40 protein-coding genes and 1 pseudogene are annotated in these 44,464 nt (G+C 68.8%); 24 read left to right on the plus strand and 17 right to left on the minus strand.

Annotated features, from left to right (window positions below; genetic code table 11):
• Nucleotides 1-354: 354 nt before the first annotated feature.
• From FHT26_RS28890 to FHT26_RS28920, 7 genes are read left to right on the plus strand one after another with little or no spacing between them, the layout of a single operon-like run.
• On the plus strand, nt 355-1,230 hold the full coding sequence (locus FHT26_RS28890; RefSeq protein WP_168563531.1) for a glucosamine kinase nucleotide-binding domain-containing protein: 876 nt from the start codon (nt 355-357) through the stop codon (nt 1,228-1,230).
• Complete coding sequence (locus FHT26_RS28895) at nt 1,227-1,967, plus strand: GntR family transcriptional regulator (RefSeq protein ID WP_056806951.1); 741 nt, start codon at nt 1,227-1,229, stop codon at nt 1,965-1,967. Before FHT26_RS28890 ends, FHT26_RS28895 begins: the two co-directional genes overlap by 4 nt.
• Complete coding sequence (nagA, locus tag FHT26_RS28900) at nt 1,964-3,097, plus strand: N-acetylglucosamine-6-phosphate deacetylase (protein ID WP_168563532.1); 1,134 nt, start codon at nt 1,964-1,966, stop codon at nt 3,095-3,097. Before FHT26_RS28895 ends, nagA begins: the two co-directional genes overlap by 4 nt.
• Nucleotides 3,087-4,097 carry an SIS domain-containing protein gene (locus FHT26_RS28905; protein ID WP_168563533.1) on the plus strand — a complete coding sequence of 337 codons (1,011 nt, stop codon included), beginning with the start codon at nt 3,087-3,089 and terminating at the stop codon, nt 4,095-4,097. The genes nagA and FHT26_RS28905 overlap by 11 nt, the downstream gene beginning before the upstream one ends.
• A complete protein-coding gene (gene nagZ, locus FHT26_RS28910; RefSeq protein ID WP_246868151.1) occupies nt 4,094-5,581 on the plus strand; it encodes a beta-N-acetylhexosaminidase in 1,488 nt (495 codons plus the stop codon). Before FHT26_RS28905 ends, nagZ begins: the two co-directional genes overlap by 4 nt.
• 30 nt (nt 5,582-5,611) lie before the next feature.
• Entirely contained in the window at nt 5,612-6,910 is a 1,299-nt protein-coding gene (locus tag FHT26_RS28915) for an MFS transporter (protein ID WP_168563534.1), read from the plus strand.
• A gap of 7 nt (nt 6,911-6,917) precedes the next feature.
• Nucleotides 6,918-7,871, plus strand: a complete 954-nt coding sequence (locus FHT26_RS28920; protein ID WP_168563535.1) for a glycoside hydrolase family 16 protein — start codon at nt 6,918-6,920, stop codon at nt 7,869-7,871.
• A 63-nt stretch (nt 7,872-7,934) separates the two neighbouring features.
• Here FHT26_RS28920 and FHT26_RS28925 read toward each other — a convergent pair whose 3' ends face one another.
• Nucleotides 7,935-8,675, minus strand: a complete 741-nt coding sequence (locus FHT26_RS28925; protein WP_168563536.1) for a GntR family transcriptional regulator — start codon at nt 8,673-8,675, stop codon at nt 7,935-7,937.
• 430 nt (nt 8,676-9,105) lie between these two features.
• Between FHT26_RS28925 and FHT26_RS28930 the strand changes: the two genes are divergently transcribed.
• The 3 genes from FHT26_RS28930 to FHT26_RS28940 all read left to right on the plus strand — a co-directional run bounded on the left by FHT26_RS28930 (nt 9,106) and on the right by FHT26_RS28940 (nt 15,116).
• Nucleotides 9,106-11,856: a TonB-dependent receptor gene (locus FHT26_RS28930; protein WP_246868152.1), complete on the plus strand. Its 2,751-nt coding sequence runs from the start codon at nt 9,106-9,108 to the stop codon at nt 11,854-11,856.
• 132 nt (nt 11,857-11,988) lie between these two features.
• Nucleotides 11,989-12,495: a hypothetical protein gene (locus FHT26_RS28935; RefSeq protein WP_168563538.1), complete on the plus strand. Its 507-nt coding sequence runs from the start codon at nt 11,989-11,991 to the stop codon at nt 12,493-12,495.
• A gap of 305 nt (nt 12,496-12,800) precedes the next feature.
• Complete coding sequence (locus FHT26_RS28940; RefSeq protein ID WP_210427659.1) at nt 12,801-15,116, plus strand: pectate lyase-like domain-containing protein; 2,316 nt, start codon at nt 12,801-12,803, stop codon at nt 15,114-15,116.
• Here FHT26_RS28940 and FHT26_RS28945 read toward each other — a convergent pair.
• Entirely contained in the window at nt 15,103-16,095 is a 993-nt protein-coding gene (locus FHT26_RS28945) for a LysR family transcriptional regulator (RefSeq protein ID WP_168563540.1), read from the minus strand. The genes FHT26_RS28940 and FHT26_RS28945 overlap by 14 nt on opposite strands.
• A 114-nt stretch (nt 16,096-16,209) precedes the next feature.
• On the opposite strand from FHT26_RS28945, the gene FHT26_RS28950 reads away from it, so the two are divergent.
• The 10 genes from FHT26_RS28950 (at nt 16,210) to FHT26_RS28995 (ending at nt 25,870) form a co-directional block, all read left to right on the plus strand.
• Nucleotides 16,210-17,667 (plus strand): form I ribulose bisphosphate carboxylase large subunit, encoded by a 1,458-nt coding sequence (locus FHT26_RS28950; protein ID WP_349238243.1) that lies wholly within the window; start codon nt 16,210-16,212, stop codon nt 17,665-17,667.
• 16 nt (nt 17,668-17,683) lie between these two features.
• Entirely contained in the window at nt 17,684-18,118 is a 435-nt protein-coding gene (locus FHT26_RS28955; RefSeq protein WP_168563542.1) for a ribulose bisphosphate carboxylase small subunit, read from the plus strand.
• 49 nt (nt 18,119-18,167) lie between these two features.
• Nucleotides 18,168-19,025 carry a CbbX protein gene (gene cbbX / locus FHT26_RS28960; protein WP_168563566.1) on the plus strand — a complete coding sequence of 286 codons (858 nt, stop codon included), beginning with the start codon at nt 18,168-18,170 and terminating at the stop codon, nt 19,023-19,025.
• 1 nt (nt 19,026) lies between these two features.
• Nucleotides 19,027-19,785 (plus strand): HAD-IA family hydrolase, encoded by a 759-nt coding sequence (locus FHT26_RS28965; RefSeq protein WP_168563543.1) that lies wholly within the window; start codon nt 19,027-19,029, stop codon nt 19,783-19,785.
• A gap of 17 nt (nt 19,786-19,802) precedes the next feature.
• On the plus strand, nt 19,803-20,762 hold the full coding sequence (locus FHT26_RS28970) for a class 1 fructose-bisphosphatase (protein WP_168563544.1): 960 nt from the start codon (nt 19,803-19,805) through the stop codon (nt 20,760-20,762).
• 9 nt (nt 20,763-20,771) lie between these two features.
• Nucleotides 20,772-21,650, plus strand: a complete 879-nt coding sequence (locus tag FHT26_RS28975) for a phosphoribulokinase (protein ID WP_168563545.1) — start codon at nt 20,772-20,774, stop codon at nt 21,648-21,650.
• A gap of 414 nt (nt 21,651-22,064) precedes the next feature.
• Nucleotides 22,065-23,105 carry an alpha/beta fold hydrolase gene (locus FHT26_RS28980; RefSeq protein WP_168563546.1) on the plus strand — a complete coding sequence of 347 codons (1,041 nt, stop codon included), beginning with the start codon at nt 22,065-22,067 and terminating at the stop codon, nt 23,103-23,105.
• On the plus strand, nt 23,102-24,472 hold the full coding sequence (locus FHT26_RS28985; protein WP_168563547.1) for a HAMP domain-containing protein: 1,371 nt from the start codon (nt 23,102-23,104) through the stop codon (nt 24,470-24,472). The genes FHT26_RS28980 and FHT26_RS28985 overlap by 4 nt, the downstream gene beginning before the upstream one ends.
• Complete coding sequence (locus FHT26_RS28990) at nt 24,469-25,098, plus strand: response regulator (protein ID WP_168563548.1); 630 nt, start codon at nt 24,469-24,471, stop codon at nt 25,096-25,098. Before FHT26_RS28985 ends, FHT26_RS28990 begins: the two co-directional genes overlap by 4 nt.
• 166 nt (nt 25,099-25,264) lie before the next feature.
• Nucleotides 25,265-25,870, plus strand: a complete 606-nt coding sequence (locus FHT26_RS28995) for a M48 family metalloprotease (protein ID WP_168563549.1) — start codon at nt 25,265-25,267, stop codon at nt 25,868-25,870.
• Between the two features lie 36 nt (nt 25,871-25,906).
• Here the strand turns inward: FHT26_RS28995 and FHT26_RS29000 are convergent, their stop codons facing one another.
• The 9 genes and pseudogenes from FHT26_RS29000 to FHT26_RS29040 form a co-directional block, all read right to left on the minus strand.
• On the minus strand, nt 25,907-27,034 hold the full coding sequence (locus FHT26_RS29000) for a methyl-accepting chemotaxis protein (RefSeq protein ID WP_210427660.1): 1,128 nt from the start codon (nt 27,032-27,034) through the stop codon (nt 25,907-25,909).
• A 36-nt stretch (nt 27,035-27,070) separates the two neighbouring features.
• Nucleotides 27,071-27,727, minus strand: a complete 657-nt coding sequence (locus FHT26_RS29005; RefSeq protein WP_168563550.1) for an HAD family hydrolase — start codon at nt 27,725-27,727, stop codon at nt 27,071-27,073.
• Between the two features lie 35 nt (nt 27,728-27,762).
• Nucleotides 27,763-28,911, minus strand: a pseudogene (pabB, locus tag FHT26_RS29010) (aminodeoxychorismate synthase component I); the annotation flags it as partial.
• Between the two features lie 53 nt (nt 28,912-28,964).
• Nucleotides 28,965-29,498, minus strand: coding sequence for a formaldehyde-activating enzyme (gene fae / locus FHT26_RS29015; RefSeq protein ID WP_168563551.1), 534 nt, complete (start codon nt 29,496-29,498; stop codon nt 28,965-28,967).
• A 9-nt stretch (nt 29,499-29,507) separates the two neighbouring features.
• Entirely contained in the window at nt 29,508-30,320 is an 813-nt protein-coding gene (locus tag FHT26_RS29020; protein ID WP_168563552.1) for a formylmethanofuran dehydrogenase subunit C, read from the minus strand.
• The gene (fhcD, locus tag FHT26_RS29025; protein WP_168563553.1) at nt 30,317-31,231 is read right to left on the minus strand and encodes a formylmethanofuran--tetrahydromethanopterin N-formyltransferase; all 915 of its coding nucleotides are present in this window, start codon (nt 31,229-31,231) and stop codon (nt 30,317-30,319) included. Before fhcD ends, FHT26_RS29020 begins: the two co-directional genes overlap by 4 nt.
• Nucleotides 31,232-31,334: 103 nt before the next feature.
• Nucleotides 31,335-33,017, minus strand: a complete 1,683-nt coding sequence (locus tag FHT26_RS29030) for a formylmethanofuran dehydrogenase subunit A (protein ID WP_168563554.1) — start codon at nt 33,015-33,017, stop codon at nt 31,335-31,337.
• Nucleotides 33,014-34,279, minus strand: coding sequence for a molybdopterin-binding domain-containing protein (locus FHT26_RS29035; RefSeq protein ID WP_168563555.1), 1,266 nt, complete (start codon nt 34,277-34,279; stop codon nt 33,014-33,016). Before FHT26_RS29035 ends, FHT26_RS29030 begins: the two co-directional genes overlap by 4 nt.
• A 253-nt stretch (nt 34,280-34,532) precedes the next feature.
• The gene (locus tag FHT26_RS29040) at nt 34,533-35,234 is read right to left on the minus strand and encodes a HisA/HisF-related TIM barrel protein (RefSeq protein WP_168563556.1); all 702 of its coding nucleotides are present in this window, start codon (nt 35,232-35,234) and stop codon (nt 34,533-34,535) included.
• Between the two features lie 22 nt (nt 35,235-35,256).
• Here FHT26_RS29040 and FHT26_RS29045 point away from each other — a divergent pair, with 22 nt between their 5' ends.
• The 3 genes from FHT26_RS29045 to FHT26_RS29055 are packed head-to-tail and all read left to right on the plus strand — an operon-like array spanning nt 35,257 to nt 37,935.
• Complete coding sequence (locus FHT26_RS29045; protein WP_168563557.1) at nt 35,257-36,246, plus strand: ATP-grasp domain-containing protein; 990 nt, start codon at nt 35,257-35,259, stop codon at nt 36,244-36,246.
• Nucleotides 36,239-37,324, plus strand: coding sequence for a hydantoinase/oxoprolinase family protein (locus tag FHT26_RS29050; protein ID WP_168563558.1), 1,086 nt, complete (start codon nt 36,239-36,241; stop codon nt 37,322-37,324). Before FHT26_RS29045 ends, FHT26_RS29050 begins: the two co-directional genes overlap by 8 nt.
• Complete coding sequence (locus FHT26_RS29055) at nt 37,324-37,935, plus strand: amino acid kinase family protein (protein ID WP_168563559.1); 612 nt, start codon at nt 37,324-37,326, stop codon at nt 37,933-37,935. Before FHT26_RS29050 ends, FHT26_RS29055 begins: the two co-directional genes overlap by 1 nt.
• Nucleotides 37,936-38,011: 76 nt before the next feature.
• Here FHT26_RS29055 and FHT26_RS29060 read toward each other — a convergent pair whose 3' ends face one another.
• Genes FHT26_RS29060 through FHT26_RS29070 form a run of 3 tightly spaced genes read right to left on the minus strand, consistent with a single transcriptional unit; the run spans nt 38,012 to nt 40,897 of the window.
• Entirely contained in the window at nt 38,012-39,247 is a 1,236-nt protein-coding gene (locus tag FHT26_RS29060; RefSeq protein WP_168563560.1) for a hypothetical protein, read from the minus strand.
• The gene (locus FHT26_RS29065) at nt 39,244-40,179 is read right to left on the minus strand and encodes a nucleotidyl transferase AbiEii/AbiGii toxin family protein (protein ID WP_246868153.1); all 936 of its coding nucleotides are present in this window, start codon (nt 40,177-40,179) and stop codon (nt 39,244-39,246) included. The genes FHT26_RS29060 and FHT26_RS29065 overlap by 4 nt, the downstream gene beginning before the upstream one ends.
• The gene (locus FHT26_RS29070) at nt 40,136-40,897 is read right to left on the minus strand and encodes a DUF6088 family protein (RefSeq protein WP_168563561.1); all 762 of its coding nucleotides are present in this window, start codon (nt 40,895-40,897) and stop codon (nt 40,136-40,138) included. The genes FHT26_RS29065 and FHT26_RS29070 overlap by 44 nt, the downstream gene beginning before the upstream one ends.
• A gap of 124 nt (nt 40,898-41,021) precedes the next feature.
• On the opposite strand from FHT26_RS29070, the gene FHT26_RS29075 reads away from it, so the two are divergent.
• The gene (locus FHT26_RS29075; RefSeq protein WP_168563562.1) at nt 41,022-41,429 is read left to right on the plus strand and encodes an amino acid kinase family protein; all 408 of its coding nucleotides are present in this window, start codon (nt 41,022-41,024) and stop codon (nt 41,427-41,429) included.
• A 1,043-nt stretch (nt 41,430-42,472) separates the two neighbouring features.
• On the opposite strand, the gene FHT26_RS29080 is transcribed toward FHT26_RS29075, so the two are convergent.
• From FHT26_RS29080 to FHT26_RS29090, 3 genes are all read right to left on the minus strand, one after another.
• Nucleotides 42,473-42,754: a hypothetical protein gene (locus FHT26_RS29080; protein ID WP_210427661.1), complete on the minus strand. Its 282-nt coding sequence runs from the start codon at nt 42,752-42,754 to the stop codon at nt 42,473-42,475.
• Nucleotides 42,755-43,040: 286 nt separating this feature from the next.
• Nucleotides 43,041-43,556 (minus strand): hypothetical protein, encoded by a 516-nt coding sequence (locus FHT26_RS29085; RefSeq protein WP_168563563.1) that lies wholly within the window; start codon nt 43,554-43,556, stop codon nt 43,041-43,043.
• 80 nt (nt 43,557-43,636) lie between these two features.
• Nucleotides 43,637-44,287, minus strand: a complete 651-nt coding sequence (locus FHT26_RS29090) for a phytanoyl-CoA dioxygenase family protein (protein ID WP_168563564.1) — start codon at nt 44,285-44,287, stop codon at nt 43,637-43,639.
• Nucleotides 44,288-44,464 lie beyond the last annotated feature (177 nt).

The following is a 44,464-nucleotide window of genomic DNA, read 5'->3' on the forward strand; positions in this document are numbered from 1 at the left end:
TGCGAAGTCGGCCGCGACCTTCCGGACCGTGCAGGGCAACGACGGCACCGCCGACCTGGCGCGGCTGTGGGCGCTGTACGCCAGAAAGAAGTAGCCGAAGGCCCATCCGCGAGTGGCGTGCACCGGCTTGGACTGGTATCGTCACTCCGAACCGCCCCGCAACGGGGCGGTTCCCACAACACGGCGCATCCATCGCGCTGTCTGACAATCGCATGTAAGCGATTGAATTCAAAAGAAAAATTCCTTCCCTAAGACAACTCTAATACCAATTGACTTATTGGTATTGCTGGTACTAAACTGGTTTCATCGCGGGCATCGATGCCCGTCCATGAACAACGTGCCAGAGAGCAGTCGATGATCGAATACCTGATCGGCGTGGATGGAGGAGGCACCGGCACCCGGGCCCTCGTCGCGCGCCGTGGCGGGCCGGTGCTGGGGCAGGGCGAGGCGGGTCCGTCGGCGCTGGGCCAGGGCATCGAGTCCGCGTGGCAGCAGATCGAGCTGGCGATTGCCCGCGCTTTCGATGCCGCCGCCGTCGTGCGACCGGCCTTCGCGCACTGCGCCCTCGGCGCCGGCCTGTCAGGCATCAGCAATGCGCCGTGGCGCGATGCCTTCCTGGCGCAGAACCCCGGCTACGCGAAGCTGCTCGCCGAGACCGACGGCTTCACGATGCTGGTCGGTGCCCATGACGGCCGCCCCGGCGCGCTGCTCGCGGCCGGCACCGGCAGCATCGGCGAGGTGTGGCGCGCCGACGGCACGCGCGCCAGCGTCGGCGGCTGGGGCTTCCCTGTGGGCGACGAAGGCAGCGGCGCCTGGCTCGGCCTGCGCGCGATGCGCATCGCGCAATGCGCGATGGACGGCCGGCTGCCGGTCGGCACGCTGTCGCGCCGCGTCTGGGCCCAGTGCGGCGAAGACGCCGAGACGCTGCAGGCCTGGTGCGGCCGCGCCGGCCAGTTCGCGTATGCCCAGCTCGCACCGGCGGTGTTCGACACCGAAGACAGCGACCCGGCTTCGGCGCAATTGCTCGCACGCGCGGTGGTCGAACTCGAAGCCATTGCCCACGCGCTCGACCCGGCCGGTGCGCTGCCGCTGGCGGTGCTCGGCAGCGTCGGCCAGCGCCTGTCGCCCCGCCTGTCACCTGCGCTGCTCGCGCGCTGCGTCGCCGTCGCCGACGGCCCGGCCGCCGGCGCCCTGACCCTGATCCGACGAGAGGTCGAGACCGACCGATGAGAAAACCCCTGTTCGATTTCAAGCCCGACGCGCGCGACAGCTCGCCGCTGTACGTGCAGCTGGCCCGCAAGCTGGGGCAGGCCATCCGCGACGGCCGCTACCAGGCCGATGAAGCGCTGCCGTCGGAGCGCGTCCTGTCGGAGTCGCTCGACGTGTCGCGCGTGACCGCGCGCAAGGCCATCGACCAGCTGGTCGAGCAAGGGTTGATCGTGCGCCGCCGCGGCTCGGGCAACTACATCGCGCCACGCATCGAGCAGCCGCTGTCGCGGCTGACGAGCTTCTCCGAAGAGCTGCACCAGCGCGGCTACACGCCGAGCTCGCAGTGGCTCGAACGCAGCATCACCGCGGCGGTGCCCGACGAGCAGCTGAGCCTCGGCCTGTCGCCCGGCGCGCGTGTCGCGCGGCTCGAACGGCTGCGGCTGGCCGACGAGGTCGTGATGGCCTACGAGGTCAGCGTGCTGCCGCAGAGCGTGCTGCCGCAACCCGAGCTGGTCAACGGCTCGCTGTACGAATACCTGACCAGCACGCGCCAGGCGCCGGTGCGCGCGCTGCAGCACATCCGCGCGCTGAATGCGCAGCCGCGGCTGGCCGAGCAGCTCGGCGTGCCGGTCGGGCAGGCGGTGCTGTTCATCACCCGGATCGGCTACCTGGAATCCGGCCAGGCGGTCGAGCTGACCCATTCCTATTGCCGAAGCGACTACTACGACTTCGTCGCCGAAATGAGAAGAGACGCATGAGCACCCACCTTGAAGGCAAGGTCCTCACCCCGCAGGGTTTCGTGAACGGCCGCATCGAGTTCGGCGCCGACGGCCGCATCGCGCGCATCGAGGGCACGCCGATCGACGTGCGCAAGGTGCGCGACAAGGCCGGCCCGATCGTGCTGCCCGGCTTCATCGACCTGCACGTGCACGGCGGCGGCGGGCACGACATCATGGAAGGCGGCGATTCGGCCGCCCGCGTGTCGGAGCTGCATGCGCGGCACGGCACCACCGCGTTGCTCGCGACCACGATGACCGCGCCGATGTCCGACCTGGAGATCGCGTTCGCCGGCCTGAAGTCGGTGTGCGCGAGCCGCAGCCCGAAGGGCGCGCGCGTGCTGGGCGTGCACCTCGAAGGCCCGTACATCAATGGCGGCAAGCTCGGCGCGCAGCCGAACTTCGCGCGGCCGGTGCAGACCGCCGAGCTGGCGCGGCTGAACGAGCTGGCGCCGATCCGGCTGATCACGCTCGCGCCCGAGATCGCCGGCAACATGGACCTGATCGAGTCGCTGTGCGCGGCGGGTTTCCGCGTGCAGCTCGGCCACACGCTGGGAAGCTACGAAGACGGCGTCGAGGCGCTGAAGCGCGGCGCCGGCGGCTTCACCCACCTGTTCAACGCGATGAGCGGGCTGCACCACCGCGAGCCCGGCATGGTCGGCGCGGCGCTGGCGCATGCCAAGTACTCCGAGATCATTCCGGACCTGCTGCATGCGCACAAGGGCGCGATCCGCGTCGCGCTGCGCGCGATCCCGCACCTGTACTGCGTCACCGATTCGACCGCCGCCGCCGGCATGCCCGACGGCGACTACCGGCTCGGCCGCCACAAGGTCACCAAGTGCCTCGGCGGCGTGCGGCTGGCCGACGGCACGCTGGCCGGATCGACCCTCACCATGGACCAGGCGCTGCGCAACCTGGTCAACGAGCTGGACATGGACCTGATCGACGCCTCGCGCCGCGTCTCCACCCATGCGGCCGACTACCTCGGTGCCGCGGACCGCGGCCGGCTGTCTGCCGGCGCGTGGGCCGATGCCGTCGTGCTCGACCGCGACCTCACTGTTTCGGACGTCTATGTTGAAGGAAGCTCGATTGAACTCGCGCATGCTGGCTGAGGCCCGCGAAGCCCCCTCTGCGGTCGCACGGCAACTGGCCGAGAACGACCAGGCGTACAGCGACTTCGGTGCGCTGCTGCGCAGCAAGCCGCCGAGCTCGGTGCTGACCGTCGCGCGCGGCAGCTCCGACCATGCGGCGCATTTCATGGCCTACCTGATCATGGCGCGCATGGGCCGGCTGGTGACCTCGCTGCCGATGTCGCTGATCACGCTGTACCAGTCGCAGATCCAGTGCGACGGACTGGCCGCGATGGCGTTCTCGCAGTCGGGACAGAGCCCCGACCTGGTCGCGCCGATGCGCTACTTCACCGACGGCGGCGCCTGCACCGCGGCCTTCGTCAACGACCCGGAGTCGCCGCTCGCGAAGGCTGCACAGTGGGTGTTCCCGCTGCATGCCGGTGCCGAGACCAGCGTCGCGGCGACCAAGAGCTTCATCACGCAGATGGTGGCCGGCGCGCGCACGGTGGCCGCCTGGCAGGACGACCTGGTGCTGCAGGCCGCACTGTCGGCCTTGCCTGGCGTGCTGTCGCGCGCGGCGCATGCCGACTGGACGCCGGCGGTCGATGCGCTGGTCAACGCCGACAAGCTGTTCGTGATCGGCCGCGGCACCGGCCTGCCGGTCGCGCTGGAGGCGGCACTGAAGTTCAAGGAGACCTGCGCGATCCAGGCCGAGGCGTTCTCCGGCGCCGAGGTCAAGCACGGCCCGATGGCGCTGATCGACGAAGGCTACCCGCTGCTGATCTTCGCGCCGCGCGGCCCGGCCCAGGCCGGCCTGCTGGCGCTCGCCGACGAGATGCGCGCGCGCGGCGCCAAGGTGCTGCTGGCGGCACCCGGCGGCACGCCGCACGCGAACCTGCCGATCGTCGAGACCGCATCGATCGAACTCGATCCGATCTCGGTCGTGCAGAGCTTCTATCCGATGGTCGAGGCGCTGGCGCGCGCGCGTGGCTTCGATCCCGACAAACCGAAGTTCCTGGCCAAGGTGACGAGGACGCAATGAGCATGGTGTTCCATCCAGGGCAGTTGGTGATGGTCAACATCCCGGGCAAGAACCTGGATGGATCGACTGCGGCGTTCCTGCGCGAGCACCACGTCCGCGCGATCTGCCTGTTCCGCTGGAACCTCGGCACCGAGGCCGAGGTGCGCCAACTCACCGCCGACCTGCGCGAGGTGATGGGCGAGCATGCGCTGATCGGCATCGACCAGGAGGGCGGCTCGGTGGTGCGCTCGACCTTCCTGCCGCAGGCGCCGGCCGCGATGGCGCTGGGCGCCGCGGCCGACGAGGCGATGGCCGAGGAGGTCGGCGCCGCAGTCGCGCGCGGCCTCGCGAGCCTGGGCATCAACTGGAATTTCGCGCCGGTGCTGGACGTCAACAACAACCCGGCCAACCCGGTGATCGCCGAGCGCAGCTTCTCGGAAGACCCGCTGGCGGTGACGAAGCTGGCCGGCGCCTGGATGCGCGGCTCGCTGCGCGAAGGCGTGGCCTGTTGCGTGAAGCACTTCCCCGGGCATGGCGACACGCACGTCGACTCGCACCGCGACCTGCCCGAGGTGAACAAGTCGCTGGCCCAGCTGGAGGCGCTGGAGTTCGTGCCGTTCCGCGCGCTGCGCGGCCAGGCGCCGGCGATGATGACGGCGCACATCGTCTACCCGCAGCTCGACCCGGAGCACCCGGCGACGCTGTCGCGCCGCGTGCTGGGCACGCTGCTGCGCGAGAGCTGGGGCTACGACGGCGTCGTGATCACCGACTCGCTGGTGATGAAGGCGATCCACGACCGCTACGGCCACGACCGCGCCGCGGTGCTGGCGCTGCAGGCCGGGGCCGACATGGTGATGGCGCTCGGCTCGCAGGACGAGCAGCTGGCCGCGATCCGCGCGATCCAGCGCGCGCAGGCGAACGGCGACCTGGGGGCCGCGGCACTCGCCAAGGCGAACGCGCGGCTCGACAAGCTCGCGGCCCGCTACCCGGTGCGGCACGCCGGCTACACCCCGGCGCAACACGAGCGCGACGACGACCTGATGCACCGTGCGTGGGCCGCCGGCCTGACGACGCGCGGCACGCCGCCGGTGCTGCGGCGCGACCACCGGCTGCGCGTGTTCACGCAGCGCGCGGTGCCGAGCGATGGGGTTTCCGAAGCCGGCCTCGCCGGCGCGCAGGTGGCCGAGCTGTTCGGCGGTTTCGCGAGCGTCGACATGGTCGAACTCGCATCGCTGGCCGAGCTCGACTGGTCGACGATCCCGCGCGACGGGCGGTTGAACGTGATCGTCTCGAACCACCGCGACCGCTACGACGCACGCGCGAAAGCATGGCGCGCCGACCTGCACGTCGTGCTGTGGAACCCCTACCAGGCGCTGGACATCCCGGCGCCGGCCGTCATCACCTGGGGCTATGCCACCGGGGCGCTGGTCGCGCTGCGCGACTGGCTCGAACGCCGCACCACCGCACCCGGTCGCTCGCCGGTGCGGCTGGACACCCGTCGCTGATTCAACGCTTTCGTTCCTGGAGTCCACCGCATGTCCACCGCCACGAAGGGTTCGCCGATCCGCTGGGTGCCGAGCCTCTACCTCGCGCAGGGGCTGCCGTTCTTCGCGGTCAACGTGATCGCGCAGCAGATGCTGATCAGCATGCAGGTGCCCAACGAGCAGATCACGCGCTGGCTCGGCGTGTTGAGCCTGGCCTGGGGCATCAAGTGGCTGTGGAGCCCGTTCCTCGAACTGGCACCGAGCAAGAAATCGGTGGTGATCGTGTTCCAGCTGCTCGGCGCGGCCGGGCTCGCGCTGACCGCGATCGCGCTGCACCTGCCAGTGTTCTTCGTGGTCTGCATCGCCGCGCTGTCGCTGGTGTCGCTCGCGTCGGCCACGCACGACGTGGCCTCCGACGGGCTGTACATCGCGAGCCTCGACCACAAGGCGCAGGCCGAGTACGCCGGCTGGCAGGGCGCGTTCTTCAACGTCGCGCGCTTCGTGTCGGCCGGCGGGCTGCTGATCCTGGCCGGCTCGCTCGAGAAATCGATCGGCGTGCCGGCGGCGTGGACCGCGATCTTCCTGATGCTGGCCGCGGCGATGGTGCTGCTCGGGCTCTACAACGCCTGGTCGCTGCCAGGCACGCGCAATGTGCCGGCCGATGCCGGAACGGCCGCCGACGTGAGCCGCACGCTGTGGCACGTGATCCAGGATTTCCTGCGCAAGCCGGGCATCTGGCTCGCGATCCTGTTCATCATCCTGTTCCGCGCCAGCGAGGGGCAGATCCAGACCATCGGGCCGATCTTCCTGCGCGCCGCGCGCGACCTGGGCGGGCTCGGGCTGACCACCGACCAGGTCGGCTGGGCCTACGGCACGGCCGGCACCATCGCCTTCATCGCAGGCAGCATCGTCGGCGGCTACTTCGCCGCGTGGCTGGGGCTGAAGCGCGCGATGGTGTGGCTGATCCTCGCGATGAACCTGCCGAGCGTCGCGTTCGTGTTCCTGAGCACCGCGATGCCGACGAACTTCGGCGTGATCGCTGCCGCGCTCAGCCTGGAGATGTTCGGCTACGGCTTCGGCTTCGTCGGCGTGATCCTGTACCTGATGCAGGTGGTGTCGGTCGGCCGCTACCAGACGGCGCACTACGCGATCGGCTCGGGCGTGATGGGGCTGGGCATGAGCCTGTTCCGCACCATCAGCGGCGACATCCAGGTGGCGCTCGGCTACCAGAACTTCTTCCTGTGGGGCCTCGCGTGCGCGGTGCCGGTGCTGGTCCTCGCGCGCTTCGTGCCGCTGGAGTCGACACCGGCCGCGGCACCGGTCGCGCCGCCGCAGGTGGCCGAGGTCTGAGCCCGCGATGAAGATCCAACGCTTGTCACTGGCAGCATGCGTCGTCGCCGGCACCTTGCTGGCGGTGGCGGGCTGTGCGGCCGTTCCTGCGCCCATGTCGGCGCCCGATGCCGGCGTTTTCTTCGACGACTTCAGCCAACCGAGCGTGTCGGCCCTCGTCGCCGGCGGCTGGACGGTGCGCGACCAGCGTGGCCACCCCGGCATCGACGGCGCAGGCTGGGGCGCAGGTGCGCTGTCGCTGGTCGACGACCCGGCGCAGCGCGGCAACCGCCTGCTGCGGCTGACGGCGCGCACCGACGGCACGCCGGCCGGCACCACGCAGGCCCAGCTGTGCCACGCGCGCAAGTACCTCGAGGGCACCTACGCCGCGCGCGTGCGCTTCAGCGATACGCCGGTGCAGGGCCCCGACGGCGACGTGCTGGTGCAGACCTTCTACACCGTGAGCCCGCTGCGCTTCGCGTACGACCCGCAGTACAGCGAGATCGACTGGGAATACCTGCCCAACGGCGGCTGGGGCGACGCCCGCACGCGGCTCTACGGCGTGACCTGGCAGACGGTGCGCCTCGATCCGTGGGATGCCTACAACCAGCCGCTGCAGCACGTGGCGGCGCTCGGCCCTGCTGGTGGCGGCTGGCATGTGCTGGTGATGCAGGTGGCGCAGGGCAGGAGCCGCTTCTTCCTCGACGGCCGGCAGCTCGACGAGCATGGTGGCCGCAATTACCCGGTGGTGCCGATGGCGATCGCCTTCAGCCAGTGGTTCGTACCGGCGGGGCAACTGGCCGGCGTGTCGGTGCCGCGCGCCTATGAAGAAGATGTCGACTGGGTCTACCACGCGCGCAGCCGCGTGATGACACCGGCCGAAGTGGAACAGGCGGTGCAGGCGTTGCGCCGCAGCGGGCAGACCGCCGTCGACACCGTGCCGGCGGCCGAGCCGCCGCTCGCGTCGACCTGCGACTTCTGAGGTCACACCGTGCAGCCCGCGCCCATTCCCATGAACGCACGCCGCACGGATCTGCTTCCGGCTTCAGCCGGCGTTCAGCTCGGCGACGAAGTCGTACATGTCGCCTCGGTAGAAGCTCTGCGAGAGCTCGATCGCCCGGCCGTCGCGCAGGTAGCCCAGGCGCTCGACCAGCAAGCCGGCATCGCCGACGTTCGCTTCCAGCAGCCGCGCCTGCTCGGCATTCAGCAGCAGCGCCCGCAGCCGCTGCAGCGCGCGCACCGGCCGGTTGCCCTGCTGCTCGAGCGCCGCGTACAGCGAATCGCCGACCGCTTCGAGCGACGGCAGGCAGCTCGCCACCACCGTCGCGATCTCGAGCGCCATCGGCGCGTCGTCGGCATAGCGCAGCCGGTTGAAGCGGTAGACCTGCGCGCCGGGGCTCAGCGCGAGCTTCAGCGCTTCTTCGGGCGTCACCGTGCCCTGCGAGCGCTTCAGCCACACGCTGTGCGGCCGGCTGCCGCGGGCGCGCATGTCCTCGGAGAACGAGGTCAGCTTCGCGAAGTTCTTCTCGACGCGCGACGACACGAAGTTGCCCGACCCCTGCCGGCGCACCAGCCAGCCTTCTTCGGCCAGCCCCTCGATCGCGCGGCGCACCGTGATGCGCGAGACCGCGAAATCCTCGGCGAGCTGGCGCTCGGAGGGCAGTGCGTCGTCGGGCCCCAGCACGCGGCGCTCGATGGCTTCGCGCACCGCACGCTGCAGCTGCTGGTACAGCGGCAGGCTGTGATTCGGGTCCAGCGGCTTCAGCACCTGGGCCAATGTGGTCATGCAAACCCCTTTTGTTTTGTCCAGCCGACAGGCCGGGTTGCGGCGATCTCTCAAGGGCAGATGGGGATCGACCATACCAATTCAATACAAGAGGTCCGAAAGGACCGCACGAATGACAGTTTGGGTGGCCGCCAGACCGCACTTTACATCAGTGGTTACCCCGCTGTTGCAGGCCTCGGACGCTATTGCAATCGCGTGAAATTGGTAGCATAGTGGCCTCTAGTGGTAGCTTACTGGTACTAGAACTGGCATCAAAAGCGTCACGGTTCTCGGGGGAAGGAGCTGCAGTCCACTTCCCAGGTGGTCTGCAGATGAGGTCCCAGGTTTCCTAACAGGCCGAATCAGTTTCGGCGGCCCATTAACCCAGGCAACAGAGGCAGACATGAAAGCTAAAAGGACTCCCATCGCATCGGCGGTCGCGCTTGCATTGATGAGCGCGTTCACCGCGGCCCATGCGCAGGATGCGGCCGCGCCCGCGGCGGCTGCATCGGCACCGCAGCCCGCGCAGGCTGCATCGGCACCGGCAGCGACCGAGAAGCCGGCCGAGGCGGCAACCCCGGCGAAGGGGGCCCAGAACCTGGAGGCGGTGATCGTCACCGGCATTCGCGGCTCGCTGCAGCAATCGCTGAACAAGAAGCGCAATGCCGACTCGGTGGTGGACGTCATCACGTCCGAGGACATCGGCAAGATGCCCGACAAGAACGTGGCCGATTCTCTGCAGCGCGTGCCGGGCGTCAACATCAGCTCGGCCGGCGCCGGTGAAGGTGGCTTCGACGAGGCCGACCGCGTGAGCCTGCGGGGCACCAACCCCAGCCTGACGCAGACGATGATCAACGGCCACATGGTCGGTTCCGGCGACTGGTTCGTGCTGAACCAGGTCGGCACGGTGGGTCGCAGCGTCAGCTACTCGCTGCTGCCTTCCGAACTGGTCGACACCGTCGTCATCAACAAGAGCTCGCGTGCCGACCTGGTCGAAGGCGGCGTGGCCGGCACGGTCGACATCCAGACCCGCAAGCCGTTGGACTTCAAGAAACAGGTGACACTGGAGGCCACGGTGGGTGCGGTGTATGCCGACCTGCCCGAGAAGACCGATCCGCAGCTGAGTGCGATGTTCAACTGGCAGAACGATGCCAAGACTTTCGGCGTGCTGGTGCAGGGCTTCTCCGAGAAGCGCCACCTGCGCCGTGACGGACAGGAAATGCTGGGCTATACGCAGATCGCGCCCAACAGCACGATCGCGCAATCGAATCCCGACCTGGCCGGTGTCTGGTACCCGAACGCCATCGGTTCCGCGCTGTTCGAGCAGGAGCGCAAGCGCACCGGCGGACTGATCGATGTCCAGATCAAGCCGACGAACGACCTGACGCTGGACCTCAGCGCGTTCAAGTCGCACATGGAAGCGACCAACTTCAACCGGAATTTCTTGGTCTGGCCGAAGAACATCCTCAACGCCGGTGCGGGCCAGGCGCCGTTGCCGGGATATGTCGTCCAGAACAACACGCTGGTGTCCGCGAGCTTCGCGCCGGGCGCGCAAGCGGGCATCGTCGACCAGATCTATCGTCCGGGCGCCAATGCGGACAGCACGTTCTACAACCTCGACGGCAAGCTGCAGGTCAATGACAGGTTCGCTGTTTCGGGCAAGCTCGGTACCTCGAAGGGCAAAGGCGAAACGCCGAAGCAGGCCGTCTACGAAGCAGACGTCAAGGGGACCGGTGCGAGCTACACCTTGCATGGCCTGGGTTCGCCTGCCGACGCAGCCTTGATCGGCGGCGACCCGTCGAACTACAACGCGCCCGGCACGGGATTGGACTGGGTCTTCGGCGCGAGCCCGGCCTCGACGCTCGACAAGGAGAACTGGGGTCAACTCGACGGCGAATACGCGCTCGACGCGGGCATCTTCACGACGCTGAAGTTCGGTGTTCGGGTTGCGGAACACAAGCGCGAATCCAACCAGACCGGACAAGGCCCTGCCGCCGGCGCGTTCGATGCCGCCAACCAGCCCGCCTGGAACGGCACGACCTATCCGGGCGACTTCGGCTCGGGCCTGGGCGGCGGTGTCTTCCCGCGGAATCCGTGGCAGCTCGACCCGGCCATCCTCGAGGCCTGGAGCGACAAGTACTCCAACCGTGACCCGGTGCTGCGTCGCAACTGGGCCGGCGAGTTCTCGCTGAAGGAAAAGAATTCGGCGGCCTATGTGATGAGCTCGTTCGAAGGAACGGGTTGGGGCGGCAACGTCGGCGTGCGCATCGTTCGCACCGGCGAACGCGTGCTCAACAACTTCGCGATCAAGGCCGGCGGCGTGGGCGAAGACTGCGAGGTCCTGCATGCTTGCTCGGTCCCGGGTGCCATCACGACATCGGCGTTCGGTCCGTTCTACCAGAAGGAGATCGCCAACGACTACACCGATGTCCTGCCCAGCCTGAACCTGCGCTACGACCTGTCGAAGGACCTGGTGAGCCGTTTCGGCATCGCCAAGACCATGGCTCGGCCGGACTACAGCGCACTGGGCGGCTCAGTGAGCCTGGACGACCTGAACCACACCGGCAGCGGTGGCAACCCGAACCTGGAGCCGATCCGCTCGACCAACGTCGACGCCAGCCTGGAGTGGTACTTCGCACCGCGCTCGCTGCTGTCGGCCGGGCTGTTCTACATGGATCTCACGAACTATGTGGGCTACGGGACGACGGACGCTGCGTTCGTGAACATCAAGACGGGCGCTTCGGAGATCTACAGGGTCACCTCGCCGCTCAACAGCAGCGGCAGCGTGAAGGGCATCGAGCTGGCATATCAGCAGCCTGTCGGTGCGGGCTTCGGCTTCATCACGAACTACACGTACGCCGATGCCAAGGAAAGTGGCGGCGGGCCGTTGGTGGGAGCGTCGAAGAACACCTACAACGTCTCCGGCTACTTCGAGAACGACTCGTTCAACGCCCGGGTGAACTACAGCTTCCGCTCGAAGTTCTACAACGGCCTGGACCGCAGCACTGCGCAGTACCAGGACGACACCGACAACGTGTCGGCATCGATCGGCTACAAGGTCAGCGACAACCTGACGATCACGCTCGATGGCATGAACCTGAACAACCCGAAGCTGAAGTACTACGCCAACAACCCGGACCAGCCGACCGCGTTCTACGTCAACGGCCGGCAGTACTACCTGTCGCTGCGCTTGAAGATGTAATTGCAGGGGACGTCGAGAACAGCACCGGCCCTGCGAGGGGACCGGTGATGGGGATCAAGGGTGAGGCTGCGGCCTCACCCTTTTTTTTGAAGGCATCTCTTTTGTGAAGACATCTCTACGGAGGGAACACACATGAAAGCCATCATCCCTGCCTTGGGCGCGCTCATGCTGACCGCGTGTGCGAGCAGGTACGAGCCGCCCCAGGACCCTGCCACGACGGTTGCGCTCACCTTCATCAACCGCGGTCCGGCGGCAGGAACCTACATCCGCCCGTCGCCGCAGGCCTGCAGTACCACCAGCGATGCCGGCTTCGTCGGACCGGTCGGGCAGGTGCACCTTGCCTTGAGCCAACCCCTCGAGCGTTCGACCCGCGTCAGGCATTCGGTGCCCATCACCGTGACGATGGGTTGGTGGGCCGACAGCAAGCCCGTTCGGGAGTGCGGCGAGAAACTGACCTTCACGCCAAAATCCGGCCGCGACTACGAGGTCGAGTTCATCTCCTCGCCGGAGATGCTGACGGGCTCTCGGGCACCGACCGCGTGCTGGGTCGAAGTTCGCGAACGGTCGCAAGCGGGCGCGCCATTCGTGAAGCTGGGCGACGAGGTTGTCCGCACCCGCGACAAGCTCTGCATCCGTTGAGAACGGCGTGCTTACACCCCGCCACATCCCCGCACCGTTGTTTCGGGTTTCCCTCTATCGCGAACTGTCCCATCTGCATTAATCTCGTGCCTTGGAATCGGTTCCAAGTGGCCTGAAGAGCAACTACAGCCGTCAAATCCCGCCGCAAACATCCACCGCACCGGTTCCTCATGCGGCGGGCGCAGCCTCTGCGCCCGTGCCTTTCGCCAGCCCCGCCGGGCCGGCCTTTGACGGAGATAGACATGTTGACTTCAACAGGGATGCACCACGTCCCCCGCCCGCGCGCGTCCCGCGCCGGAGCGTGGGTGACGCTCTTCTTGTGGGCCTGCGCCGCGGTGCTCGCGGCCATCGCCCTTCCGGCCCGCGCGGCCGACTACACCCAGGGCGTCGCCGTCTCGGGCAGCACCGCGACGATCTGGTTCAAGTCCAGCGTCAGCACCACCTGGGTCGACGCGCACTACACCGTCAACGGTGGCGGCCAGCTGAACGTCCGCATGACCTACTCCAGCGCCAACGCGCGCTGGGAGCAGGCCGTCGGCAACGCGTCGCAGGGCACCGTGCTCGGCTATTCGTTCACCTACAACAACGGCAACCCGGCCTATGACACGCCGGCGTTCAGCTACACCGTCGGCGGCAGCACGCCGCCGGTCGACCCGGTGCCGACCGGCATCGCCTGCTTCTACGAGAACGCCAACTACGCCGGCGCGGTGACCTGCGCCGATGCCGACAGCAGCTGGGTCGGCGGCACGTGGAACGACCGCTTCTCGTCGGTGAAGGTGCGTGCCGGCTACAAGGTGCAGCTCTTCAACGACATCAACTACGGTGGCGGCTCGGTCACGCTGACCGGCGACACGCCGAACCTCGGCACCGTCGGCTTCAACGACCTGGCCTCGTCGTTCAAGATCACGACCAACGGCAGCACGCTGCCGACCTCGGACACGCCGGACTTCGGCCCGAACGTCTCGATCTTCGAGCCGTCGACGCCCATCGACACCATCCGCAACAAGGTCAACAGCGCGTTCGACTCGATGAACAAGAGCTCGACCGCCCAGTTCGGCGGCCAGCGCTTCACGTTCCTCTTCAAGCCGGGCACCTACAACGACCTGTGGATCAACCTGGGCTTCTACACGACCGTGGCCGGCCTCGGCCAGAACCCGGACGACGTGCGCTTCGAGAACGGCGCGCTCAACGTCGACAGCGGCTGGAACCTCGGCGACGAGAAGAACGCGACGCAGAACTTCTGGCGCTCCGCCGAGAACCTGTCGATCGTGCCGAACGGCGGCACCAACCGCTGGGCCGTCTCGCAGGCCGCACCGATGCGCCGCATCCACGTGCTGGGCAACATGACGCTGGGCCCGTCCAACATGGACGGCGGCCAGGGCTATGCCAGCGGCGGCTACATCGCCGACAGCAAGGTCGACGGCCAGATCAGCTCCGGCTCGCAGCAGCAGTGGTACACGCGTGACAGCAACCTCGGCAGCTGGACCGGCGGTGTCTGGAACATGGTGTTCTCCGGCGTGCCGGGCGGCCCGGCCGCGACGACCTTCCCGCAGCCGGTCTACACCGTGCTCGGCACGACGCCGTTCTCGCGCGACAAGCCCTACCTGTACATCGACGGCGCCGGCAAGTACCGCGTGTTCGTGCCGTCGCTGCGCACCAATGCGTCCGGCGCGAGCTGGGCCAACGGCGCGACCGCGGGCACCTCGATCCCGATGAGCCAGTTCTACGTCGCCAAGCCGTCCGACAGCGCCGCGACGCTGAACCAGGCACTGGCACAAGGCCTGAACCTGTTCTTCACGCCGGGCACCTACCAGCTCAACGACACGATCCGCATCACGCGGGCCAACACCGTGGTGCTGGGCCTGGGCTTCCCGGCGCTGGTGCCGGTGGGCGGGGTGGTGCCGATGAGCGTGGCCGACGTCGACGGCGTCAAGGTCGCCGGCCTGCTGTTCGATGCCGGCACCGTGAACAGCCCCTCGCTGCTGACGGTCGGCCCGACGGGCGCCGCGAACAACCACGCGGCCAACCCGATCAGCATCCACGACATCTTCTTCCGCATCGGCGGCGCGGTGTCGGGCAAGGCGACCAACAGCCTGGTCGTCAACAGCCACAACGCGATCGTCGACCACATCTGGGCCTGGCGTGCCGACCACGGCATCGCCGCGACCGGCTGGGGCATCAACACCGCCGACACCGGCGTGGTCGTGAACGGCAACGACGTGCTGGCCACCGGCCTGTTCGTCGAGCACTACCAGAAGTACGAAGTGATCTGGAACGGCCAGAACGGCAAGACGATCTTCTTCCAGAACGAGTTCCCGTACGACCCGCCGAACCAGGCCACCTGGCGCAGCGACGCGCTGGGCTACGCCGCCTACAAGGTGGCCGACTCGGTGACGACGCACGAGCTGTGGGGCGGCGGCGCGTACTGCTTCTTCAACATCAACCCGCAGATCCACGCCGGTCGCGGCTTCGAAGTGCCGGCCACGCCGGGCGTCAAGCTGCACAGCGTGCTGACGGTCTCGCTGGGCGGCGTCGGCGTGATCGACCACGTGGTCAACAACACCGGCGCGGCGGCACAGGGCGTGTCGACGATCCCGGTCAACGTGATCAACTTCCCCTGATCGACTTTGCGCGATGAAGGCCCGCCGCTGAAGAGCGGCGGGCTTGTGTGCCGGCGGACAGTGCCTGCAGTTGCGCGTCGATCAGGCCCTGGCCTTCGTCGGCCAGGAACTGCCTGAAGGCTGCGCTGACCTGCGGCAGCCGGCGGGCCGCCAGGTGCATCGCGTACCAGTCGCGCTGCAGCGGGTTGCCGGCCATCGGCAGCAGTTGCAGCAGCCCGGCTTCGAGCTCCAGCGCGCAAGTGTGCAGCGACAGGAAGGCCACGCCGAGGCCGGCCGCGCACATGTGCTTCAGCGCCTCGTTGCTCGACAGCTCGGAGCCGATGCGCAGCGGAACGCCGGCTTCCTTGTAGAGCCGCTCCAGCGTCGTGCGCGTGCCGGAGCCGCGCTCGCGGGCCAGCAGGTTGGCGTCGACCAGATCGGCCAGGGCCGGCTTGCGCCGTGCCATCAGCGGGTGCGTCGGCGACGCGAGGAAGCCCATCGGGTGCTTCGCGAAGGCCACCGCCGTCGTCTTCAGTTCGGCGGGCGGGCGGCCCATGATCGCGAGGTCGACCTCTTGCGCCGCCAGCATGCGCACGATCTCGTCGCGGTTGCCGACCTGCAGCTTCATCTTGACGTCCGGGTGCTGCCCGGCGAAGGCCACCAGCAGCGGCGGCAGCAGGTACTCCGCGGTGCTGACCGCGCCGACCCGCAGCGTGCCCGAGAACAGGCCCTGCTGCGCCGCCATCTCGTCGCCGGCCTCGCGCCACAGCTCGAGGATGCGCGCCGCATAGCCGGCCATCAGCTCGCCCGCCGCCGTCAGCCGCACGCCGCGGCCGGCCCGCTCCAGCAGCGGCGCGCCGGCGCTCTCTTCCAGCAGCTTCAGCTGGATCGACACCGCCGGCTGCGTCAGGTGCAGCTCGCTCGCCGCCCGCGACACGCTGCCCAGGCGCGACACCGCATGAAAGGCGGCGAGCTGTCGGAAGGTGGCGTTCTTCAGCATCAGTCGAAGCTTATGGGTTCGCGAAAAGAATTCACTTTTTTCAATGCGTGGCGGTTTCTACAGTCGACTCATCGACAAGGAAGCAGACCAGCAAGGAGAGTGCCCATGGGTGCCATGACCGACGCCACGCAGATCACCGACGCGAAGAAGCGCTATTCGGCCGGCGTGCTGAAGTACGCGCAGATGGGCTACTGGAACGCCGACTACGAGCCGAAGGCGACCGACATCCTGGCGCTGTTCCGCATCACGCCGCAAGACGGGGTCGACCCGATCGAGGCCGCCGCCGCGGTGGCCGGCGAGTCGAGCACCGCCACCTGGACGGTGGTCTGGACCGACCGGCTGACCGCCTGCGACATGTACCGCGCGAAGGCCTACCGGGTGGCGCCGGTGCCGAACCAGCCCGGCCAGTACTTCTGCCACGTGGCCTACGACCTGAGCCTGTTCGAAGAAGGCTCGATCACCAACGTCGCCGCATCGATCATCGGCAACGTGTTCAGCTTCAAGCCGCTGAAGGCCGCGCGGCTCGAGGACATGCAGTTCCCGGTCGCCTACGTGAAGACCTTCAGCGGTCCGCCGACCGGCATCGTGGTCGAGCGCGAGCGGCTCGACAAGTTCGGCCGGCCGCTGCTGGGCGCCACCACCAAGCCCAAGCTCGGGCTGTCCGGCCGCAACTACGGCCGCGTGGTCTACGAAGGCCTGCGCGGCGGGCTCGACTTCATGAAGGACGACGAGAACATCAACTCGCAGCCGTTCATGCACTGGCGCGACCGCTTCCTGTTCGTGATGGACGCGGTCAACAAGGCCAGTGCCGCCACCGGCGAAGTCAAGGGCAGCTACCTGAACGTGACCGCCGGCACGATGGAGGAGATGTACCGCCGCGCCGACTTCGCGAAGTCGCTCGGCTCGGTGATCGTGATGATCGACCTGGTGGTGGGCTACACCGCGATCCAGTCGATGAGCCACTGGTGCCGGCAGAACGACATGATCCTGCACCTGCACCGCGCGGGGCACGGCACCTACACCCGGCAGAAGAACCACGGCGTCAGCTTCCGCGTGATCGCGAAGTGGATGCGGCTGGCGGGCGTCGACCACATTCATGCCGGCACCGCGGTCGGCAAGCTCGAAGGCGATCCGCTGACGGTGCAGGGCTACTACAACGTCTGCCGCGACACGCACACGGTGGTCGACCTGCCGCGCGGCATCTTCTTCGCGCAGGACTGGGGCGCGCTGAAGAAGGTGATGCCAGTCGCCTCCGGCGGCATCCACGCCGGGCAGATGCACCAGCTGCTCGACCTGTTCGGCGACGACGTCGTGCTGCAGTTCGGCGGCGGCACCATCGGCCACCCGCAGGGCATCCAGGCCGGCGCCACCGCCAACCGCGTCGCGCTCGAGGCGATGGTGCTGGCGCGCAACGAGGGCCGCGACATCGGCCAGGAAGGCCCGTCCATCCTGGCCGATGCGGCCCGGTGGTGCGGCCCGCTGCGCGCCGCGCTCGATACCTGGGGCGAGGTCAGCTTCAACTACACGCCGACCGACAGTTCCGACTACGTCCCGACCCTGGCAGTTGCCTGATCGCAGGAGACCTCGCATGCGAATCACCCAAGGCAGCTTCTCGTTCCTGCCCGACCTGAGCGACGCGCAGATCGCCGCCCAGGTCGAGTACGCGCTCGGCCGGGGCTGGGCCATCGGCATCGAGACCACCGACGACCCGCATCCGCGCAACACCTTCTGGGAGATGTTCGGCAACCCGATGTTCGACGTGTCCGATGCGGCCGGCGTGATGCTGGAGCTGCGCCAGTGCCGAAAGACCTTCCCCGATCACTACATCCGGCTGACCGCGTTCGATTCGACGCACGGCACCGAATCGGTGGTGCTGTCGTTCATCGTCCACCGGCCGGCGCTGGAGCCGGGCTTCCGGCTGGTCCGCACCGAAGTCGCGGGACGAAGCTTGCAGTACAGCCTCGAAAGCTATGCCGTGCAGCGCGCGCCGGAAGGCGAGCGGTACGGAATGCGCCAGGAGTGACCGCGCCGTGGACGAAGACCGCGACAGTCTGTGCCAGCCGCCCGGCGAGATGCCGCAGGCATCGGCCGTGCGCGCGCTGCTCGACCAGCTCGACGCCGAGCTGGTCGGCCTCGCGCCGGTGAAGGGCCGCCTGCGCGACATCGCCGCGCTGCTGCTGATCGACCAGCTGCGCGCCGAGCAGGGGCTGCAGTCGCAGCCGCCGTCGCTGCACATGTGCTTCACCGGCAACCCGGGCACCGGCAAGACCACCGTCGCGCTGCGCATGGCCGAGCTGCTGCGCCAGCTCGGCTGCGTGCGCAAGGGCCACCTGGTGGCGGTGACGCGCGACGACCTGGTCGGCCAGTTCATCGGCCACACCGCCCCGAAGACCCGCGAGGTGCTGAAGAAGGCGATGGGCGGCGTGCTCTTCATCGACGAGGCCTACTACCTCTACAAGCCGGAGAACGAGCGCGACTACGGCCAGGAGTCGATCGAGATCCTGCTGCAGGTGATGGAGAACCACCGCGACGACCTGGTGGTGATCCTCGCCGGCTACAAGGACCGCATGGACGGCTTTTTCGCCAGCAACCCCGGCATGGCCTCGCGCATCGCTCACCACATCGACTTCCCGGACTACGGCGAGGCCGAGCTGATGCGCATCGCGCAGTTGATGCTGGCCCGCTTGAACTACCGCTTCGATGCCGGTGCCGAACCGGCCTTCGCCCGCTACCTGAGCTTGCGCCGGCAGCAGCCGCACTTCGCGAACGCGCGCTCGATCCGCAATGCGCTCGACCGCATCCGGCTGCGCCAGGCGACGCGGCTGTTCGCGGCCGACCGCCGGCTGACGCGCGAGCAGCTGTGCACGCTGCAGGCCGAAGACGTGCTCGCGAGCCGGGTGTTCGCCGCCACCCCCGCCGAGGCGCACTGAGATGAGCATCGAAGCCTTGATCCTCGATGTCGACGGCACGCTGGCCGACACCGAAGAAGCGCACCGCATCGCGTTCAACCGCGTGTTCGAGCAGCACCGGCTCGGCTGGTGCTGGAGCCGCGCCGAGTACCGGCAGCTGCTGGAGATCGCCGGCGGCAAGGAGCGCCTCGCCGCCTACATCGATTCGCTGCCGGTCGGCCCGGCCCAACGGCAGCGCCTGCTGGGGCGCGTGCCCGAGCTGCATGCCGACAAGACGCGCTGCTACGGCGAGGTGGTCGGCGACGGCGGCGTGGCGCTGCGCGACGGCGTCGAGCGCCTGCTGAACGAGGCGGTGGCCGAAGGCTGCCGGCTCGCGATCGCGAGCACCACCACCGCGGCCAACATCCACGCGCTGCTCGGCGCGACGCTGGGCCCGCGCGGGCTCGACCTGTTCGCGGTGATCGCCTGCGGCGACCAGGTGCGCGCCAAGAAGCCGTCGCCCGACATCTACCGGCTCGCGCTCGACACGCTGGGGCTGCCGCCCGAGCAGGCGCTGGCGGTCGAGGACTCGGCGCACGGCCTGCGCGCCGCGACGGCCGCCGGCCTGTGGACGCTGGTGACGCCGACCTTCTGGACGCAGGGCGGAGACTTCCGCGCCGCCGGCCTGGTGCTGCCGCGCCTGGGCGGCCCCGACCAGCCGTTGCCCGGCGAGCCCGGCGGCGTGCTGCGCCGGCGCGCCTGGCTCGGCTTCGACGAACTGGTTCGCATCGCACGCGGCTGACGCCGCAGGAGACCGCCATGCTCAGCAAGGGACGATCGACGCTGACCCAGTTCCTGATCGAGGAACGACGCCGCCATCCGGACGCCACCGGCGAGCTGAATGCACTGGTCACCGAGCTGTCGCTGGCCTGCAAGACCATCGCGCGCAAGGTGGCGTACGGCGCGCTCGGCGGCGTGCTGGACGGCCTGCTGAACCGCGGCGCGCCGGCGTCGCCGCGCGGCCGCTACCTGCTGCTGTTCGAGCCGCTCGACGATGCGGCGAACGTCGAGGTCAACGTCGCGGTCGGCAGCATCTTCTCGGTGCTGCGCGCCGTGACGCCGGAGCAGGACGCGCAGCCGCACGACTTCCTGCAGCCCGGCACGCGGCAGGTCTGCGCCGGCTACGCGATCTACGGCCCGTCGACGATGCTGGTGCTGACGCTGGGCCGCGGCACGCACGCGTTCACGCTCGATCCGCTGCTCGGGGAATGGGTGCTGAGCCATCCCGAGCTGCGCATTCCGGAGAAGACCTGCGAGTTCGCGATCAACGCGTCGAACAGCCGCTTCTGGGAGCCGGCGGTCAAGCGCTACGTCGACGAATGCCTTGCCGGTCAGGCCGGCACGCGCGGGGCCGACTTCAGCATGCGCTGGATCGCGTCGCTGGTGGCCGAGACGCACCGCATCCTGATGCGCGGCGGCGTCTTCCTGTACCCGCGCTGCCCCCGCGACGGCCAGGGCCCGTCGCGTGCCGGCCCGCTGCGCCTGCTGCAGGACGCGAACCCGATCGCGTTCCTGGTCGAGCAGGCCGGCGGCGGCGCGAGCACCGGTCGCACGCGCCTGATGGAGGTGCTGCCCGAGTCGCTGCAGCAGCGCATCGGCTTCGTGTTCGGTTCGCGCCATGAGGTGGCCCGCATCGAGACCTACCACCGCGACGAACCGGCGGTGATCTACGACTCGCCGCTGTTCGGCAAGCGTGGCCTGTTCGCCGCCACCGCCTGAGGGACTGCGATGTCTGCGCTGCATCCCATCATCGCGATCACCGGCTCGTCGGGGGCCGGCACCACCTCGGTCACCCGCACCTTCGAGAACATCTTCCGCCGTGAGGGCGTGGCGGCGGCCATCGTCGAGGGCGACAGCTTCCACCGCTACGACCGCGAGGCGATGAAGGCGGCGATGGCCGAGGCCGAGCAGAACCACCGGCCGCATTTCAGTCACTTCGGCGACGACGCGAACCTGTTCGCCGAACTGCAGGAGCTGTTCCGCAGCTATGCCGAGACCGGCAGCGGGCGAAGCCGCAAGTACCTGCACAACGCCGAGGAGGCCGCGCCGTGGCGGCAACCGCCCGGCACCTTCACCGCGTGGGCGCCGTTGCCGCCGAGCAGCCTGCTGTTCTACGAAGGGCTGCATGGCGGCGTGACGACCGGCACCGTCGACGTGGCGCGCTTCACCGACCTGCTGATCGGGGTGGTGCCGGTGATCAACCTGGAGTGGATCCAGAAGATCCACCGCGACCGCAGCACCCGCGGCTACTCGACCGAGGCGGTGACCGACGTGATCCTGCGGCGCATGCACGAGTACGTGGAGTACATCTGCCCGCAGTTCACGCGCACGCACATCAATTTCCAGCGCGTGCCGGTGGTCGACACCTCGGACCCGTTCATCGCGCGCACCATTCCGACGGCCGACGAAAGCCTGGTGGTGATCCGCTTCGCGAACCCGCGCGGCATCGATTTTCCGTACCTGCTGTCGATGCTGCACGACTCGTTCATGTCGCGCGCCAACACGCTGGTGGTGCCGGGCGGGAAGATGGAACTGGCGATGCAGCTGATCTTCACGCCGATGATCCTGCGGCTGGTGGCGCAGCAGAAGAACCTGCTGGCGGCGTGAGGGCGAACGGGCGGAGGGAGCGAGCCCGTTCGGACTGCGCTTGTCGAAGTCCTGGTGGCGGAGCGTGGGAGGCTCCGTCACGCTGCGGCACCAACCCTTCGACGACGGGCCTTCGACAAGCTCAGTCCCTGCTCAGGGCGAACGGGTTGGTGGTGGCGAATCGGCGAGGGGCGAGCGTGCGGTGGCAAGGAATCCGTTCAAACGGGTTGGTGGTGGCGAATCGGCGAGGGCGAACCCGCGGTGGCAAAGAATCCGTTCGGACTGAGCCTGTCGAAGTCCTGGTGGCGGAGCACAGAAGTCTCCGTCGCGCTGGGGCACCACCACTCAGTCCCCGCCCAGGCCGATCGGGCCTTGCCCCCAGCAAGGAAAGCACCGACGCCCGGCAACGTCTCGCGGGCTACGATGGCCGGGCCCATGCGCACCGCCTTGTATCCCGACCTCGCACCGTACCGCGTGCACGAACTGCGCGTGCCGGGCGGGCATCGGCTGCATGCCGACGAGAGCGGTGCCCCCGACGGCATCGCCGCACTCGTGCTGCATGGCGGCCCCGGGTCCGGCAGCTCGCCACTGCTGCGCCGCTTCCTCGACCCGGCGCGCTACCGCATCGTCAGCCCCGACCAGCGCGGTGCCGGCAAGAGCCAGCCGCGCGGCAGCACCGTCGACAACACCACCGCCCACCTGGTCGCCGACCTGGAAACGCTGCGCAACACGCTCGGCATCGCCCGCTGGCTGGTGGTCGGCGGCTCGTGGGGCGCCACGCTCGCACTCGCCTACGCCGCGGAACATCCCCACGCGGTGGCCGCACTGCAACTGCGCGCGACCTTCCTCGCGCGCGAGCAGGACATCGCCGGCTTCTTCCAGCCCACCGACGGCGAGCACGCCGCGGCCTGGGCGCAGTTCGCCGCGGTCGCCCCCGCGGCGCAACGGCACGCGCTGCTGCCCTTCCTCGCCCAGGGGCTGATCGGCGATGCCGACACCGCCCGCCGCATCGCGCTCGCGTGGTGGCGCTGGGAACAGACCCTCGTCACCGGCACCGCCCCATCGACCGAACCCGGCGGCGCCGCGCTCGACGCGCAGGTCGACCGCTACCGCGTGCAAAGCCACTACCTGCTGCACCGCTGCTGGCTCGACGCGCCGCCGCTGCTCGATCGCTGCGACGGCATCCCGCCGGTGCCGACGCTGCTGCTGCACGGCCGCGCAGACCGCATCTGTCGCCCCGAGGCCTCGATCGCGCTGCACCACCGCCTGCCGCACAGCCGGCTCCAGCTGATCGACGGCGCCGGCCACGACCCGACCCACCCGGCGATGGTGCACGCCACCGTCAGCACACTGGACCGCTACGCGAACAACGGCGATTTCTGCGCCAGGCGGGCCGAGCGCCGGGCCGCTCCCAAGCCGGCCCGCGTCCCCTCGGGGGACCGGCCGACGTACCCGTCGGACGAGGGGTCGTCATGACATTGCGACTCAAGATCCACCTGATCGTCGGCCTGCTGACGCTGCTGTTCCTGGTCGTGATGCTCGGCCTGCAGCTGCGCAGCATGCGCGAATCGGTCAACGAGGAGGTGGTGGCGGCCAACCGCGTCGCGTCGCAGTTCATGAACCGCACGGTGTGGCGCTATGCGGCGCAGGGCACGCCGGCGGTGCTCGGCTTCCTGCAGGGCATGGGCCGCGTGCGGTCCAACGACATCACGCTGCTCGACAAGCAGGGCACCGTGCTCTACACCTCGCCGAGCTCGCCGTACAAGCCGGGCCGCGATGCGCCCGACTGGTTCGATGCGCTGGTCGCGCCGCCGCCGGCAGTGCAGTCGCTGGAGCTGCCCGACGGCCGGCTGACGGTGCAGGCGAACGCGTCGCGCGCGGTGCTCGACGCATGGGACGAGGCCATCGTGCTGGTGTTCGGCGCGGTCGTGACGCTGGTGGTGCTGAACGGGCTGGTGTACTGGCTCGTCGGCCACACGGTGCGCCCGTTCGGCCGCATCGTCGCGGCGCTGAACCAGCTGGAGGCCGGCCGCTTCGACGTCGTGCTGCCGCCGCTGCCGGGCGCCGAGGCCGGCACCATCGGCAAGGCCTTCAACCGCATGGTCGGCATGCTGCAGGGCCACATCGAGACCGAACGCCGCGCGGTGCGCGCCGAGCTGCAGCTGTCCGAAAGCCGCGAACTGACGCGCTGGGTCGACCACCAGATCGAGCAGGAGCGCCACCTGATCGCGCGCGAGCTGCACGACGAGCTGGGCCAGTCGGTGACGGCGATGCGCAGCATGGCGCTGTCGATCGCGCAACGCATGCGAGCGCTCGACCCGCAGGCCGAGCAGGCGGCGCGCCTGATCGCCGAAGAGGCCTCGCGCCTGTACGACGCGATGCACGGCATCATCCCGCGGCTGACGCCGCTGGTGCTCGACACCTTCGGCCTGGCCGACGCGCTGGCCGACCTGGCCGAGCGCACCCGCCGCAGCCACCCCGGCGCACGGATCGAACTGCAGGCCGACCTGGCCGGCGTGCCGCTCGGCAGCGAAGCGGCGCTCGCGCTGTACCGGGCCGCGCAGGAGGGGCTGACCAATGCGCTGCGCCACGGCCAGGCGCAGCGGGTCGACCTGCGGCTGCAGGCGGTGGCCGACGGCGTCGTGCTCGAACTGGTCGACGATGGCGCCGGGCTGGCCGCCGACTGGGCCGACAAGAAGGGCCACCACGGCCTGCGCTGGCTGGCCGAGCGCGTGCAAGGCCTGGGCGGCAGCTTCGAGCTGCTGCCGCATTCCCCCCGCGGCGTGCGCCTGAGCGTGCGCCTGCCGGGGCCTGTTCCCCGAACCGAGGCGGTCCCCGAATGATCCGAGTGATGCTCGTCGACGACCACGCGCTGGTGCGCATGGGCTTCCGCATGCTGCTGGCCGATGCCGGCATCGAGGTGGTGGCCGAGGCCGACACCGGCGAACAGGCCTGCGCCGACTACCCGAAGCTGAAGCCGGACGTGGTGGTGATGGATCTGTCGATGCCCGGCATGGGCGGTCTGGAAGCGGTGCGGCGCCTGCTCGCGCAGGACCCGAAGGCGCGCGTGCTGGCGCTGTCGGCGCATGAGGACACGGCCCACCCTCGGCGGGTGATGCAGGCCGGCGCGCTCGGCTACCTGACCAAGCGCGGTGCGCCCGAGGCGCTGATCGCGGCGGTCAGCGCGGTGGCGGCGCACCGGCCCTATGTCGATCCGCAGACCGCCCAGGTGCTGGCGCTGGCCCAGGTGAAGGGGGATGCGAACCCGGCCGAGATGCTGAGCGAGCGAGAGTTTTCGGTCTTCATCCAGCTGGCGCGCGGCCTCGGCGTGGCGCAGATCGCCGCCAACCTGAACCTGTCGCCCAGCACCGTCGGCACGCACCTGTACCACGTGAAGCAGAAGCTCGGTGCGAGCAACCAGTCGGAGCTGACGCTGGTGGCGTTGCACTGGGGCCTGATCCAGGCCTGAGCCCGGCACCCGCCGGCGCCGAAGGCACCGCGTTTGCCCGTGCATTCCGGCACGACGCGCCCCGGTTCGCGGTGAATGCACGGGTAAACCCTTGAATCGGGCCCGGTTCTTGCGCCGTAATCGGGCACAGGGGTCTGCGCAGGAGCGACACGGCATGCGGTGGTGGATGTTGATCGGAATGGCACTGGCGGGGAGCGTCGCGCGTGGCGAAGAAGACATCGCGCAGGTGCTGGCGCGTTCGCAGACCGCGCAACTGGAGCGGCTCGCGCCGGCGCCGGTCGAGAGCGAGCGGGCGCAGAAGGTGCGCGACAGCTTCGACAGTCTGGTGCGCACGCTGGGGCTGGAGGGCGCCGCCGAGTTGCGCGTGGTGCGCGGCGACACCGTGGCCGAGACGCTGCGCGGCCGCGTGGTGATCGCCAACGAGGCGATGGGCGACTGGCCGGAAGAAGGGCGCTTGTTCGTGCTGGCGCACGAATTGGGTCACGTCGCGCTGGCGCACTGGGCGCAGATGGGCGAGATGTACCAGAAATGGGTACCGGGCAGCGTCACGGCCGACCGGACCGACCCGGTTGCCGCGCGGCTCGGGCGCGAGGCCTCGGCGCTGGCCTACCAGCAGGAGTACGAGGCCGACGCGTTTGCATTGCGCACGCTGGAGGGCCTCGGGGTGCCGCGCGACGCGGTGTTCTCGGCCCTGATGCGCATGGGCGCGAGCCGGGACACCGCCACCCACCCCGGCACGAAGCGGCGGCTGGCCGCATTGCGCGCCCAGTAGGTTCCATGTCTGGCGAACCCGCCGGACGAGGGGGTGTCATTCCACTCTGAAGGAGCTCATCGCCTCGGTGAGCCGCCCCGACTGGCCCTTCAGCGACAGCGCCGACGCCGCCAGTTCCTCGACCAGCGCGGCGTTCTGCTGCGTCATCATGTCGAGTTGCGACACCGCCTGCTGCATGCGGCCGATGTCGCTGCCCTGCGATTCGCCGGCCTGCGCGATGCCGGCGATCAGGCCCGCCACCTGGCCCACGCTGTCGACGATCTCGCGCATCGTGCGGCCGGCGTCCGCCACCAGCTGCGATCCGGCGGTGACCTTCGCGCTCGAATCGCCGATCAGCGCCTTGATCTCGCGCGCCGCGGTCGAGCTGCGCTGCGCGAGGCTGCGCACCTCCTCGGCCACCACCGCGAAGCCCCGGCCCTGCTCGCCGGCGCGCGCCGCCTCCACCGCCGCATTCAGCGCGAGGATGTTGGTCTGGTACGCGATGCCGTCGATCACGCCGATGATCTCGGCGATCTTGCCGGCGCTGGTGTTGATCTCGTCCATGCGCAGGATCACGTCCTGCATGGTCTGCGCGCCGCGCGCCGCGATCTCGCTCGACCCGGTGACCACGCTGCGCGCATCGCGCGTGCTGTTCGAATTGCTGCTCACCGTGGCGGCCAGCTGCGCCATCGAGTTGACGGTCTGCTGCAGTGCGCTCGCCTGCTGCTCGGTGCGGTTCGACAGGTCGGTGTTGCCGCTGGCGATCTCGTCCGACGCGGTGTTCACGCTCTCCACCGTCTGCCGCACGTCCAGCACCATCGTGCGCAGCTTCTTGCGCATGCCGTTCAGCTCGGCGCGCAGCCAAGAGATCTCGTCCTTGCCCGACGAGCTGATCTTGGTCTCGAGATCGCCGCCGGCGATGCGGATCACGCACTGCACCGTCGACTCGACCGACTCCTTGATGCTGGCGCGGATCAGCCAGCCGGCCAGCAGCGCGACACCGCAGCCGGCCACGGCGCCGAGCAGCAGCCACCCCGCGGCCGCGTCGACGTCGACCTTGCTGCCGGCGGCGACCTGCCGCAGCGTCCAGGCGGCAGCGCCCCCCAGCAGCAGCACGATCGCGCCCATCGCGACGAAGCCGATCATCACCCGCCTGACCAGGCTGACCTGGCGAATCCATTCCATGATGTGTCTCCTTGTTGTTGTCGGGAAAGACCGCCGTCAGGGGCCCTGGTCGAGCACCGGCCAGCCGGCCCGCAGCGCATGCGCGCGCAACACCGGCTCCGGCCTGACGGCCACCGGGTGCGAGACCGCCTGCAGCAGCGGCAGGTCGCTCGCGGCGTCGGAATAGAACCAGGATTGCTCGAACGCCGCCAGGCCGCCGGGCCGCGCGAGCCAGGCCAGCACGCGGCTCAGCTTGTGCTCGCGGTGGCAGGGCTCGCCGTCGATCTCGCCGGTCAGGACGCCGTCGCGCCACTCGCCTTCGGTCGCCAGCACCTGCGGAATGCCGAACAGCCGCGCGAACGGCTCCGCGATGAAGCGCGTGGTCGCGGTGACGACGGCGCAGAGGTCGCCGGCCTCGCGATGGCGGGCCACCAGCGCCTGCATGTCGCGCGGCACCTGCGGCGCCATCGCGCGCTCGAACTCGCGGCTCCATGCGTCGATCTGCGCACGCGCAAACGCCGACAGCGGCGCCACCGTGGCCCGGTGCATCGCGCGGATGTCCAGCGTGCCGGCGACGTACTGCTGGCAGCAGGCGAGGTAGGCCGCGGGTGCCTCGGGCGGCAGCACGCCGCGCTGCGCGAGGAAGCGCGTCCATGCCATGCCGCTGTCGAACGGGATCAGCGTGTGGTCGAGGTCGAACAGCGCGAGCTTCATCGCACGCTGTGTTCCAGGGGCCGCAGCGGCTGCGGCAGCCCGGTCAGGAAGCGCGCCTTCAGCAGGCATTCCTCGAACTCGTCGTCGACGCGGCTGTCGAGCACGATGCCGGCGCCGATACCCAGCCGGGCCGGCCGCAGCCCGCCGGCTTCGGTGCCGAGCGTCAGCGTGCGGATCGCGACGCTGAGGCAGAAGTCGCCGAGGCGCGCATCGCCCCGCGGCGCGCCGAGCCAGCCGATCGCGCCGCAGTACAGGCCGCGCGGCGTGGTCTCCAGGCTGGCGATCAATTCCATCGTGTGGTGCTTCGGCGCACCGGTGATCGAGCCGCACGGGAACACCGCGCGCAGCAGCTCGGGGAAGCCGACCTCGGGCCGCACGCGCGCCTGGATGGTCGAGGTCATCTGGAACAGCGTCGCATACGGCTCGATCGCGAACAGCGACGGCACCGTCACCGAGCCGGTCTGCGCGACGCGGCCCAGGTCGTTGCGCAGCAGGTCGACGATCATCAGGTTCTCGGCCCGGTTCTTGATGTCCAGCGACAGCAGCCGCGCGGTCTCGCTGTCGCTCTCCGGCGCGGCGATGCGCGGCGCGGTGCCCTTCATCGGCCGCGCGGTCAGCAGGCCGGCGTCGTGGCGCAGGAACAGTTCGGGCGAGCGCGACAGCACGTGCGTCGTGCCGCGCCCGTCGTCGGGCAGCGCGATCAGCGCGCCGAAGGCCACCGGTTGCCGCGCGCGCAAGCGGCGGTACAGGTCGACCGGCGAGCCGTGGGCCTCGCCATGCAGCCGGTACGTGTAGTTGACCTGGTAGGTCTCGCCGCGGCGAATGGCTTCGTGGATGCGGGCGATGGCGCGCGTGAAGCCCGGCCGGTCGACGCTCGGCCGCAGGGCCGTCACGCCGCAGTCGCCGTCGTCGCCGCGGTAAGCCAGCCAGGCGCCGACCTCGTCGCTCGACAGGCGAGCGAGGTCGCGGAACATCAGCACCCGCAGCGACGACGCATCGTCCGGCCGCAGCGTCGCATGTCCGGCCTTCAGCAGCTTCGCGCCCCATTCGTAGTCGGCCAGCAGCACCGCATGCAACCCGGCACGCAGGTCGGTGTCGACCGCTTCCCACACGGCGTCGAGCCGCGACGGATCGACGCAGCGATGCTCGCGCTCGAAGCCGGTGCAGAGCCGGCTGAGCGGCATGCCACGCGTCGCGTGGCAGTCGTCGAGCAGCGCGAAGATGTCGTTCACACGAGTCAGCTCCAGTCGTCCATGTCGTGCTTGATCTTGTGGCGGTTGGCGATCAGCTCGTCGACCGACGGCTCGTTGTTCAGCGCCCGCCGCAGCGCGAGCTTCGTCGCCTCGTGGTTGGTGCGGTACATGTCCTTCTTGTCGAGGTTCGGGTCCTTCGCGCAGCGCGGGTCGATCCACACCAGGCTGATGATGCACAGCTCGTTGGCCAGCTCCTTCGGTATCGTGCCGTCGATCAGGCAATCGACCACCGCATCGGCGGTGGCGCTCTGCACGACGCCGCCGTACAGGTCGATGTTGGCGAAGTCCTTCAGCGTGACCTTCGGCACGAGGATCGTCGCCGGCCGCACCAGCTGGTTGCAGGCGCGGATCGCGAACATCGCGGTGTGGCCCTTGCTCTGCGCCATCAGGTTCGCGAAGGCTTGGCCGACCGGGCCGTCGGTGCGGCCGATCAGGATCTCGGGCATCGCGTCGGTGAACTGCCCTTCGCGGGCGAACACGGTCGCCTCGCCGGCGTGGAAGAGATAGGTCTTGCTCATCGGAGTGCCTCAGGTTGCCAGGATCAGTTCGCCGCGGCCGTCGCTCGCGAGGTCGCCCAGGTGGCGCGTGATCGCGCGCGACGGCAAGGCCTCGAAGGGTCCACCGTGGCGCGCGAGGTCGCGGGCCAGCAGCTGCCAGAACACCAGCGCATCAGCGACCGCCGGCACGAAGGTCGGCGCGATCTGCGGGGCGGTCGTCGCGAACACCAGGCTGCCGCGCCGCATGCCGTAGCCGACGTGCGCGCCGGCCCGCCCGCCGATGCCGATGGTGCCGGCCACCATGCGCGACGCGAGAAAGTCGCCGGCGTCGCCGAACACCAGCGCGATGCCGCGCCGCATGCGGTCGCCGAATCGCTGGCCGGCGTGGCCGGTGACGATCAGCGTGCCGCCGCGCATGCCGTCCATGCTGCCGGGCAGCGTGCTCGCCGCGAAGTCGCCGGCGTCGCCGTCGACCGTCAACTGCCCGCCCGCCATCTCGCAGCCCGCCAGCAGGCCGACCGCGCCGTTCACGCGCAGCGCGCCGCCGCTCATGCCGCCGCCGGTGTAGTGACCGGCCGGGCCGTCGACCGTGAGGCGCCCGCCGCCCATCTGCCAGCCGATGCGGTCGCAGCGCGACAGGTCGCCGACGAAGCGCAGCATGCCGTCGTCGCCATCGGGCTCCACCGTGAAGAACTCCGCCAGCGGCACCAGCGCCCGCCCATGCCCGACCTGCAGCTGCTCGACCTGCGCCACCGACCACCCCGCCAGCGCCGCCGGCAGCACGCCGCGCAGGTCCACGCGCACCGCGGGCGCGTGCTTCAGGCTCAGGCGAAACCCGCTCATGCCGTGGCCGGCGCAGCGAGCAGCTGGCGCAGGTGGAAGTGGAAGGGCCCGAGCTTGCCGCCGTAGTTGCCGGCCGAGATGCGCATCAGCCCACCGGCCGCGCCGATCGCGATGCCGGCCTGCATGCCGGCGCGCATCGCGGCACCGACGTCGGCCTCGGCCAGCCCGTCGATCACGATCTCCATCACGCAGCGCGTCTGCGGCGTGATCTCGCTGCTTGCCGCGAGCCCGTGCAGCCCGGGGCAGAACGCATCGTTGGTCGACGCGCCGAGCGTGGCGTACTTGCTGCCGACCTTCGAGCCCGAGCGCACCACGCCGCCGGGGAACGGCATGATCACGTTCGGTAGCGCCTTCATCGCGGCCACCGCGGCTTCGGCCACCGCGAGCGCCGCGTCGGTGTCGGTGCACATCAGCAGCAGGTTGCCGCCGCCGACGCACTTGACCACCGCGGTCGTTTCCTGCGCGACGAACTCGCCATCCATCACCGGCACGCGCCAGTAGCGCACGCCATCGATCACCTTCGAGATCTGCCAGCCGTCGCCGAAGAAGCGCAGGTTCTTGCCGAGCGCGATGGCCTCGCCTTCGGAAATGCCGGCGAACACTGCCGTGGTCGGGCAGGTCAGCACGCACTGGCCCACGCGCCGCTCCACCTGCTTCGCGAGTTCCTTGCCGGACATCGAGAAGATCAGCACGCTGACGCCGGGCCGGCCATCGGGTGTGTCGGTGGGGGCGAGTTCGCGTTCGATGCCGGCCTCGCAGCCGCAGGCGATCACCGAGGTCGCGAAGCCGGTGGCCGACACCGCGGCGTTCATCGCCCAGGTCAGCGTGTGCGCGGTGATGACCAGCCGCGTGGCCTTCATCGGAAAGGCCTCGGCAAAGCTGTCGTCGATCGCGACGCCGTTCGCGATCATGTGGCCACCTCCGCACGGACGAGGCCACTCGATCTGCCGAATCGTCGGTGGCTCGGCCGTATTGCGCTGGTCGATCCCCCAAGGGGGCCCCTCGCCCTTCGCTTCATACGGCCGCCTCGAAGCAGGCCGCCGGCAGCAGGCGACCCCCATTGCAGCAGGTGCACAACTCGTCGCGGTCGATCGCGACCGCATCGAAGTTCACCGACCCGTGCGACGCCAGGTGCTGCCGCAGGTACCGCTCGATGCCTCGGTCGTAGCCGGGTTCGACGAAGTGCGTGCCGCTCGCCGGCACCGCGGTGATGCGTCCGGCGTGCGCGACGAGCAGCCCGTCCTTGTAGACGCGCTCCGGCGTGCTGAACATCGCCTCGCGGTCGGCATGGTCGCGGTACACCGCGATGTCGGCCGCGGCGCCGACGCCCAGCTGGCCGCGGTCCCGCAAGCCCAGCAGCCGGGCCGGGCCGGCACGCGTCATGGTCGCGATCTCGTGCAGGCTCAGCTCGCGCGTGATGGAGCCGAGCGCGCTGTTCGCCGCTACGTCCGGGTGGAGCTTTGCGAGCTGTTCGTTGCGGAAGCCCTTGTCCATCAGCAGCCGGATCAAATGCGGGTAGCTGGTGAACGGCCCGCCGTTCGGATGGTCGGTGGTCAGCGCGACGCGCCACGGGTCGTTGACGAGCAGGAAGATCTCCAGCCCGATCGCCCATTGCAGCGCGTTGACATAGCTCTGCTCGCGGTAGCGGAACGGCACGACGCCGCAGCCGGCGTCGCATTCGATGTCGGCGCCGATCCACTTGCGCGGGCTCGCGAGCCCCGACTGCGCATGCTGGCGCATCGTGTCGCCCGACGCGGTGACGGTCTGGCCGAACATGATCTGGCCGACGTCGATGCTGACGTTCGGGTTCGCGTTCACCGCGTCGGCCAGCCGCGCGGCGGCCGACGAGAACTTCTTCGCGCCCTCGGTGCCGTAGGCATGGAACTGCACGTGCGTCAGGTGCGCCGGCAGGCCTTCGAGCGCGGCGATGGTGTCCAGCGTCGACTGGATGTTGCCGGCCACGCCGAGGTTGCTGCCGTGGATGTGCAGCGGGTGCGGCACGCCGAGTTCGCGCAGCGCGCGCGCCAGCGTGTGCACCACCTGCCGCGGCGTGACCTGCCAGTGCAGGTGCGCCTCGTCGACATCGAGCTTGCGCTGGTTGAACTTGAAGGCCGAGATGCCGGCCGGGTTCACCACCTTCACGCCCAAGGCCTTGGTGGCGTGGATCGTCCATGCCGTGTAGTCGCGGATGCGCTCGAAGTCCTGGCCCTCGGCCAGCATCTGCAGGAACAGCTCGTCGTTGCCGAGCATCACGTAGGCGCCGTGGTCGAGGATCGGCGTGTCGCCCATCTCCATGTGCGTGTGGCGGGCGTTCGACGCCATCATCGCCGGCTCGAAGGCAGCGGTGTAACCCATCTCGACATAGCGGTAGCCGGTGGCCAGCGTGCCCGGCGTGCAGCCGCCGCACGAGGCCAGCTCCAGCGGGTTGGTCGGCAACGCGAACGGCTCGGCACCGCGGCGCTGCATCTCCGGCAGCAGCAGCCGAGACAGGTTGACCTTGCCGCCGCCGATGTGGGTGTGCATGTCGATGCCGCCGGCCATCACGACGCAGCCGCTCGCATCGACCTCGTCGTCGACGGCGTCGTGCGGTGCGAGCGCGGCGATGCGGCCGTCGCGCACGACGACATCGCGCACGACCGGCGATGGGTCGTTCGCCGGGTCGATGACCAGGCCGCCGCGCAGGCGCAGGCTGCTCATGCCAACGCTCCCGCGATGCGATCGAGCACGCCAGCGAGCGTCGGCAGGCCGTCGTCGTGCACCGCGAACAGCGGCAGCATCACTGAGCCGTCGGCGCGGAACAGGTGGCCCGGCGAGCCGATACCCGGCGTCGACACCGGGATGAACACCGACGCCGGCGACCGGGCCAGGTCGGGGTGGCCGAGCACGACGGTGGGCAGCGATGTCGCTGGTGGTGCCACGTCCGGATCGAAGCTCGACACCCACAGCAGGCTGTCGACCGCCTGCTCGTGCAGCAGGCGTTGCGCGTCGAAGCACAGCGGCTCGTGCTCCAGCCCGCGCGGCCCGGCGCGCGAGCGCAGCGGCAGCCCCGACAACCACGTGAAGACCTGGTTCACCGTGCCGGCGCCGTTGCCGCCACCCAGCCACAGCGCCGCGGCGCGGGTGGTCTGGTTCAGCGAGCCGACCAGGCGGTTCAGCCCTTCGACGACCAGCGCGCCCTGCGGCGGCAGCCGGCGTGTCTCGCCGACGATCACCGCATAGCGCGCCTGCTGCAGCCGCGTGGCCAGCGACTGCAGCGCGGCCGGTGCCTCGCGCACCGCACGCCCGGCCACCAGCGCGGACAGCAGCGCCACGGTGCCGAACAGGTCGCCGTGCAGCGGGATCGATTCCACCGTGACGCCGGGCCGCCTGCGCAGGCCGACCAGCACCGCATCGTCGGCCGGCGTGCCGCCGAGCACCACCACCTGCCGCTGCGCGACCAGCGACTCGCCGACGCCGCAGCGTTCGAAGAACTCGGGTGCCTGGTCGACCGGCGTGCCGCCGACGCAGAGCAGCAGGTCGGCGCGCGTGCGCACTTCGGCCAGCGTCGTGAAGAAGCTGCCGCGGTCCTGCGTCGCGCGCAGCGTGGTCATCTGGGCTGCCCCTGCGGCCGCATCGCAGATCGCGCCGGTGCGGCAGGCCAGGCGGTACAGCGCGCGGGCGCCCGACACATCGGTGCCGAGGCCACCGAACAGCGGTTGCCGGCTCGCCGCGAGCAGCCGGGCGGCCGCCGACACCGCGTCGTCGAGGCTGCAGTCGCGGCCGTCGACCCGCGCCGAGGCCGTCGACGGCCGTGCCACGAACCGCGCCAGCGCACGGCGCGCGCAGGCGCAGCCGCTGTCCGACAGCGTCAACCGGCCCGAGGCGTCGACCTGCACGGTCGAGGTGTCGCACAACAGCAGGCAAAACGGGCAGGTCCAGCGCGTGGCGCCGGCGCGCGGATTCACGGAGGTGTCGGTCATGTGCCCGCTTCAACGCAAGCGATGTGCCACGAGGCATGCCCCGGCAGCGCGTCGGATGACGACTGCCGGCGCGGCCAGAACCGAGACACTGTGTCGCGTTTCTGGCCGATCGAATCGGCGGCGACTGCCCGATGGCTGCACCGAGGCCGCCCCTTGGGCTGCCACGGCGGTTGGCACGAAACGTGATGTGTCGTCTCGTCATGAACGCCACTGCTTCATCTGCAACGGCCGCGACGGTCCTTGACAAAACCCCTCAGGTCGACATCCGCGGCAGCTTCCTGTCGTGCAACGCGCTGGCCACCAGCCAGGCCGATGCGCCGGAGGCCTGCGCGAGCGCCAGGTCGGCCTCGCTGCCGATGCCGCCGGCGCCGATCAGCTGCACATGCGGCGAGCGGGTCGCGACCTCGCGCAGCGTGTCGACGTCGGGCCCGGTGCCGGCACCGACGCGCTCCAGCGTCATCACGATCACGCGCGACGGCCACAGCGCCGGCGAGTCCCAGCAGCCGGCGGCGTCGAGGCGCTCGCCGTGGCGGCGGTCGAGCGACAGGATGCCGCGGCCGGACGGCGTGAAGCAGGCTTCGAGTGCCGCGCGCGAGCGCAGCGATTCGCTGCCGAACACCGGCACCAGGCGTTGCGACAACGGCCCGAGCGCTGCACCCAGCGCGTGGGCTTCCGACACGTCGGCGAAGCCGGCGTCCAGCCACAGCTCGAGGCCCGGCAAGGCTTCGAGCAATTGCCGCACGACGGCGACGTGGCCCACCCCGCCTTGCAAGGCATCGAGATCGGCGACGTACAGCTGCCGTGCCGCCACGTGGTCGCACAGGATGCGCGCGACGGTCAACGGATCGCTGCTGGCGCACAGCGCCGAGACGATCGGCCGGTAGTGCTGCCGGTCGCCGCGCAGCGCTCGCACCACCTGGCCTTGCAGCAGGTCGATCACGGGAATGACGGTCATGTTGAACGGATCGGGAGCATCGATGAAACGCGTCTTCGTGTACGAGTATCTCAGCGGCGGCGGGCTCATTCCGTCGGCCGGCGACGCAGCGGTCAATGACGAAGCGGCTGCGGCCGCGCTGCTGCCGCTGGGCCTGTCGATGCGCGATGCGCTGGCGCAGGACCTGCTGCAGGTCGAGGGCGTGTCGCTGTCGGTTGCCGCCAGCGTGCGTGCGCCGCGCGTGCCGCGCAATGCCGAGCCGGTGCGGCCGCGGGCCGGCGAATCGGCCTTCGATTTCGTCGCACGGCAGGCGGCCTTGCACGACGTGGCCTGGGTCGTTGCGCCCGAGACCGGCGGCCTGCTGGCGCAGATGCAGCAGGTGGTCGGGCCGGCGCGCTGGCTGGGGTGCTCGGCGGCGGCCATCGCGGTGGCCTCGGGCAAGCGCGCGACGCTGCTGCGGCTGGCCGGGCAGGGGCTTGCGACGCCGCTGGCCTTCGAGCATGTGCCGGAGGTGGAGCGCTGGGTCGTCAAGCCGGATGATGGCGCGGGCGGTGTCGCGACCCGCGTGCACCGCTCGCAGGAAGACGCGCTGGCCGACTGGGACCGGCGCTCGACCGCCGGCAGCCCGATGGCGATCGAGCCGTGGGTCGACGGCGAACCGCTCAGCGTGTCGATGCTGTGCACCGCCGGGCGCACCGAGCTGCTCAGCGTCAACCGGCAGCGCATCACCGTGGATGGCGCGGGCGCGTTGTCGTTCGACGGCGTCGATGTCAACGCGATCGCGGTGGGTGGCGAGCGCGGGCCGGTGCTGTCGCGCCTGGCGAAGCAGGTGGCCAAGGGCATCCCAGGCCTGCGCGGTTTCGTCGGCATCGACCTGGTGTGGCACCCGCGCTGCGGGCCGGTGGTGATCGAGGTGAACCCGCGCGTGACCTGCGCGTACGTGGGGCTGTCGGCCTCGCTGGGGCGCAACCTGGCCGCCGAGCTGCTGCAGGACCATGCCGCCGGTCACGACGCGGAGGACGGCGATGGCTGAGGCCACCGTGATCGGCTGGGACATCGGTGGCGCGCACGTCAAGGCCTGCCTGCTGCAGCGAGGCCGCGTGATCGACGTGGCGCAATGGACCTGCCCGCTGTGGCAGGGCATCGAGCACCTGGAGCGCGCGCTGCAGTCGGCCCGCGAACGCTGGCCCGCGGCCGCACGGGCGCGGCATGCGGTGACGATGACCGGCGAGATGGTCGACCTGTTCGAGCACCGCGAAGAAGGCGTGCAGCGCATTGCCGCGCTGCTGTGCGATGCGTGGCCCGAAGCGCCGCCGCTGCAGTTCTTTGCCGGCGACCGTGGCTGGTGCGGCCGCGAGCGCGTGGCCGGCGAGTGGGCGCACATCGCGTCGGCCAACTGGCTGGCGACGGCTTTGCATGCGGCGCGCGAACTGGATGGTTTTCAAAGAGAGGGCGTGCTGGTCGACATCGGCAGCACCACCACCGACATCATCGCGTTCAAGGGCGGCCGGGTCGTCACGCAGGCGCGCAGCGACGTGCAGCGGCTGGCCACCGGCGAGCTGGTCTACCAGGGTGTGGTGCGCACGCCGCTGTGCGGGCTGGCGCGGCAGATTCCGTGGCGCGGCCAGCCGCTCAACGTGATGAACGAGTACTTCGCGACGGTGGCCGACGTGTACCGGCTCACCGGCGAGCTGGACGCGGCCCACGACCTGTACCCGAGTGCCGACAACGCGCCGAAGGATGCGGCCGCCACGCGCAAGCGGCTGGCCCGCATGATCGGCATGGACGCGCGCGATGCGAGCGATGCCGAATGGCTGTTGTTTGCGCAGGACTGGCGCGCCGCGCAGGTGGCCGAGCTGGGCACGCAATTGCAGCGCGTGATGGCGATGCATGCGCTGTCGGCGGATGCGGTCGTCGTCAGCGCCGGGTGTGGCGACTTCCTGGTGGCCGATGTGCTGGCCCAGGCGCATGGCGCGGCCTGCGCCTGCCGGTCGTATGGCGCCGACCTGGCGCGCCTGGGCGCCGGTGCCGCGCCCGATGCGACGCGCTGGGCGCAGGTGTGCGCGCCCAGCGTGGCGGTGGCGATGCTGCTCGACATGGAGCTGCGCTGATGTGGATCGTCAAGATCGGCGGCAGCCTGTGCGCCGACCCGGTGCTGCCGCAGTGGCTCGATCTGCTGGCGCAACTGGGCGGAGGGCGGGTGACGCTGGTGTGCGGCGGCGGCACCTTTGCCGACGAGGTGCGGCGGCTGCAATCGCACTGGCAGTTTCATGACCTGGCTGCGCACAACATGGCGGTGCTGGCGATGGCGCAGACGGCTTATCAGTTGAATGCGCTGAACCCGGCATTGCAATTGGCGACCAGCCGCAGCGACATCCGGCGGGTGCTGCACAAGGGGCAGACGGCGCTGTGGCTGCCATTCGAATTGCAGCGAGAACAGGCGGATGCGCACACCAATTGGGAGGTGACGGCCGACAGCATCGCGCTGGACCTGGCGCGGCGCTTGAATGCGGAGCGCTTGGTGGTGGTGAAGTCGTGCCGCGTGGATGCGGCGTCGACGCTGGCGCAATTGAGCGAGGACGGGATCGTCGATGCGCGGTTCGCGTCGCTGGCGGATGGGGCGGCGTTTCCGATCGCGATCATGCACAAGGATGATCTGGAGGGGATGCGGGCGTTGTTGTATGGGGAAGGGTTGGGGCTGGGGGCGGGGCGGGCGTTCTAGCGCGAGACACCCCGGCCGCCAGGCCGGGGATTTGTCGGATGCCGGACTCGAGGCGGTTCCGGCTTGCATCCCTCTCTCAGTATTCGTCATCGTCCGGGTGGAACGGCCGCCCGTACTCCGGCGCCTCGTGCGACGGATACGGCCCCATCCGGCCCGACGAGGAGGAGTACGTCGGCACGATGCGGGTGTTGCGGTACTGGCGCGGCGCGATGACAGCCTCGGTCGCGTAGCGGCCGTCGGCCATGTCGCCGTGGGTGTCGCGGTGCGACAGGCGGCGGTCGCCATGGGGGTCGCCCTGCGAGGACTGCTGGCCCCAGGCAATGTCGCGTCCCGGGGTGAAGTGTTGGGGATACTGCGCGTAGACGGTGCCGACGGCAGCCATGCCACGCTCGCCGGGATAGCGCGGCGTCTCGTAGCGCGGCGGCTCCGGCTCGCCCGATTGGGTGGCGCTGTCGGCCCAATCTTCGGCGTAGCCGGGTTGGCGCGAGACGTAGAAGCCATTGCCGCGTTCGAGCCCGCTGTTGGAGCCGCCATGGCCGCGGCGTGGGCCCTGCTGGACGAGCGAGTTCATCCCCGCCTGGTTGGTGCCGTGGTAGCCCACGGGCTGGAAGCCGCGCCGCCGCAGGTCGTCGGTGCGCCGCTGGATCTCGGCGCGCGACGGTGCGGCGCCGGTCAGGGCGTTGCCCGAGTAGGCCGAGCCGTTGGAGTCGTCGCTTTCGTAACCCGCCGGCTCGTCCCTGAGCCTCAGGCCGGAGCTTGGATGGGTGGTGCGCGGGCGCGGCGGGGATGAACTGTAGCTGCGCAGCGGGTTGCCGCGGCTGTCGCACGGCGTGCCGTCGCGCAGCGTGTAGCGCGTGCCGCCCTTCAGCCCGTATTGCTCGGGCGGCACGGCGGTCTTGTTGTCGCCGCTGCCCATGATGCGCAGGCTCGCCACGGGCTTGTGCGTCTCGTGGTTGGTGACGATGAAGACACCGGAGTTCAGCTCGACGCCCGTCAGGTGGACGTGCTCGCCCGTTTTCGGATCGATGAAATGAGGTGTCGAATACGGCTCGCCATTGGGCTGCGACGGCTTCTGGCCGCTGCCGGGCTGGTAGGTCACGGCGCTCGAGAGCTCGAAGTTGCTGTTGGCGGGAGCGCGGTTGCTGCGCGATGTGCTGGACGAGCGCGAGGTGCGCGTCTGCAGCGCTCCCAGCGTGCCCTCGGCCGACCGCGAGCGCGCGCCGGCAGGGGCGTTCGACGGCGGACTGTCCGGGCGCTGCGTTTCAGAGCTTGCAGGGGCGCCGCGAACTCCGTTGTTCTGGTTGACTTTCATGGCAATGGCTTCCTGTGTTGGGAGGGGGGCGGCGACGGCGGGTGGCAGCCCGTTCCGACGTTGCTCCAGTGTGAAAGCGGGCCGGTTCCGGCCGGCGATGGAAAAGCGAAGCGGAGGATTGCCCAGCGGCGTTGGCGGCCGCGAAGCCGGTGGGGCGCGAGTACCGACCAGGGGTAGCGGCTGCAATGGGGAGGGCGTGGGGGCGAGGCGGGGGTTCTAGGTTTGCGCGATGGCCTGGTTGGCGATTTGCTCGAACCGTTGCACGCTGGCAAGCACTGCATCAAGGGAGGGGACTTCGCCAAAGACCATCCCGGCCATCGCGTCGTAGTCCCGTGCGAGTGCCTCTCGCATGGCCTCGCCGGGTGACAGTGTGAACGTTCCTGGCACGGCTGAATCGAGTCCGAGATCCGTACTGCCGAAGAACAGCCGAGTGTGGTGCGCGCAGTCGACGGCCAGGATGCGGTCGGCCTGCCATTGCGATTGTCTTCCGGATCAAGGTCGAGTCGGAAGCGACCATCCGGGATGACGGAGGTGCTGATGCCGGCGAACTGTTCCCTCAGCGGGCCGCGGATGTAGGCCTGGCACGCAGTTCGGATGGCATCGAGCCGCGCACGGCGCTTCTTGCTGCTCAAGGCGTCCAGCTCGGCCGCTTCCACGGCATGACCCAAGTCGTCGCGGAAGACCGTGATGTCGATGTCTTCGGAGAATCGGGTGACCAGCCTGAAGGCCTTCGAGAGTGACGTGCCGCCTTTGAACAGCAGTCGAGGCCCGCCGGCGGGCAGGCCGTTGAACAACGCGTCGAGGGTCCAGCAGACCCAGAAGTCTTTCTCGACGTTCTGAACCGCCGTGCCCGTGCGGGCTGCAGTGCCGAGAAACAGGTCGCGCCGATCAGAGTCGCTGGCGCCGATGACGGCTTTGAAGGCTGGGTTCAACGGGAGCATCCGCGTGTTTTGCCGGTCTGCGACGGGCGACCGGCGGCCTTCTTGTGTCACCAGGCAGCGGTGAATCGTTCCATGTCGCCTGCGGATTGCAGCCGGGCAGTTCACGAACGAGGATTTGCATCCATGCGGGCATCACGCTGAAGCCGTCGCTCAGATCCCGGGCGATCTCGCTTCCGTGGGCCGGGTCTGCGAGCACCTTGGACAGCCGGGCCAGGATGCGATCTCGATCCGAAATCAGCGTGTCCTTCAGCCAGTACAGCGCCTGCACGACGCGCATCGCAGGGCGCCCAGCCCAGTAGAGGCGACTGGGCGCGGTGTGCTTGAACTCGATGCTCAGCTGGTCGAGCTGGATGGCACGTCGGCGGGCGTCGGTATGGATGGTCACGTGGGCCGGCACGGCATCGGTGAGGCCGAGGTCGTTGGCCGCAGTCATCCCGTCTACCAGCAGCCGCAGATGGTCGCGGCGGGCGACGGCTTCCACCACAGCGCGATAGTCCGGCGAGGTCGGACGCTTCGTCAGCTTGTTGAGCCCCGGCTTGTCGTACAGGCCGCGGTCGATGCGACGGAGTTCACCTGCCAGCACCAGGCGCTGCAGCGCCTTGTCGACGGCGTCGCGGCTGCCGAGTTGCGCGAAGTCGGTCGGCACCCAGACCTGGCTGGGCCCGGCGGCATCGACAAGCGTGGAGATGCGGGTTTTGAGATCGGACATGTGGGGTGATGATTGTCCGATATTTGTATGTTTTTTTCGGACAAACGGCAAGGCTTGCTGTCTGAAAAGTGTGGGGATATTTCGGTCTGAGTGCTGAGCCTTGGAAGTGGGATGCGCAAGGCTGATGCAGACGTGTCAGCTGGATGTGCGAAACCCCGCGCTGCAGCTGGGTGCGAGCCGCAGCGACATCCGCCGCGTGCTGCACAAGGGGCAGACCGCGTTGTGGCTGCGGTTCGAGCTGCAGCGAGAACAGGCGGATGCGCACACCAATTGGGAGGTGACGGCCGACAGCATTGCGCTGGACCTGGCGCGGCGCTTGAATGCGGAACGGCTGGTGGTGGTGAAGTCATGCCGCGTGGATGCGGCGTCGACGCTGGCGCAATTGAGCGAGGACGGGATCGTCGATGCGCGGTTTGCGTCGCTGGCGGATGAGGCGGCGTTTCCGATCGCGATCATGCACAAGGATGATCTGGAGGGGATGCGGGCGTTGTTGTATGGGGAGAGCTCGGCGGTGGAGGTTCGGGGGTTTTAGTTACCGCCTCGGTGCGGTTGAGCCTTTTCATTCTCCGCTTGACCACCATCGCCAAGCATCCGAGCGATGCGCCCAAGGCGCACAGGTAGGCGAGCAAAGCAAGTTGAAAAGAATCGCGAGGGAAATGGAGGGCGCGCTCCGCACTGACTGTGCTGATGGGAAACGAAAGGGCTCCGAACACGAACCCGACCCCGCCGCCAATGTAGATGCTTGATCTCACCTCAAGATCGAGGCCCATGAGGTTCCACAAAGCGGGGAAGGCGATGCCGCCCACAATGCCGAGTACAACACTGGAATAGATGAAGCCGGCCATTCCGTGAGGGCTTATCGTGCACACCAGGAACCCACTTGCCGTAGCCGGGCCGGCCAACAGCAGGAATGCGGTGAGTGACTCGACAGTAGTTCTCATGCCTTCGCTGGCCTATGCCATTTCGTCGTCGACTGCTGCTCGACCTTTTTCCGCAATGGCCTCGATGCAATCGACGCAGATCGGCTTCTTCTGTAGCGGATAGACCCCCCCCCGCAAGAATCGGCGATCGAGCAGCCGCTCGCAGAGCGCACAGTGACCGGCTCGTTCTGGAGGGAGCGCAGATCCTGTCTTTGCACAGCGGAATTGAACAGTGGTCAACGCGGGCTCCCTAGTAGCTGCTTGGGTCCGTGCCACAGCTTGCCATACAGCCGGATGGCGAGCCGACTGTCCATGCTGCGCAGGTCGCGCCCGCGTATGCGGTACCCGTCTGAGACCGGGAGCGGACACCGCCGCCTCGAAAGACAGCAGCTGCTGCAAAGGGGGCGTCTTCTTCCGAGGACGGCTTCAGACTGAACTGAGTCGCTCGGGGCAACCGCGCCGAGCGACAGCTTGGTCGAACACCGGTCACTCGATGGTCGCTATCTCGGACAACTGCCTCGCCTTCGATAGCATGTACTGAGCATCAAGGTACGCGGTTGGTGAATGAACGACCGGTTGGAACCGCGGTCAACTGTCTCTGATCGATCCACCGGCGACATTGGCACCCTCGAACACGTTGCGGAAAAGCGGACGCTCATTCCTTAGTGAGTCGAGCCAGGCGCGCGGCAGCAGCCTGTCGAACCAACTCAGCTTGGTCACCTGCAAGCCTTTGCAGAATCTCGACTGGAGCCTTCTGGTTCCAAGCAATTCTGGCCCGCACACCTTCGTCTTCGTCTCGAGACAGTGCGTCGAAAAGCTGCGCTCCAAGCTTGCGCTTTTCGGCAACGCATGCTCGGACCGAAGCCAATGGGTCACGAGCTATCAGCTCCAGTATTTCGAGTTGAATCTGCTTGTTGTGGATCACCCATGGCTTCATGTCCGGAAATCTTCGGATGACGTCTTTCACACATCAACCGTCGCCTCATCGTTCGCCGCCTGGCTGTATTCCTCGGGATCGTCGCTCGTTCTCAAGCGAACGAATTCCTCAGCTGACTTGATCATGTGTCAATACGCCTTGCTCAGTCGGGGGTAAGCATTGAAGCCGACGTCGATGAACTGCAGCTAGTAGCCGGTTGAAGACGCTCGGGCTCAGCTGCCAGCGGCCTCGAATCGACCCGTTGCAGACATCGAATCGGGCAAATTCCTTGCCGCAAACCGGACGCTCAAGCAGGCCGTGATGGACGCTTGCCGTCCAGTTGAATAAGGATGGATTCGTCGTGTTCGACGATCCGGACACTACCGTCATGTTCTTCATAGACCTCGGCCGCGACGAGTCTGAGCTTAGCGCCTGACAGGGCAAGCCGCATTTCGACGATAGCGTTCGGGCCATCCATGCGAAGTTCGACTATCTCAATCTCGCCGAGCGGGAGTTCGGTCAGCGTGCGATCCCTAAAGATTGACGACGGGTCATCAACCACCCGAAGTTCAGCCAGTTCGTCCGTTTCCTCAAGGTAGAACCCATGGTGGCCACTACCGTCCTCCATCTGACTGATCAGGCGCAGCACCTGACCCGTGTCAAGCTGCAGGTCGAGCCAGGTGAACTGCAGGAATGGGATGCTCGGATCTTCCCAACGGATTGGGAGACGGTCTTCGTCTCCGGCAAGAGCCATTTCGCATCCTTGCCACGACGTGACGACACAACCCGCAAGTCTCGAGACCGGTGTGATTTTGTTCGTCATGCGATTGCCGCACTATGTATGACCAAAAACCGGACATCAGTCGCTGGCCGCTTGTGGCCGATCGCGCCCCGGCAGCGGATTTACCAAGCGAGGCCGTGCGGTAGCGTATCCGGTCCGAACAGAAAATGCAGGACCCTTCGTAGGCTTGTGCCGGCAGACTTTGACGAGGCGTGCAAGATCAACGGGCGCATGAGCAGCGCATCGCCACGATTCGCGGGCACGGCGACTCCTCTCGTTCGCCCCAACTGCACTGCCCGATCAGGTTCCATGCGCCCAAGTTCGTGCGAAGCAGGGACGACCCGCAGAGGACCGTCCTCCATGGTGCAGGGATCGACATGTACTCGAACGGCAAGTAGCTGCGCGAGAACCGCGTCTGGTGGTTGCACGAACACGGCGCCTTCCTTTTCGCTCCAGCCCGTGAGAACCGGATGGTCCACCCGGCCAGCGACAGGCATGCTCAGATCCTGGTGAATCGGTACCAGCCAATTTTTGGCGGCGGACTTTTCGAAGAAGGTGCACTGGATCGCCCGCGCCCGCGCAGGCAAGGCGCGGCGCACTTCCGGATGGGACATGACCTTATGCGCCAGTGCTGTGCACCATGCCTGCTGCAACAGGCGTCTTGAGCCGGCACCATTGGTCTCGGTGGCCACAAGGGCCTGTGCGACCTGATCGCACTCTACTTCGCTCAACAAGTTCGGAACGAGGGCAAAACCCTCTGTGACAAGCTTCATGTCCGCCTCGTGAATCGACACCTTTGAAGGATAGCGGAGGACGGAGTTACGCAGCCTCAAACCTGCCTTTCGCGAGCGTCGGCTCCTGGCCGAAGAGCGACCTTCAGGTGCCACCCTCCCACCACCCCAGCTCCGTGCCGTCTTCGGCGTAGACGTTTCCGTACTCCCACTCGCAGC

Origin of the sequence: Rhizobacter sp. SG703 (assembly GCF_012275445.1) — a bacterium.
Taxonomy (GTDB): Bacteria; Pseudomonadota; Gammaproteobacteria; order Burkholderiales; family Burkholderiaceae_C; genus Rhizobacter.

Excerpts from the sequence above, each read along its gene's own strand:
- FHT26_RS28890 (WP_168563531.1), top strand. The coding sequence starts at position 355 with ATGATCGAATACCTGATCGGCGTGGATGGAGGAGGCACCGGCACCCGG.
- FHT26_RS28895 (WP_056806951.1), top strand. The coding sequence starts at position 1,227 with ATGAGAAAACCCCTGTTCGATTTCAAGCCCGACGCGCGCGACAGCTCG.
- nagA (WP_168563532.1), top strand. The coding sequence starts at position 1,964 with ATGAGCACCCACCTTGAAGGCAAGGTCCTCACCCCGCAGGGTTTCGTG.
- FHT26_RS28905 (WP_168563533.1), top strand. The coding sequence starts at position 3,087 with ATGCTGGCTGAGGCCCGCGAAGCCCCCTCTGCGGTCGCACGGCAACTG.
- nagZ (WP_246868151.1), top strand. The coding sequence starts at position 4,094 with ATGAGCATGGTGTTCCATCCAGGGCAGTTGGTGATGGTCAACATCCCG.
- FHT26_RS28915 (WP_168563534.1), top strand. The coding sequence starts at position 5,612 with ATGTCCACCGCCACGAAGGGTTCGCCGATCCGCTGGGTGCCGAGCCTC.
- FHT26_RS28920 (WP_168563535.1), top strand. The coding sequence starts at position 6,918 with ATGAAGATCCAACGCTTGTCACTGGCAGCATGCGTCGTCGCCGGCACC.
- FHT26_RS28925 (WP_168563536.1), bottom strand. The coding sequence starts at position 8,675 with ATGACCACATTGGCCCAGGTGCTGAAGCCGCTGGACCCGAATCACAGC.
- FHT26_RS28930 (WP_246868152.1), top strand. The coding sequence starts at position 9,106 with ATGAGCGCGTTCACCGCGGCCCATGCGCAGGATGCGGCCGCGCCCGCG.
- FHT26_RS28935 (WP_168563538.1), top strand. The coding sequence starts at position 11,989 with ATGAAAGCCATCATCCCTGCCTTGGGCGCGCTCATGCTGACCGCGTGT.
- FHT26_RS28945 (WP_168563540.1), bottom strand. The coding sequence starts at position 16,095 with ATGCTGAAGAACGCCACCTTCCGACAGCTCGCCGCCTTTCATGCGGTG.
- FHT26_RS28950 (WP_349238243.1), top strand. The coding sequence starts at position 16,210 with ATGACCGACGCCACGCAGATCACCGACGCGAAGAAGCGCTATTCGGCC.
- FHT26_RS28955 (WP_168563542.1), top strand. The coding sequence starts at position 17,684 with ATGCGAATCACCCAAGGCAGCTTCTCGTTCCTGCCCGACCTGAGCGAC.
- cbbX (WP_168563566.1), top strand. The coding sequence starts at position 18,168 with ATGCCGCAGGCATCGGCCGTGCGCGCGCTGCTCGACCAGCTCGACGCC.
- FHT26_RS28965 (WP_168563543.1), top strand. The coding sequence starts at position 19,027 with ATGAGCATCGAAGCCTTGATCCTCGATGTCGACGGCACGCTGGCCGAC.
- FHT26_RS28970 (WP_168563544.1), top strand. The coding sequence starts at position 19,803 with ATGCTCAGCAAGGGACGATCGACGCTGACCCAGTTCCTGATCGAGGAA.
- FHT26_RS28975 (WP_168563545.1), top strand. The coding sequence starts at position 20,772 with ATGTCTGCGCTGCATCCCATCATCGCGATCACCGGCTCGTCGGGGGCC.
- FHT26_RS28980 (WP_168563546.1), top strand. The coding sequence starts at position 22,065 with ATGCGCACCGCCTTGTATCCCGACCTCGCACCGTACCGCGTGCACGAA.
- FHT26_RS28985 (WP_168563547.1), top strand. The coding sequence starts at position 23,102 with ATGACATTGCGACTCAAGATCCACCTGATCGTCGGCCTGCTGACGCTG.
- FHT26_RS28990 (WP_168563548.1), top strand. The coding sequence starts at position 24,469 with ATGATCCGAGTGATGCTCGTCGACGACCACGCGCTGGTGCGCATGGGC.
- FHT26_RS28995 (WP_168563549.1), top strand. The coding sequence starts at position 25,265 with ATGTTGATCGGAATGGCACTGGCGGGGAGCGTCGCGCGTGGCGAAGAA.
- FHT26_RS29000 (WP_210427660.1), bottom strand. The coding sequence starts at position 27,034 with ATGGAATGGATTCGCCAGGTCAGCCTGGTCAGGCGGGTGATGATCGGC.
- FHT26_RS29005 (WP_168563550.1), bottom strand. The coding sequence starts at position 27,727 with ATGAAGCTCGCGCTGTTCGACCTCGACCACACGCTGATCCCGTTCGAC.
- fae (WP_168563551.1), bottom strand. The coding sequence starts at position 29,498 with ATGAGCAAGACCTATCTCTTCCACGCCGGCGAGGCGACCGTGTTCGCC.
- FHT26_RS29020 (WP_168563552.1), bottom strand. The coding sequence starts at position 30,320 with ATGAGCGGGTTTCGCCTGAGCCTGAAGCACGCGCCCGCGGTGCGCGTG.
- fhcD (WP_168563553.1), bottom strand. The coding sequence starts at position 31,231 with ATGATCGCGAACGGCGTCGCGATCGACGACAGCTTTGCCGAGGCCTTT.
- FHT26_RS29030 (WP_168563554.1), bottom strand. The coding sequence starts at position 33,017 with ATGAGCAGCCTGCGCCTGCGCGGCGGCCTGGTCATCGACCCGGCGAAC.
- FHT26_RS29035 (WP_168563555.1), bottom strand. The coding sequence starts at position 34,279 with ATGACCGACACCTCCGTGAATCCGCGCGCCGGCGCCACGCGCTGGACC.
- FHT26_RS29040 (WP_168563556.1), bottom strand. The coding sequence starts at position 35,234 with ATGACCGTCATTCCCGTGATCGACCTGCTGCAAGGCCAGGTGGTGCGA.
- FHT26_RS29045 (WP_168563557.1), top strand. The coding sequence starts at position 35,257 with ATGAAACGCGTCTTCGTGTACGAGTATCTCAGCGGCGGCGGGCTCATT.
- FHT26_RS29050 (WP_168563558.1), top strand. The coding sequence starts at position 36,239 with ATGGCTGAGGCCACCGTGATCGGCTGGGACATCGGTGGCGCGCACGTC.
- FHT26_RS29055 (WP_168563559.1), top strand. The coding sequence starts at position 37,324 with ATGTGGATCGTCAAGATCGGCGGCAGCCTGTGCGCCGACCCGGTGCTG.
- FHT26_RS29060 (WP_168563560.1), bottom strand. The coding sequence starts at position 39,247 with ATGAAAGTCAACCAGAACAACGGAGTTCGCGGCGCCCCTGCAAGCTCT.
- FHT26_RS29070 (WP_168563561.1), bottom strand. The coding sequence starts at position 40,897 with ATGTCCGATCTCAAAACCCGCATCTCCACGCTTGTCGATGCCGCCGGG.
- FHT26_RS29075 (WP_168563562.1), top strand. The coding sequence starts at position 41,022 with ATGCAGACGTGTCAGCTGGATGTGCGAAACCCCGCGCTGCAGCTGGGT.
- FHT26_RS29080 (WP_210427661.1), bottom strand. The coding sequence starts at position 42,754 with ATGAAGCCATGGGTGATCCACAACAAGCAGATTCAACTCGAAATACTG.
- FHT26_RS29085 (WP_168563563.1), bottom strand. The coding sequence starts at position 43,556 with ATGACGAACAAAATCACACCGGTCTCGAGACTTGCGGGTTGTGTCGTC.
- FHT26_RS29090 (WP_168563564.1), bottom strand. The coding sequence starts at position 44,287 with ATGAAGCTTGTCACAGAGGGTTTTGCCCTCGTTCCGAACTTGTTGAGC.